This window comes from Mycobacterium sp. EPa45, assembly GCF_001021385.1.
Taxonomy (GTDB): Bacteria; Actinomycetota; Actinomycetes; order Mycobacteriales; family Mycobacteriaceae; genus Mycobacterium.
In genome coordinates, this window is sequence record NZ_CP011773.1 from 5,782,730 (window position 1) to 5,839,602 (window position 56,873).

Below are 56,873 nucleotides of genomic sequence, written 5' to 3' on the forward strand. Positions count from 1 at the left end.
CCCATCGAGCCGCTGTGGTTGTGCCCGCTGCGCCTGCGCGATCCGGCGGGCTGGCCGCTGTATCCGCTACGCGCGGGACACAGCTACGTCAACGTCGGATTTTGGTCGTCGGTGCCCGCGGGGCCGTCCCCGGGGCACACGAACCGCCTGATAGAGGAGAAGATCAGCGAGTTCGATGGGCACAAGTCGCTGTATTCCGACGCGTATTACGGCCGCGAGGAGTTTGACAATCTCTACGGCGGCGAAACCTATAAGACCGTAAAGAAGACCTACGACCCGGATTCACGGCTGCTGGACCTATATGCAAAGGCGGTGCAACGACAATGACGACCTTCCGTGAAGGCGAGGCGCATGCGCCTCGGAAGCTCAGCCTGGCCGAGATCCTCGAGATCTTCACCGCAGGCGGCGAATTACCGCTGAAATTCACCGCTTACGACGGCAGTAGCGCCGGGCCCGCCGACGCGCAACTGGGACTGGATCTGCTCACCCCGCGCGGCACCACTTATCTGGCCACCGCCCCGGGTGACTTGGGTTTGGCCCGGGCGTACGTGTCCGGCAATCTCGAAATGCACGGCGTGCATCCCGGTGATCCATACGAGCTGCTGCGCGCACTCTCCCACAATCTCGACTTCAAGCTGCCGCCGCCGCGGGTGCTGGTCGACATCGTCCGTTCGATCGGCATCGAGCACCTGAAACCGATTTCGCCGCCGCCTCAGGAGGCGCTGCCGCGCTGGCGCCGCTTCGCGGAAGGCCTGCGACACAGCAAGAAGCGCGACGCCGAGGCGATCCATCACCACTACGACGTGTCAAATACGTTCTACGAGTGGGTGCTTGGGCCGTCGATGACGTACACCTGCGCCTGCTACCCCAGCGCTGATGCCACGCTGGAAGAGGCGCAGGAAAACAAGTATCGGCTGGTGTTCGAGAAGTTGCGCCTCCAGCCGGGTGACCGGCTGCTCGACGTGGGTTGCGGCTGGGGTGGCATGGTGCGCTATGCGGCACGGCACGGGGTCAGAGCGATCGGCGCCACCCTCTCACGCGAGCAGGCCGCCTGGGCGCAGAAGGCCATCGCCGAAGAGGGCCTGGCCGACCTGGCCGAGGTGCGCCACACGGACTACCGCGACGTACTGGAGAGCGGGTTCGACGCGGTGTCCTCGATCGGTTTGACCGAGCACATCGGCGTGGCGAACTACCCCGCGTACTTCGGCTTCCTGAAATCCAAGCTGCGCGTCGGCGGGCTGCTGCTCAACCACTGCATCACGCGCCCGGACAACAAGACCGGCGCGAGCGCCGGGGGTTTCATCGACCGCTACGTGTTTCCGGACGGCGAGCTGACCGGCTCCGGGCGCATCATCACCGAGGCTCAGGATGTCGGCTTCGAGGTGGTGCACGAGGAGAACCTGCGCCACCACTACGCGATGACGCTGCGGGACTGGTGCCGCAACCTCGTCGAGCACTGGGACGAAGCGGTCGAAGAAGTCGGCCTGCCCACCGCCAAGGTGTGGGGTCTGTACATGGCCGGGTCGCGGCTGGGCTTCGAGACCAATGTCGTTCAGCTGCACCAGGTTCTGGCGGTCAAGCTCGACGAGAAGGGCGGCGACGCCGGTCTTCCGTTGCGCCCGTGGTGGACGGTCTAGCCGCGACAGGCGCTGGTTGCTAGACGCGTCGGTACAGCTTCACCGACACCGCGCCGAGCCACGCCCACACCACAACGACGGCCGCGGTGAACACGAGAATTGCCGTCGTACCACCCTGTCCCGACGCCAGGCCTGCGAAGCTGGCCGCGAAGAACGCCCCGGTGATGCGCGAGAACCACGCCCAATGCCGCTGCCCGTCCCGGGCGAATACCGTGCCGTACACAAAACACGCGGCGACAAGGCACGCGAAACCGACTGCCGCAACGGCGAAATGCACCGCGCCATGCCAGCTCAGCTCGCCGACTCCCGACGGTGTCCCCGGCGGAAAGCCGTCAGACGGATCTGCCCGGAAGACGCCGGCGAGGATAAGTGCGACACCGTAGCCGCCGACTAAGCCCGCCGCCCAGGCGCCCAGGCGCAGTGGCCTCAGCGCCCGTCGCATTCCCAACGCCGCCGCAACCGTCATCGCACCGGTGAGCACGAAGTTCGCGATCTGGATCCAGCCGAGACTGCCGTTCGTCAGTTGACTGACCGAATGACGGGTGGGATCGAAGCCGTCACGCGTCGCCGCTTGCGCCGCCGCCGTCACGACGTATATCGGTCCCGCAATGACGCCGTAGCCGAGCAGCGACTTGGTGATCCGAACGTCGAGGGGTGGGCAATCGGTCGTGGTCACGGCGTGTCTCCCGTCCTAGAAAACTAGACCGTCCAGTACTCTAGAACTAGACGGTCTAGTTCGCAATGGAGGCAGCGTGACCGAACCGACGTTGGGACGTTCTGCGCAAAAGCGGCGTGCGATCCTGTCGACCGCCCAATCACTCTTTTTGACCAACGGCTATCAGGGCACCAGCGTCGACCAGATCGCCGCCGGCGCCGCCGTCTCGAAACAGACCGTCTACAAACACTTCGGCGACAAACACGAACTGCTGGTGGCCATCGTGAATGAGACGCTCGGCGACACGATGGCACCGATCTTGGATCGCATCGCGGCGCTGGCCGACACCACCGACATTGACACCGACCTGACGAATCTGGCGCGCGACTACATCAGCGCAGTGCTGCAGGACCCTGTCGTGCAGTTACGGCGGCTGGTGATCGGTGAGGCGAACCGGGTGCCCGAATTGGCACAGGTCTATTACGAACAGGCACAGGGACGTTCGCTGAACGCCTTCACTCAAGCGTTCGCCCGTCTGCAAGACCGGGGTTTGCTTACGATCGACGAACCTGCCTTGGCAGCAGAGCATTTCGCGTTCTTGGTGATCGGCCGTTGCGTCGACCAGGCGCTGTTCCTCGGCGCCGGGAGCGTGCGGGCGGACGCCGACGTGGACGAACTGGCAGAACACGGGCTGCGGGTGTTCCTGGCGGCGTATCGGCCTCGCGGGGAACTAGCCGCTACATCGGTGCCGACCCGGGCAGCTGGCCGCAGCGAGTCTTGATGTTCAGCAACGGTTGTCGGATTCCGGTGATGTCGGCCGCTGTCTGCGGGTTGGCGGCCATGTAGGCCTTGACCCGGGCCAGGACTTGCGCTCGGGGCACACCGGCCAGGCTGGTGAAGAACGCATTCACGTCGGGATGGGTGAACAGGTACGCCGACGTCGCGGCCTGCACACCGGTCCGCACACCCTCCAGGTCGGCCGCGGTGCAGTTCGGCGGCGGCGGTACATCGGGATCAGCTGCCGCAGAGGGAAGTTGGCCGAACATGGCCATGAAGATCGCCCCGCATCCGGCGAGCGCCGCCACAGTTCGACGAGTGTCGATGATCATGCACTGACGGTAAAGGCGCTGTCACACAAGCGCTTCACAGCACAGGCAACCCACAGTGCACCACGAGGTCGCGCACAGAACCCTAGCCGTCGATCTTGCGTGCGCCCAACTCGTTCTGCAGTAGCTCGAGCGCCACTTCCTCGGGATCACGCCGCGGGGCGGCGTCATCGTCGCGGCCGACCTCGGCGATCATGCTGTCCTCTTCGGCCCGCTGGCGATCGACCGGGTCGGGCTCGGGTTCGGGCGGCAGTGGTTGCTCAGCCTCCTGCGCGGGCTGACCGACGCCGACCTCGCACCGCACACGCCAATCCACGCCGAGCGCATCCTTCAGCGCGTCACGGATGACGTCGGCGTTGCGCTGTTCGCACAGTCGCTTGGCCAGCGGCGCCGACTCGTGGCCGAGGATCAGGGTGTTGTTCTCGACCGCGCGCACGATCGCGCCGGCCAGCATGACCTCGGTGGTGCGGCTGCGCTGACGGACCTTTTCCCGCACCGTCGTCCACATCGTGCGAACGGCGGCCGCACCCGGCTCACCGGCGGAGGTGGCCGGTGCCGCGGCGGGCTCGGTGGCCGGCGGCGGCGGGACGGTCGGCTCAGGTACCGGGTCGGGCTTGGCGACCGGCTCGGGCCGCGCGATCGGCTCGGGCTTGGCAATCGGCTCAGGCTTGGCGATCGGCTCCGGCGCAGGCCGCGGCGCCGGGGGCTCGGGAGCAGCCGCGGCAGGTGCGGCCGGAGCAGGCACTGAAGCAGGGGGTGCCGCCGCAGGTTGCTGCGTCTTGCGGACAAACTGCCGGGCGGGAGCCGCGGCCGGGGCACCCGAACTCAACTCGGCCTCACCGGCCGGGATCGAAATCTCCATCCGGGTTTCGATACGTTCGATGCGTTGCAGCAACGCCGCCTCGGTGTCACTGGCCGACGGCAGCAGCAACCGCGCGCACACCACCTCCAACAGCAGCCGCGGCGCGGTCGCACCGCGCATCTCCCCCAGCCCGGCGTGCACCACCTCCGCGTATCGGGTCAGTGTCGCCGGCCCGATCTTGGTGGCCTGCTCACGCATCCGCTCCAAGATGTCGTCAGGGGCATCCACGACGCCACGTGCCGCGGCGTCCGGAACGGCTTGCAGCACAATCAAATCGCGGAACCGCTCCAGCAAGTCGATGGCGAAGCGGCGCGGATCGTGCCCGGCGTCGATCACCGATTCCACCGCACCGAACAGCGCGGCTGCGTCTCCTGCGGCCAACGCGTCGACCGCGTCGTCGATCAGAGCCACGTCGGTAGCGCCCAAGAGCGCCAGCGCCCGCTGGTAGTGCACCTGATTGCCCTCGGCGCCGGCGAGCAACTGGTCCAGAACGCTCAACGTGTCGCGCGGTGAACCGCCCCCGGCCCGGATGACGAGCGGGTACACCGCGTCGTCGACGGCGACATTCTCCGACGCGATGATCTTCTCGATCAGCGAGCGCATGGTCTTGGGCGCCAGCAGCCGGAACGGGTAGTGGTGGGTGCGCGATCGGATCGTCGGCAGCACCTTCTCCGGCTCGGTCGTCGCGAAGACGAAGATCAGGTGCTCGGGCGGTTCCTCGACGATTTTGAGCAGTGCGTTGAATCCGGCGGTGGTGACCATGTGCGCTTCGTCCACGATGAAGATGCGGTAGCGCGACTGCGCAGGTGCGTAGAACGCCCGGTCCCGCAGCTCGCGGGTGTCGTCCACACCGCCGTGGCTGGCGGCGTCGAGTTCGACGACGTCGACGGAGCCGGGGCCGTTCGGGGCCAGGGCGACGCAGGAGTCGCAGACCCCGCACGGCGTCGGCGTCGGCCCCTGATCGCAGTTCAGCGAGCGGGCCAGGATGCGGGCCGAGGACGTCTTACCGCAACCGCGCGGCCCGGAGAACAGGTAGGCGTGGTTGATCTTGTGCGCCGACAGCGCGGTCGACAGCGGTTCGGTGACGTGCTCCTGGCCCACGACCTCGGCGAAGGTAGCCGGCCGGTACTTGCGGTAGAGCGCCACGGGTGAAGGCTACCGACCGTCGGTGACAGCCGTGGACCCCAGCAGCGACTCGGTGGCCGCAAGCAGCGCGCAGGTGGCCAGGCCGTCGACTGCGTCGGTCAGGTCCGGTTCCGGCGTGAACGTCGGGGCAATCCGAATGTTCTTGTCTTCCGGATCTTTTCGGTAGGGGAACGTAGCACCGGCTTCGGTGACCGCGATGCCGGCATCCTTGGCCAGCGCGACGGTGCGCTTGGCGGTGCCAGGTAGCACGTCCAAGCTGATGAAATAGCCGCCCTTGGGATCGGTCCAGGAAGCGATCTTGGAGTCCGTGAGGCGCTTGTCGAGGATGTCCAGGGCCAGCGCGAACTTCGGGGCGGCCAGCTGCTGGTGGCGGCGCATGTGCAGCCGCACCCCGTCGGCGTCCTTCAGGAAGAGCTGGTGCCGCAACTGATTGACCTTGTCGGGGCCGATCGATTTCTTGCCGGTGTGCTGCAGGAACCATGCGACGTTGCCCAACGATCCGCCGAAGAAGCTGACGCCGGCGCCGGCGAACGTGATCTTCGAGGTGGACGCGAACACGAACGGACGGTGTGGGTTGCCGGCCTGCTCGGCCAGACCCAACACGTCGACCTGGCGGGGAAAATCCATGGTCAGCGTGTGCACGGCGTAGGCGTTATCCCAGAACAGCCGGAAATCCGGTGCGGCGGTGCGCATTTGGACCAGGCGCCGGACGACTTCCCACGCGTAGGTGACGCCGGTCGGATTCGAGAAGACCGGCACATTCCACATGCCCTTGATGGCCGGGTCGGCCGCCACCAGTTCCTCGATGAGGTCGACGTCCGGGCCGTCCTCGTTGATCGGGACGGTGATCATCTCGATGCCGAAGCTCTCGGTGAGGCTGAAGTGGCGGTCGTAGCCGGGTGCCGGGCAGAGGAACTTGATGCCGGCCCCGCTCAGCTTGTCCTCGATCCACGGCCGGGGCGAGTCGACGCCGCCGTGCAGCAGCGAGTAGACGAGCGCGTCCTGCATCAGCTCCAGACTGGAGTTGTTGCGGGCGACCAGGTTGGGCACCGGAATGCCGAGCAGCTCACCGAAGATCGCCCGCAGACCCGGCAGACCGTTCGGGCCGCCGTAGTTGCGGGTGTCGGTGCCTTCTTCGTCGAGGTACTGGTCGCCGGGCAGGCTCAGCAAGGCGTTCGACAGATCGAGCTGCTGACTGGACGGGTTGCCGCGAGTCAGATTCAGCGAGAGCTTCTTGGCCTGGAGGTCGGCGTAGTTCCGCCGCTGCAATTCGTGCTGGGCTTGCAGCTCATCGGGGCCCAGGGAATGGAACGACACCGTGCGCCTTTCAAGAGGGGGACCCCGCGCACCCGCCAGAGCCCATTGACCCTTGCTGCCTTCCGGCCCTGGGGGAGTTCACAGGATAGACGCCGCGCGGGGTCCGTTGCGAGTGTAATACCCGCCGGGAGGTGCCCCGCCGCGGAGGCAGCAAGACGAGGTGAGCGAGCAGCCGGGGCGAGGCACCGTTCAAGTCGGCTACCATTGCCGACGGAGGATTCGCCTAGTGGCCTATGGCGCTCGCCTGGAACGCGGGTTGGGTTAACAGCCCTCAGGGGTTCAAATCCCCTATCCTCCGCACCTGATCCGGGGTGCGATCGGGGGGTTACGTGCCTGGTCGCACCCCGGATTTCACTGTGTAGGGAGAGAACATGGGGCGGAGTGGCATGGGGCGCGTCACCGCGACGGCACTTCATCTGGTGCTGTGGGTGCTGGCCGGCGCTCTGTACTTCCTGTTCGTCCTACCCCGGTGGTGGGAGCTGATGGGCGACACCACCCACACGCTGGGCACTGTCCTGCGCATCGTCACCGGCGTTCTGATCGCACTGGCCGCGCTGCCGGTGCTGCTCACCCTGCTGCGCAGCCGCAAGCCGGAGTATCGCACCCCGCAGTTGGCCCTACGGCTGCGGTTGTGGTCGGTGGTCCTGCACGTGCTGGCCGGCGTCCTGGTGGTCGGGACAGCGGTCGCCGAGATCTGGGTCAGCCTGGACAAGGGTGGCCCGTGGTTGTTCGGCGTATACGGCGCTGCCGCGGCGATCGCGGTGCTCGCATTGCTCGCCTTCCAGCTGGCCTACACCGCCGAGTTGCCGGCCAAGCCGGCGAAGCCCAAGAAAGAGAAGAAGGCGAAGAAGAAGCGCGGCGAGGCGGCCGAGGAAGCCGACGCAACCGAGGCAGTCGGGGCTGAGTCGACGACGGACACCGAGGGAGCCGCTGCGCCGGCCGTGAAGGACGAGCCCCCCGCCGAGGTGTCGGCCGACGCGGAACCCGAAGCCGACGCGGAACCCGATGCCGACGCGGAACCCGAAGCCGACGCGGAACCCGAACCCGAAGCGGCCGGTGCCCTGCGCAACAAGCGCCCGACCGGCAAGACGAATCATCGCCTGCGCCGGCGCAATCGCGGCAGCGTCGCGGTCGACGAGTAGAAACTTTCGAGTTCACCTAAACAACGGTCTGAACAGCGCACGCGCCCCTATGCTGAGCGAGTGCCCAACACTTCCCCCTATCGGGTCGTCCAGTGGACGACCGGCAATGTAGGTAAAAGCTCGGTTCAGGCGATCGCCACCAATCCCACCCTGGAACTCGTCGGCTGTTATGCCTGGTCAGCCGATAAGGCAGGACGCGATGTCGGAGAACTCGTCGGCATCGACCCGCTGGGCGTCACGGCGACCAACGACGTCGACGCGCTGCTGGCCCTCAAGCCGGACTGCGTGGTCTACAACCCGATGTGGATCGATGTCGACGAGCTGGTCCGCATTCTGTCGGCCGGCGTCAATGTGGTCGCCTCGGCGTCGTTCATCACCGGTCAGAACCTGGGTGAGGGTCGTGCCCGCATCGAAGAGGCCTGCAAGGCGGGCGGGTCTACGATGTTCGGCTCCGGGGTGAGCCCCGGCTTCGCCGAGCTGCTGGCAATCGTCGCCGCCACCGCCTGCGATCGCGTCGACAAGATCACGATCGCCGAGTCCGCTGACACCACCCTGTACGACTCCCCTGAGACCGAGCGCCCGGTCGGCTTCGACATGCGCATCGACGATCCCGAACTCCAGCCGATGGCGGCCAAAGGCACCGCGGTGTTCGCCGAAGCAGTGCAGCTGGTCGCAGATTCCCTCGGCGTCGAGCTCGACGAAATCAAGTGCGTGTCCGAGTATGCCCAGACCACCGAGGATCTGCCGATGGCGTCGTGGACCATCAAGGCCGGCCATGTGGCCGGTGTTTACGCAAGCTGGCAGGGCTTGGTCAAAGATGCTGCCGGACGGCAACGTACCGTCATCGACATCAACGTGCGGTGGAAGAAGGGCACGACGCTCGAACCCGATTGGCAGCTGGACGCCGACGGCTGGAAGATCACCATCGATGGGCGCCCAACGGTCAACATGCAGGTCGGCTTCCTGCCACCGATGGACATGATCGAGAACGCGAAGTCCCTCGAGGACTTCTTCGTGCTCGGCCACATCATGACGGCGATGCCGCCGATCCACGCAATCCCCGCTGTGGTCGCAGCCCCACCGGGCATTGCGACCTACAACGATCTGTCCCTCCCGAAGGCCCGCGGCGTGGTGCCGCGGGCCTAGCGGGCTAGATGCAGGCGGCCCCGCTCACGAATCCGAACGGACCGGTGGCCTGCACGCAGGCTGAAGGGGGCCCGTAGTACGCGGGACCGTAGTAGGGGCCACGCCAGTCGCCGTTGTCGTGGTCGTCCCACTCCCAACCGTCGTGGCCGTGGCCATGTCCCGGGTCGGCGTAGGCAATGCCGGCGCCGACGCCGAGGCCGGCCAGGCCGAGCCCGGCGGAAAGTGCCGCTGCTGCTGCGATCTTTGTCAGTGTCATCGTGTTCATCCCTTACGACCTCAAACGCCCCGACCCCGTCACACACGCCTCTGCAACGTAAGGCATTTTAGTCGAATTCCCGGATGCGCCAACGACTTAGGGATGGTGAACTCGTCGAGCGTTTGCTCGGCGGCCGCGACGACCGAGCCTGCCCGCCGACCGTCGAGGTAGGCGGGCCGCATGGATCGTTGCTACTCCGGGGCGATGTTGTTCGGATTCGCCGTCGGCAGTGTGAGGCCGATGTCGGAGATATTGATGACGCCGAACGCCGTGAACCTCTCGTACGCCGTGGCCGAGCTGGTGATCTGCAGCGTCAGGTCATCACCCGGGTCAACCACGTTGTAGACGATGTTCTCCATGTTGACCGACGCCGTGTGAATCCCGCCGTCCAGCGTCACCGCCACAGGTGTCACAAGGTTGCCCACCACCAAGCCGGTCTTGTTGTCGACGAGCTGGGCATAGACAAATCGGCTGGTGCCCAGACCTTGATATTGGAAGCTCACAGTGGGCGCCCCCACGTACTTGGTGCCGACTTGAGTCGGAACTGCGACGTTGATCGCGTTACTCGCCGTGGACGCCAGGCCCAGCGAGTACGGGATCGAGGCCTGCGGCGCCGGTCCTGAGCCACCGACGATCGGAACGATACCCAGCGTGCCGCCCGACGCCCCGGTCACCGCCTCATACGGTGTATCGAACAACGCGCTGCCCGCCGTCGGCAGGTAGTCCGACTTGAACCAGTTCCCATACTGATCGGTGAACTGGAAGTTGGGAATGCTGGCCGGCGTCGAGGTGGGCGGGTGGCCGTCCCTGACGTAGTAGTTCAGCCAGGCGAACGTCGAGGCCAGGTTCGGGTTGTCGTCTGCGGTGTCCGGATTGGTCAAGCACACGCCGTGGCCGCCGCAGAACCAGATCATCTTCACCGGTGTATTCCACTGGTTGGCGGTGATCGTCTGCGCGTTGTCAATCGCCTGCTGCAGGGTGAACAACACGTCGACCGTGCCCTGGATCAGCAGTGTCGGCGCCTTCAGCTGGTTCAGCAGCGAGGTCGGCCCGGCGCTGGCCAGGAACGCCTGCGCGGTGTTGCTCAGAACGCCGAGAAGGTCTCCGGTGACGATGCCCTCATAGATCAGGTTGTTGATCCGGGACTTCGACAAGACCAACGACAGCAGCAGCAGCGACGCGTAGGCGGTCTTGAATGAACCGTCGGGGTACAGCGAATTGTTCAGTGAGTTCCACGAGATTCCCGGAACGATGGCATCGATGCGCGGATCGGTGGCAGCGCTGGTGAGCTGGATCCCGCCGCCGTAGGAGCCGCCGACCATCCCGACTCGAGGGTCGTTTCCATCGAGCAGCGAATTATCGAGCCCGGCAACCCAATCCAGAATCGACGAGACGTCACGCGCCTCGAAGAACGGACTGTCGAGCTGCAGGATGCCGCCGGAGGCGAACTCGCCGCGGGGGTCCCAGGTGACCACGTTGTAATCGCCGCGCAGTAGAGACACGCCCGGGGTGAGCCCGCCGATGCCGTACTGCGTGTACGGATCGGTCTGGCCCGGCGTCGCCAGACCAGGTCCGTCGAGAATCGTTGGCGCCATACCGGCCGTGGTGAGACCGGACTTCGGGAACCAGTTGACACTGATCGGCGTGTGGTCGAAGGACGACACCATGTAGGTGTAGGCAACCGGCGCGGTGGCAGCTTGCAGCACACCCGTCGAGTCGAAGGTGGCGATCTGCGAGTATCCGATGATCGGCGCCAGCAGGTCGCCCAGGACCGGGGTCTGGTGCAACACGACGATGACCTGACCGGCGAGGCCACCGAGCAGCGGAATACCTTGCAGCAGTTGGTCGAACTGCGTCTGCTGGGCGACCAGGATCTTGAACTGCTCGTTAACCGCCCCGCCGAGGGCAGACTGGTAGGGCAGATAGCTGAAAGTGCCCGGCTGGTAGTTGGAGTCGCTGGGCGCGGAGAAGGTGATCTTCCCACCCAGACTCGGACCGCTGATCAACGTGTAGGTGAGGCCGGACGCGCCAGTGGCGTTGGTGGTGCCGTCGACGATGCCGTCATTGATGACCAGTACCGGATTGACCGTGATCGGATTGCTCGCCAGCGCCGACGCGGTGGTCCGGCGCTCGAGCGCCGCGTAGGCCAGCGCCAGCGGCGACTCGATTGGCAGCGTCGGCAATCCGCCGGAGAACGGGTCGAGCACACCATGCAGTGCGGTGGTCAGCACTGCGGAAATCGCGTCCGGCGACGGCAGCACGGGAAGTCTGGGCGCGAGCGACGCGACCGACGTCACCGACGCGGCAGTTGACGACGCCGCCGGCGAGCTCCCGCTGACGGTGCGGCTCTGGGCACCCGGCGACGATCCCGAGGAGTTTGCGGTCGAATCGGTGGAAGTCGTCGTCTGCGCGGACACCGAAGAGCCCGCGAGCGACGGGGTGGTCCCGGCCTTGGAATGCTTCGCGCCGGTCTTGGCACCGCCGACGCCGACCGCCTGACCCGGCCCGGCAGCCGTCCGCTTCGACGTTCCAGTGGCGCCGGACGGCCCCTTCGAGCCGGTTGGCGACGAGGCCGAAGCTCCGCTCGTAGAACTCGAATTCGAGCCTGCCCCGGACGATCCCGTCGACCCGTCCGCCCAGGCGACGCCGTACCCCGTGGAGAACACCGCGGCGCCCACTCCGAGAGCCACCGCCAACCCGCCAACCCGACCGACAAACCTCGAAGCACTCATGACGTTCTAACCTCCCGACCAACGGCGAAAGCGCCTCAGCGGAGGGTAAGCCCGCAAACGGGCGCGGGATCGCGAAACGCCGAAAGTGTCAGCAAGTAATTTGCTGAGCTGACAAAATTAGCTGAGTCGCATTGAGCGCCAAAGAATCAGGCGTAGTCGAAGTGCGTCGAGCCCATGCCGTCGGGTGTGGTGTAGTCGAGGTACACCGGGCCAATCTGGTACGGGATGTACCCGGTGTTGATGAGCCCGCTCGTGATCACCAATGGCGAATTGAGCGAGTTGACGGTGTAGGAGTACAGCAGCACGCCGTCGGTGGTGTACACCGAAATCCTGACTCCCGAGTTCACATATGTGTACGGCTTGGATGGGTCTGTCGGGTTGGCCACCTGGTGGGTGTTCGACAGACCTACCTGGGACTGGAGGATCGTTCCGTACACGCCGCCCGAGTCGATGATCGCGGGGACCGTTGTCGGGGAACCGTTGTTGATCGCGACGTTCAGATAGGCATCGGGCGCGCCGGCTACCGACGTGCGGGTCGGCAGCGGATTGGGGCCGAAGACCATCACGCCGGCCAGACCGAGCAGCAAGCCCTGATAGAGGAACACGCCCTGGCTGAGGTCACCCGGCAGCGCCGTGGTCGGAAGGCCTTGCGGACCGGGACCCGCCGCGTTGGCGCCGATCCCGAGCACGCCGGAGGCGCCACCAAGCTGGTTGAAGAAGGCCAGGGCCTTCTTTGCATCGGCGGCGTCGACGATGTTGACGCCGGTCGGTCCGGAGACGATGCCGTTTCCGAAGTCGACCGTCGTCGTGTAGGTCGTGTAGGCGTAACTGAGCCCACCGCTGTAGCCGCCCGTACCGGTCCGGGTCGGCGACCCGAGGGGTACGGCGTCACCCACCGAGGCCCGGGTAACGACCAGTCCCGACGAGCCGGTGTCGACGAGCACCGGAATGCTGGGGCCGCCGTTGATCGTGATGTAGACGATCGGTTCGGTCGTCGAGCGCATGGACACCGGGACCACGGCGTAGACGCGGCTGTTGAGCGCGACGGTGCCGACAGCGTTCTGTACGGATGTGATCGCGCCGGTCCCCTCGAAGGCGCCGACCAGCGGGAGCAACAGTGCGGTGCTGTTGAGTGCGGTGGTGGCCAGCGTCGGCAGTAGCAGCGCACCGAGCAGACCAACCCCGGCAAGTTCGTGCACGATCGGAATGCCGGCGGTCGTGGCGTAGAGCGACTGCGCAGGTGTTATCGAGCTTCCCCAGGTATTCAGCGCCAACGCGGCCTGCGACAACAGAACCTGCGGGACGATCGACACCAGGCCCGCGGCGATGTTGCCGCTACCCCACGTCTGTTGCTGCAACTCCGATTGCGCCTGGGCGATCTGCTGCTGGGCCAGGCTCACCGCGACACTCGCGACCACCGGCGGCGTCGACGGCAGGAACGAAGTGGTGCCCGGCGTCGCGTTGGCGGCGGCGGGCGTGATCGTCACGGACGCCGCAGGCACGCGAGCGGAATGCCCGGTCGTCGCCGGGCTCGGCACGGCGGCAGCGGTCGTCGTGGTCGTCGTGGTCTCGATGGCCGCAGTGTCGACGGCGGCCGCCGCGACAGGAGCGTTGCTAGCCGCCGCAGATGATGCCTTGCGCGAGCTGACGTTTCCGCCTGACGAGGTCGCGGCGCCGTTGCGCGCCGAGTGTCCGGTGGCCTTCTTCGTGGCGGTCGAATCGGTGCTGTTCGACGACGTTGAGCTGCCCTCGGAGTTACTCGCCGAGGCCTTACCCGCACCCGATCCGGCCCCGGTCTCCGCATAGGCGACAGCTGACCCGCTGGCCAGCGCGGCGCCGACACCCAGGGCCACGGCACCGGCGCCCAGCCACGCGTATGGCTGGCGACGGCGTTGCCGAGCGCGGTGTGCACCCCGTTGGCTGTGCCTCATGGTTCCCCCTGTATTCCAACCGCAATCGCCTAGCTGAGATTCTCCTAAGCGAGTTTGCTGAGTGTCTACCACAATTTGCCGCGGCGGCAATAGCCAACCCGCCCGATGATCACGACATTGATCGAGCGGTCACGCCCGAGATTCGATTCAACCCCTAGTTGGCGAATTGCAGCGTGATCACCGCGTCGCCGGCAATGACCTGGCCTGGCGCCGGTATCTGCGCGGCGATCTGATTCTTCCGGTAGGGCGAGTTCGGCAGGTCCGGGGCCTTCGAGAGGACACCCGTCCACCCCAGCGTCCGAAGCGCCGGTTCGGCGTCCGTCCAATACATACCCCGCAGTTCCGGCATGACGATGACGGCCTGGGGATGCGCTGTCACCGTTCGGGTCGGCGCCACCGTACTGGTGACCGGGGATTCAGTCGCGGCAACGGGTCGCCCGCCCAATGCGCACGCCCCGACAAGGCACGCCGTCGATGCCAAAATGATCAGTGCGGGTAGCGATTTCACGTCTTTGGGTTGCCGTGTTCGTCCCAGTTCTCCGCCACCTTCTTGCTCGGCTGGACGCGCGGAGGTTCGCCCGGCATCTTCGGGTAGCTCGGCGGGTAGGGCAGGTCGCCGAGACCGCGCTCCTCGTCGGCGGCGACCATTTCCAGCAGCGAATCAATCGAGTGCGCAACCGAATCCATCTCAGCCATCGGGTCGCCACGCTCGGCGATCAACGCCGGGACGGTCGCGATGGTGAAGTCGTCGGGGTTGGCGTCTGCCAGCTCCCCCCACGTCAGCGGCGTCGAGACGGTGGCGATCGGCGTGGCCCGGACCGAGTACGCGCTGGCAAAGGTACGGTCGCGGGCATTCTGGTTGTAGTCGATGAAGACCCGCTGGCCGCGCTCCTCCTTCCACCACGAGGTGGTCACCAACTCCGGTGCCCGGCGTTCGAGTTCACGCGCCAGCGCGATCCCGGCGCGGCGCACGGCGATGAAATCCCAGTCCTGCCGGATCCGCACGAACACGTGCACACCACGTCCGCCGGATGTCTTCGGATAGCCGACCAATCCCAGCTCATCGAGCACCGGCTTGAGATAGTCGACAGCGATGGTGCGCGCTTCGACGAACCCGGTGCCCGGCTGGGGATCGAGGTCCACCCGCAACTCATCGGGATGATCGGTGTCGGGGCAGCGAACCTGCCACGGGTGCAACGTGACTGTGCCCATCTGCGCGGCCCACACGATCGCCGACGGATGGGTCACCTTCAACGCGTCCGCGGTACGCCCGGACGGAAACGTCACCCGGCAGGTCTCCAGATAATCCGGGCGCTTTTCGGGCACCCGCTTCTGGTAGATCTCCTCGCCCTCGATGCCGTCCGGGAACCGCTGCAGGTGAGTCGGCCGGTCGCGCAACGCAGTCAACATCGGCCCGCTCGCAACGGTGCGGTAGTAGTCGACGAGCTTGCCCTTGGTGCCGTTCGACCCCAGTTTGGGGAAGTACACCTTGTCCGGGTTGGTGAGCCGGACGGCGATACCGTCGACGTCGACCTCTTCGGCCTTGGACGCCATCAGCGTGACGGGTTGAATTGAGGTCTGCTCACGCTATTCAACCTACTAGCGCAACGCCAACCAGCACACGAGACGAGAATGAACCGATGCAGTTGCCCGTCAATCCCCCGGTGTCGCCGATGCTCGCAAAGGCAGCGCGGACCATCCCGCCCGACGCGTCCTACGAGCCGAAGTGGGACGGTTTTCGGTCGGTGTGCTTCCGAGACCGTGACGACGTCGTGCTGGGAAGCCGCAATGAGAAGCCGCTGACCCGATACTTCCCGGAGTTGGTCAGCGCCGCTCTTGCCGAGTTGCCGGAGCGCTGCGTGATCGACGGTGAGATCGTCATCGCCACCGGTGAGGGCTTGGATTTCGAGGCGCTGCAGCAACGGGTCCACCCCGCGGACTCGAGAGTCCGGATGCTCGCCGCGAAGACGCCCGCAGCATTCGTCGCGTTCGATCTGCTCGCGTTGGGAGACGAGGATTTCACCGGCCGGCCGTTCAGCGAGCGGCGCGCCGCGCTGGTGGAGGCGTTGGCAGACGTCGGGCCGTCGTTTCACGTCACCCCCGCCACGACCGATCCGGCGACCGCGCAGCGGTGGTTCTCCGAATTCGAGGGAGCCGGGCTGGACGGAGTGATCGCAAAGCCGCTGACGATCACCTACCAACCCGACAAACGGGTGATGTTCAAAATCAAGCACGAGCGGACGGCTGACTGTGTGGTTGCCGGTTACCGAGTGCACAAGTCGAGCGACGACGCCATCGGGTCGTTGCTGCTCGGCCTCTACAACGACGACGGGGTGCTGGCGCCGGTGGGCGTCATCGGCGCATTCCCGATGGCCGAGCGGCGACGCCTATTCAACGAACTGCAGTCCCTGGTAACGCAATTCGAGAATCATCCATGGAACTGGGCAGCACTCGAGTCGGGCGAACGCACACCACAGAAGAATGCCGGGTCGCGATGGAACGCCGGCAAAGATCTCTCATTCGTTCCGCTGCGGCCCGAGCGCGTGGTCGAGGTGCGCTACGACCACATGGAGGGTGAGCGGTTCCGGCACACCGCTCAATTCAACCGCTGGCGGCCCGATCGCGACCCGCGCTCGTGCACCTACGAGCAGCTCGAGCAACCAGTGACCTTCAGCCTCAGCGACATCGTGCCCGGGCTCGGTTAGTTAGTCACTCAGCGCCGCGATAGCGGCTTTGAGTTTGTCGGCGACTTCCTGGGCGACCGGCTGCAGTTGTGGTTCTTCGGTCACGTCGACGAGCAGCTGAGGGTTCATCGCCTCGACGAGAGTGCTGTCCGGGTCATCGGGGTTGCTCCGCACCACGACATTGCACGGCAGCAACAGGCCTATCTGGCGGTCCACCTCGATCGCCCGGTGGGCCAATGGCGGGTTGCAGGCACCGAGGATCAGGTAGTTCTCCATGTCCTCGTTCAGCTTGTTCTTCATCGTCGCCTTCACGTCGATTTCGGTGAGGACACCGAAACCTTGATCGCCCAACGCCTTTCGTGTTCGAGCAACTGCATCGTCGAAGGGCATTCGAAGGGTGGCCGCCAATGCGATACTCATGATGTCTCCTTTGTCGACCGGGCTATGCGAGTGCCAGGAACAGCTTTTCCAGCTCCGCCTCGGTCATCGGCTTGTCGGCGCCGGATCCTTCACCGGCGACGCATTCCCGCAGTCCGGTGGCGACGATCTTGAAGCCGGCCCGGTCGAGCGCGCGCGAGACCGCCGCCAACTGTGTGACGACGTCCTTGCATTCGCGCCCCTGCTCGATCATCGAGATGACTCCGGCCAGTTGGCCCTGGGCCCGGCGCAGTCGGTTGAGCACCGCGTCGATGGCATCTTGGTCTCCGACCATGGTCATTTCCCTTCATTCCGCTGCTTAGTTCATATTACCCGCGGGGGTATCACAGGTCGACACAACCGCCGCTACGGCACCAGCATTCCCGGGCCGGCGACATCTTGCTGCAGTATACGCCTGGGGGTATGGTAACGGGCGGATCCGGTATACCCACCCAGGTATGCCCACGCTCGGGAATATATACCCTATGGGGTATGTATCTATGGGTGACGGGCCGCCCCCGCGGCGGCCGAGAAGGACCGAAAGGAACGCCCATGATCTTGGAGCAGTACTACATCGAATGCCTGTCGCATGCGTCCTACCTGGTCGGTGACGAGACGACCGGCCGCGCGGTCGTGGTCGACCCACGCCGCGATATCACTGACTATTTGGCCGATGCGAAGAAGTACGGACTGTCCATCGAAGGTGTGATCAACACCCACTTCCACGCCGACTTCGTCTCCGGACATCTGGAACTGGTCGATGCGACCGGCGCGTGGATCGGCTTCGGCGAGGCAGCCGAGACCGACTATCCGATTCGCCGGCTGGCCGACGGGCAGCACCTGTCACTGGGCGAGGTGGACCTCGAGATCCTGTCCACCCCGGGCCACACCTGGGAATCGATCAGCGTGCTCATTCGCGAGCGCACCGGGGCCGATCCCGTTGCCGTGCTGACCGGCGATTCGCTGTTCATCGGCGACGTCGGCCGACCGGACCTGGTGAACATCGGGGACAGCACGACCAGCGAGTTGGCCGCGGCGATGTATCACACGATCCACGACAGGCTTCTCCAACTACCCGACAGCGTGGCGGTGATGCCTGCCCACGGGGCCGGGTCGTCGTGCGGGAAGAATCTTTCTGCGGAACTTATTTCGACCATTGGCGAGCAACGCATCAGCAATCCGTCGGTGCAGCCGATGAGTGAACAAGCCTTCGTCGAGCTGATCACGTCAGGACAGCCCGCCGCACCGGCGTACTTCGCGTCCGACGCCGCGATGAACAAACGAGTTCACCCCTTACTGAGGCCTGACCGCACAGTGCCCGAGATGACACCACGCCAGATTCGAGAGGCACTCGATTCCGGTGTGCGGATCGTCGATGCGCGCACCGTCGAGGATTTCGCCATCGGGCATCTGCGCGGGTCGATCAACGTCGGGTTCGACGGTCGCTTCGCCGAAACCGGCGGCATGGTGGCCGAGGTGGGCGAGCAGATTGCGCTGATCACCTATCCGGGTGAGGAGCAGCAGGCCGCGTTGCGGCTGGCACGCATCGGCTCAGACCACTCGATCGGGTACCTGAATGTGGGTCGCGACGGCCGGTTCCCCGCCGAACTTGCCGACTTGGTTCAGGTCGCAGCCCGGACCACCGCAACCGAGCTGGCTGACCTGCTCGCCGAGGATGCGGTAACGCTGATCGACATCCGCAACCCCGGTGAGCGCACTGGTGGTGCGATCGCAAACTCAATGCATATCCCGCTCGCCCAGTTACGCCTTCGGATCGATGAGGTTCCCACCGACAAGCCGGTCGTGGTGCATTGTGCGGGCGGCTGGCGCTCCAGCGTGGCGGCCTCACTGTTGCGGGCCAACGGCATTCGGAAAGTGTCGGACCTACAGGGCGGCTACAACGCGTGGGCCGAAGCGTACGCGACGTTGTGACCGCGGCAATCTGAGAGGAGTTCGAGTATGTGCTATGCCGTCAAGTGTCGAGTCTGCGGCAAGACGACGTGGGATGGCTGCGGCCGACATAGTCAAGACGTGATGCGGTCCATACTGCCAGCACAGCGATGTCAATGCGCAGAACGCGAAAACCGGGACCGGAACTCGTCATGGCAGTCGCAGTAGGTCTTTCCCTCGGTGCACTGATCGGTCTGCTGCTGGGATTGCTCGGCGGCGGGGGTTCCATACTCGCCGTTCCGGCGCTGATCTATGGATTGAAGTTTGATGTCCAACAAGCGATTCCGATATCGCTGATCGTCGTCGCCTCGGCATCAGCGGTCGGGGTGTTGCCGAAAATCCGCGCGGGTCAGGTCCGCTGGCGAATGGCGGTGATCTTCGCCGCGGCCGGAATTCCGGCCGCGATCGTCGGCAGCGCCATCAGCCGTCATCTGGCTCAGCCGCTGGTCCTGGTCGGTTTCGCGGTCGTCATGGTGGCTGCTGGCGTCCGCATGCTGGCCGATCAGGGCACCACCGGGACGGCCTGCAAAATCGATGCGGGACAAGTGAACTGGCGGCGCTGCGCACCTCGGTCGATCGGGGCCGGGCTGCTGGTCGGCCTGCTCACGGGGCTGTTCGGTGTCGGCGGCGGGTTTCTCATCATTCCGGCATTGGTGGTCATGCTCGGTGTCGAGATGTCGACCGCCATCGGCACCTCGTTGGTGATCATCATCGCCAACTCTGCGGCCGGCATTGTTTCCCATCTTCAGGTGATCAGCGTCGACTGGCAGGTCACCGCAGCGTTCGTCGGATCTGCGATGGCGGCATCGCTGGCCGCCGGCTACTTCGGCACCAACACCGACACCACACGCCTGCGGCGCTGGTTTGCCTACCTGGTGCTCGCCGTGGCCGGCTACGTGTTGATCGACACGTTCGTCGTCGGCTGAGCCGCGGGCCCGATTAGTCGAGCGAACCGGGTGGGCGAGACACGCACTGCGCGGAGTACAGCTCGACACCCAGCTTGTCCATCAGCTCCAACTGCGTTTCCAGGTAGTCGATGTGATGCTCTTCGTCGGCGACGATGTCCTCGAAGAGATTGGCGGTGGTGGAGTCCTGTTTCTCACGGCACAACACGATCGCCGGCTTCAACCGGTTGACCACCTCGTACTCGAGCGCCAAGTCACTCTCGAACTGTTCGCGGATCGTCTGACCGATGTTCAGGGTGCCGATCCGCTGGTAGTTGGGGAGCCCGTCGAGGATCAGGATCCGATCGGTCACGCGCTCGGCATGGCGCATCTCGTCGAACGACTCGTCCCTTGTGTGCTTGGCCAGCTCCGTGAAGCCCCAGTTGTCCTGCATCTTCGAGTGCAGGAAGTACTGATTGATGGCGGTCAGTTCCGAGGTCAGCTGCTGATTCAGGAGCGTGAGAATCTCGCTGTCGCCTTGCATGAATTTCTCCTGTCATCGCAGTGGCGCCGCAATTCGCATACTGCAGAATTGCGCCGGTTCTACTCACTACCGCTTTCAGTGAACCTAGTACAGAATCACCGAGCCCATCCCGCTTCTGGGCTGGATCGGTGTTGTCGCGCTTGAACATTGGCACAATCAAGCCGGGGCGGCAAGGTAGTTGAGGCTTGGCTGTGTTTGATTCCGATACGGATGGTCTCGGCTTGGTATTCCGCTGAATAGGCGGCTGGCCCGGCCCGTCGGACAACTCAGTTATTTCTGCTGACCTCACTATTGATTGCACACCGGTGGCCCGCTGCGCCGGACGCCCGTGGATCGAGGTGACCATGCGAACCCTCGGTTAGTTAGGTTAGGGTCAGCTAACTACCGTCGATCCGACAAGAGGACACCGTGATGGGACGAGGTTTCCAGGGCGCCATGTTGCGCCGGTTCGGGGGGCGCGACCATCCCGCGACCGTGGAACGGACCGAGGACGTCGCCCCGCACTGCGTCCGGATCACGATGTCTTCCCCCACCCTCTTCGATGACGTCGACGCCGGACCGACAACCTGGCTGCGGTTCTGGTTTCCCGATCCGGACCGCGGAAGCACCGAATTCCAACGTGCGTACACACTCGCCTGGGCCGAGCCCGAGGCCGGCCGCTTCGCGATCGACGTCGTGCTGCACGAGCCGGCCGGCCCAGCCTCGGCGTGGGCCTCGACCGCGCACCCGGGCATGACCATCCCGGTGGTGTCGTTGGGTTCGTCGCCCTTCGCGGTGCCCGACGACCTGCCGGCGGGCTTCCTGCTCATCGGTGACTCCGCGTCCATCCCGGCGATCAACTCCATCATGGCGGTGCTGCCACCCGATCTCGACGTCGAGGTCTACCTCGAACTCCATTGCGAATCAGACACACTCATCCCGCTCACCCCACACCCGCGGCGGCGACTGCACTGGGTGACGAGGACCGACGACACCTCGCTGGCTGCGGCCATCGAGGACCGGGACTGGTCGAACTGGACCGTGTGGGCTGGTACCGAGGCGGGCGCTCTCAAGCACCTCCGCAAGCGCCTCAAGGAGGACTTCGGGTTCCCCAAGACCGAGGTGAAGGCCCAGGCGTACTGGACCCAGGGCCGGGAGATGGGCAGAACCCGCGACGACGCCACAACGACACCTGTCCCGCAGATTCCCGCACCCGCGCTACCGCAGCCGGGCGCCGCCAAAGGCAAGTGGCGTTCCCAGGCGGGCAAAGACTTTCTGGCACCGGTCAAGTCCCGGGTGATGGCCGCCGGTGTTTTGCAGGCACTGCTCACCCTGCTGCAGCTTGCGCCATTTGTGTTGCTCATCGAACTCGCTCAACAGTTGCTCAGCGGCGCCGACCGATCCCAGGTGTGGAACACCGTGACCGCGTTCGTGGTGCTACTGACCGCCGGCACCACGCTGGGCGCAGTTCTGGTGCTGTGGTTGCACGTGGTCGACATGCGGTTCAGCGCCGAAGTCCGTCGTCGGCTGTTGGACAAGCTGGCCCGAATACCCCTGGGCTGGTTCAGCGATCGCGGATCGGGAGCGGTGAAGAAGCTGATCCAGGACGACACGTTGTCGCTGCACTACCTCGTGACGCACGCGGTGTGCGATGCGGTCGCGGCGGTCGTCGCGCCGATCGCAGTGTTGATCTATCTGTTCGCCGTCGACTGGGGCATGGCGCTGATCCTGTTCCTGCCGATCCTCGTCTATATCCTCACCACCTGGACCATGGTGTATCAGAGCGGGCCGAAGATCGCCGAGGCCTCGCGCTGGGCCGAGCGGATGAACGGCGAGTCGGCGGCATTCCTCGAGGGTCAGCCGGTGATTCGGGTTTTCGGAGGCGCGGCGGCCTCGTCCTTTCGCCGACGTCTGGACGACTACATCGCGTTCCTCAACGACTGGCAACGGCCGTTCATCGGCAAGAAGACCTTCATGGATCTGGTGACCCGGCCCAGCACGTTCCTGTGGCTGATCGTCACCGCCGGCACCGCGTTCGTGGCTGCCGGCGCGACGACGCCCGCAGCGCTGCTGCCGTTCCTGGTGCTGGGCACCACCTTCGGCAGCCGGCTACTGGGCATCGCCTACGGGCTGGGCGGCATCCGGGAAGGTACGCAGGCTGCACAGCGCATTGCGGTAACGCTCGACGAAACCGAGCTGGACACCCGGAGCGCGGATGCGCCGCCATCTGCGACACCGGCGAGCGTGACCTTCGACGCCGTCAGCTTCGGCTACCGCGCGGGTGTGCCCGTCATCCGCGACGTGACAATGGCGTTGAGCGCCGGGACGGTGACGGCTCTGGTGGGGCCATCCGGTTCTGGCAAGTCAACCCTGGCGGCGCTGCTGGCGCGCTTCCACGACGTCGACGCCGGCGCGATCCGCATCGACGGCCGCGATATCCGCACGATGACCCCAGACGAGCTCTATACCCGAGTCGGATTCGTATTCCAGGATATTCAGCTGGTGGCAGGCACCATTGGCGACAACATCGCACTCGCCAGGCCGGAAGCCGGCATCGACGAGATCGAGCGCGCCGCCCGCAACGCGCAGATCCACGAACGGATTCTGCGGCTGCCCGACGGATACGACACTGTCATCGGCGCCGACAGCCAGCTGTCGGGGGGCGAGAAGCAGCGCCTCACCATCGCCCGCGCACTGCTCGCCGACACCCCGGTGCTGATCCTCGACGAGGCCACGGCCTTCGCGGATCCTGAATCGGAATATTGTGTGCAGCAGGCGTTGAGCTCGCTGATTCAGAATCGCACGGTGTTGGTGATCGCCCACCGGGTGCATACCATCACCGAAGCCGACCAGATCGTGGTGCTGGACCACGGCCGTATCGCCGAGATCGGCACCCATCGGGAGCTGCTCGCCATCGACGGCCGCTACCACCGCCTGTGGAACAGCCGGCCGGCCGGCGCAACGGCGCCTACCCGCGCCCTGACCGGCGAAGGCGTCCGATGATTCGCACTCTGATCAGGTTGATTCCCGACGAGGACCGTGGGCGACTCACCAGTTACATTGTGCTGACGTTGGTTTCGGTGCTTCTGCGGGCTGCAAGCGCGCTGGTGCTGGTGCCGCTGCTCGTCGCTTTGTTCGGCCCGCACCCATCGGATGCCTGGCCCTGGGTCGGCGTCCTCACCGCGGTCACGATCGGCGGTTGGGTCATCGACATGGTCGTGGCCCGTGTGGCCTTCGGCATCGGCTTCACACTGGCGGACACCACTCAACACACCATGGCCAACCGGCTCACCGATGTTCCGCTGCACTGGTTCACCGCCGACAACACCGCGGTGGCGCGGCAGGCCATCGCGGCCAGCGCACCGCAACTTGTCGGTCTCGTCGCAAATCTGTTGAGCCCGTTCATCGGTGGGCTGCTGCTGCCTGCCGCGATCACCATCGGGTTGTTCTCCGTTTCCTGGCAGGTCGGCGTGGCCGCGGTGATCGCGCTGCCGTTCTTGCTCGGCGCCCTTGCCGCGAGCCAGCGGCTGATCCGTACCGCCGACGCCGCAGACGCCGACGCCCACAGCAGCCTCACCGAACGCCTGGTGGAGTTCGCCCGCACCCAGCAGGCGTTGCGCGCCAGTCGCCGCGTCACGGCAGCGCGGAGCCAAACCGGGGAGGCGATCACCGCGGTACGTGGGGCGACGCTGCGGCTGTTGCTGTTTCAGATCCCGGGCCAGCTCTTGTTCAGCGTGGCAAGCCAGATCGCCCTCATCCTGCTGGCGGGCACGATCACGACGCTGACGTTGCGCGGCCAGCTCGGCGGGCCTGAGGCGGTGGCACTGGCGATCGTGATGGTGCGATTCCTGGAGCCGTTCACCGTGCTGGCCGACCTGTCCGGCGCGGTCGAGTCCTCGCGCGGCCTGCTGGACCGGCTCAAAACCGTGACCGCCGCACCGCTGGCCGAGCAGCCGCGGCGCGGCGTGCTGCCGTCAGGTGAATCATCGGCGCCCCGAATCGAACTTCGCTCCGTGGGCTTCGGTTACCAGGGCACCGAGGTGCTCAAGGACCTCTCGTTCACCCTCGAGCCCGGCACCACCACCGCGATCGTCGGTCCGTCCGGCTCCGGTAAGACCACGATCCTGTCGCTGGTCGCCGGGTTGCTTGCGCCCGAGCGCGGACAGGTCGTCATCGACGGCATTGATGCCGCCGACATCGATTCCGACGCGCGACGCGCGTTGGTCAGTGTGGTGTTCCAGCAGCCCTACCTGTTCGACGGGACGATCTGGGACAACATCCGGGTCGGGTACCCCGAAGCCGACGACGAGACCATCCGCCGCGCGATGACCCTGGCCCGCGTCGACGAGATCATCGAACGCCTCCCCGGCGGCGCACAGTCGAAGGTCGGTGAGGCCGGGACCGCACTGTCCGGCGGCGAACGACAACGCGTCAGCATTGCGCGGGCGTTGGCCAAACCGGCGGGTGTGCTGCTGATCGACGAAGCCACCAGCGCGCTGGACACCGAGAACGAGGCGGCCATCACCCAGGCCATCAATGACGACCCGCAACCACGCACCCGCGTCATCGTCGCTCACCGGCCCGACGCGATCCGCCACGCCGATCAGGTTCTGTTCATCGACGGCGGTGTGGTGGCAGAACGCGGCAGCATCGACGAACTCACCTCGCTCGGTGGGCGTTTCGCCGAGTTCTGGCGAAAGCTGGAAGACAGCATCGGATGGCAGATCGCCGCACACGGACCGGCCAGTCCGCAGCCGAGCCCCCGAACATCGTTTACCGAGAGCGCGTCGGGGGCACGCCCAGAGTATGTCAGTGACAGCCTTTAAGGACCTTCCGCTGACCGACCGCGACCGCAAATGGGACGGCGACGCGGCCGAGAAGCGGGTACGCAGATGGGCCGATGCCGAAGACGGGCCGAACGAGAAGTACCGCGACGCCCACGTCTGGTACGACAGCGACAACAAGGACAACTTCACCGCCTACAAGCTGTTGATCGCCGACGTGATCGACGGGAAACTCGCGGCCGTGCCGCGCGGGGTCATGGCGGCCGCGGCGATCATGCAGGGGTCTCGCGGCGGTATCGATCTGCCCAGCAAGGACATCGACCGGGTCAAGAGCCATCTGGCCAAGTACTACGCGAAGATGGACGAAACCGCGCCGTGGGAGCGGGACTGACCCGGTGAGCTAGATTGCGGGCGTGACCCGCCCAACCCCGGGCGCAGGCCGGTTCGCGCCCAGCCCGTCCGCCGACCTGCACATCGGCAACCTGCGCACCGCAGTGCTGGCGTGGCTGTTTGCCCGCTCGACGGGTCGTCGCTTCCTGATGCGGGTCGAAGACCTCGACGACCGCACGCACGATGATGTCGCGCTGCATCAGCTCGACGATCTCGCCGCGATCGGTGTCACGTGGGACGACGAACCGCAATGGCAGTCTCGTCAGCGCCGGCGTTACGACGCAGTGATCGACGGGCTGGCCGCACGCGGACTGGTTTACGAATGCTACTGCAGCAGAAGAGATATCCTCAGCGCACCGCGGGCACCTCATGCCCCGGAAGGGGCCTATCCCGGCACCTGCCGGACGCTGAATGACGCCGAGCGGACCGCCAAACGCCAGACCGGACGGCCGCCCGCGCTGCGGCTGCGCGCGGACGCCACTGAGTACGCCGTCACCGACCTTGTGCATGGCACCTACACCGGGGTGGTCGACGACTTCGTGCTGCGCCGCGGCGATGGTGTGCCCGCCTACAACCTGGCCGTCGTTGTCGACGATGCGCTGTCCGGCATCGATCAGGTCGTCCGCGGTGACGATCTGTTGGCGTCCTCGCCACGCCAGGCGTACCTGGCCGAACTGCTCGGCCATCCGCAGCCGGTGTACGCCCACGTGCCGCTGGTACTCAACACGGAAGGCAAGCGGCTGGCCAAACGCGACGGCGCCGTCGCGCTGGCCGAACTCGGCGCTCCCCGGGCGTTCGCATTGATCACGGAGTCGCTGGGCTGGCCGTCGCCGGACATGGCAGCGCTGCTGCGCCAGTTCGACCCGGCCCGGATGCCCCGCGAACCCTGGATTTATCAACCGGTTTGATCGCAAAGCTTGGCGGGCATCTCCCACAGCATTACTGTCCGCCGAATGCGTCATTTCCCACACGCAGCTCTGCTGACGATCGTGACGGTCGCCGCAGTGCTCCTCGGCGGCTGCGGTTCGAAGCCCGACAGTGGCGGCCCGCTGTCCTCCGGTGTGCTGCGGGTCGGCACCGAGGGCACCTACGCGCCGTTCAGTTTCCAGGATCCCGCGACCGGGCAGCTCGCCGGATACGACGTTGACGTCGCCGATGCGGTCGGTCAGAAACTCGGCAAGAAGGTCGAGTTCATCCAGACGCCATGGGATTCCATCTTCGCCGCGCTCGAAGCCAACCGGTTCGACGTGGTGGCCAACGAGGTCACCATCAGCCCTGAGCGTCAGAGCAAATACGACCTGTCCGAGCCGTATTCGGTGGGTGAAGGCGTCATCATCACCCGAGCGGACGACGACTCGATCAAGTCGCTCAATGACCTCAAGGGGAAAACGGTCGGTGCCACCATCACCAGCAACTGGGCCCAGATCTCTCGCGACGCAGGTGCGACGGTCGCGCCGGTGGAGGGCTTCACTCAGGCGATCACCCTGCTCGGCCAGGGCCGGGTCGACGCCGTCGTCAACGACAGCATCGCCTTCCATGCTTACCAAGCCGAGACCGACAATCAGACGGTCAAGATCGGCGCCACGATCGGCGAGAAGAGCGAGCAAGGATTTGCGGCTCGCAAGAACAGCGGCCTGCTACCGGATCTGAACAAGGCGATCGACGAGCTCAAGGCCGACGGCACGCTGGCGACGATCTCGCAGAAATATCTGAAGGCCAACGCCACCGGGGCGCCGGCCGCCGGCGGGGCCGACGCCGGCCACCGTTCGGTGTGGAAACTGATCGCCGACAACCTGTGGCCATTGGCCAAGGCGGCGATCACGGTGACCATCCCACTGACCCTGATCAGCTTCGCCATCGGTCTGGTGATCGCCCTCGTGGTGGCGCTGGGCCGACTGTCCAAAAACCCGGTGGTGTCGAACATTTCCCGGTTCTACATCTCGGTGATCCGCGGCACCCCGCTGCTGGTGCAGTTGTTCATCATCTTTTTCGCCCTGCCGCAGATCGGGGTCAAACTCGAGCCGTTCCTGGCCGCGGTGATCGCGTTCAGCCTCAACGTCGGCGGCTACGCCGCGGAGATCATCCGCTCGGCCATCCAGAGCATCCCCGTCGGGCAATGGGAGGCCGCCGAGACCATCGGCTATCACTACGCCGGTGCGCTGCGGCGAATAATCCTTCCGCAGGCGGCCCGAGTTGCGGTCCCGCCCCTGTCGAACACACTGATCTCACTGGTCAAGGACACCTCGCTGGCGTCGACCATCCTGGTGACAGAACTGCTGCGCACCGCGCAGGTGGCCGCCGCACCGACCTTCGAGTTCTTCGCGCTGTACGGCACGGCCGCCGCGTACTACTGGATCATCTGCCTGGTGCTGTCGTTCGGCCAGAGCCGCCTTGAACACCGACTGGAAAGGTACGTGGCGCGATGACTGACACCACCAGCGGCGAGCCCGAATACCGCGTCGTTGCCGACGGCGTCGAGAAGGCGTTCGGCGACAACAAGGTGCTCAAGGGCGTGTCCTTCAAAGTGGAGCGGGGTACGGCGACCGCGATCATCGGACCGTCCGGGTCGGGCAAGACGACGCTGTTGCGCACGCTCAACGCGCTCGACCGCGCCGATGCCGGTGTGATCCGGGTCGACGACATCGAAATAGACTTCTCGACGCCGACGCCCAAACCCGAGATCCGCCGATTCCAGTCGCGAAGCGGCTTCGTGTTCCAGGGACACAACTTGTTTCCGCATAAGACGGTGCTGCAGAACATCATCGAAGGCCCGGTGATCGTGCAGAAGCGGCCCCGGGAAGAAGCGGTCGCGGAGGCAATCACGCTTCTCGAGCAGGTCGGGCTTGCCGAAAAGAAGGATCAGTATCCGTACCAGCTTTCCGGCGGGCAGCAGCAGCGGGTCGGTATCGCCAGAGCCCTGGCACTCAAGCCCAAGCTGGTGTTGTTCGATGAGCCGACCTCGGCGCTGGATCCCGAACTGGTCGGCGAGGTGCTCTCGGTGATCAAAGACCTCGCTGTCGAGGGGTGGACGCTGGTGATTGTCACCCACGAAATCCAATTCGCCAGACAGGTTTCCAATCAGGTGCTGTTCACCGACGGTGGCGTCATCCTCGAGCAGGGGCGTCCCGAGGACGTGCTCGGCAACCCCAAAGAGGCACGCACGCGCCAGTTCCTGGAGCGGGTGCTCAATCCGCTGTAACCGGACCGAGCTCTGTGCCACAGTGTCGAGATGCCGAACCAGAAGCAGGTCGACGCCGACGTCGTCATCGTCGGGGCGGGACTCTCCGGAATGATCGCGGCCCGGACCGTGTTGTCGGCCGGCCTGACGCCGGTGGTGCTGGAGGCCGACGAACGCGTGGGTGGCCGCATCCTCACCGAGGAGGTCATGCCGGGCCTGCCCGTCGAACTGGGCGCGCAGTGGATCGGTGACACCCACGAGCGGATGTTCGCCCTCGCCGCCGAGCTCGGCGTCGAGACCTACCCACAGTTCGAGGACGGCGAGACGTCCTACGACCTCGTCGGTGCGGGGGTATTGCGCGAGAACGAATTCCACGTCCGATTCGCCGATGAGCTGGCCGAGCTGGACAGGGTTCTGCGCCGGCTGGACGAGCTGGCCACCGAAGTGCCGGTCGAGGCGCCGTGGTTGGCAGCCCATGCCGCCGACTGGGACTCCATCACCGCGGGTGCGTGGTACGACGCGCAGGGGTTGTCATTGGTGGCGCGCACGCTGGTAGAGATCTGCACCGTCGGCATCCTGGCAGTGCCCACCGCCGAAGTGTCGTTCCTGCATCTGCTGTTCACCATCCAGACCTGCGGGGTGACCTCCGAGCTGTTCGCCGAATCCGAAGGGGGCGCCCAGACCACCCGGTTCGTCGGCGGCACCAGCGAGATCCCGCGCCGACTCGCCGCGCTGATCGCCGACCGCATCGTGCTGAAGGCGCCCGTTCAGCTGATCGAGCACTCCACTGACAGTGTCAGCGTGCACTGCCGCGGCGGACTGGTCGCGCGGGGCCGCCGGGTGATCGTGGCGATCTCACCGACGCTCGCCGGCCGCATCATGTACGACCCGCCCCTGCCCGGGGTGCGCGATCAGCTCACGCAGCGGCTACCCAACGGGTCCGCCATGAAGGCGTTCTTCGTCTATGACGAACCCTTCTGGCGCACAGACGGATTCAACGGTCAACTGATATCCGATGTCGGCCCGGCCCGGATGTCGAATGACACCTGCATTCCAGGGGATGACCATGGGGTGATCCTGATGTTCCTGGAGGGTGACCAGGCCCGCACCTTCGGACGACTGCCCGAAGAGCAGCGCCGCGCCGCGCTCACTGACGAACTGGTGCGTCACTACGGCAGCAGGGCGGCCCATCCCGAGTTCTATGTCGACGGTGAATGGTCGGATCGGCAGTGGACCCGCGGCTGCTACAACGCCAACCTCGGCCCGCATGTCTGGACGGCGTACGGTCCGGCCCTGTCGGCGCCGATCGGCGTGATCCACTGGGCGTCAACCGATACCGCGACGCATTGGAGCGCCTACATGGAGGGGGCGGTAGACGCGGGCGAGCGCGCCGCTCACGAGGTGGTCGCCTCGCTGGCCGGGTAACTCAGACGGCAACCTCGAGGCGCGCCATACCGCGCAGCGTGACGTGGGGCTTGTAGGTCGGCTCGGCGGCCAGCTGCGCATCCGGGAAGCGTTTGGTCACCGCGGACAATGCCACCGCGGCCTCCATCCGCGCCAGCGGCGCACCGAGGCAGAAGTGCGGTCCGTGCCCGAACGCCAGATGGCGAATCGGGTTGCGGGTCGGGTCGAACTCATCGGGCCGCTCGGCGACCGCCGGATCGCGGTGCGCGGCAGCCAGCAGAATCATCATGATGTCGCCCTTGGGGATTCGGATATCGCCGATCTCCATGTCAGCACCGGCGACCCGGCTGGCCAGCTGCACCGGCGGGTCGTAGCGCAGAGTTTCCTCGATGATGTTCGGAGCCAGACCTGGGTCGGTGCTCAACGCCGTCCAGTGCTCGCGGTGCCGCAACATCGCCAGGATCCCGTTCGCGATCAGGTTGACCGTTGTCTCGTGACCGGCGATCAGCAACAGGTTGCAGGTCGCGACGATCTCCTCCTCGGTGAGCTGGTCGCCGGATTCCTCCACCGCGATCAGGCCCGACATCAAATCGTCGCGCGGCTCCGCGCGGCGCCGTTCCAGCAGCTCACGCAAATATCCGCGGAGCCACATTCCGGCCTTCAGACGTTCTTCGAAACCCTGCGTCTCTCCGGTGAAGGTTACGAAGGGATCCAACCCTTGTGCCAGAATCGTTGAGGCCGAGCTGAATTGGGCCTCATCTTCGATCGGCACGCCGAGCAGGCGGCAGATCACCGCCACCGGCAGCGGATGCGCGAGTTGCTCGATGGCATCGAATTCACTTGTCTGCGCGGCATTGTCGAGCAGGTCATCGACCATCGAGGTGATGTTCGGCTCCAGCGCCTTGACCACTCGCGGCGAGAATGCCTTACTGACGAGCTTGCGCAGCCGCGTGTGATCGGGCGGGTCGAGGAACAGGAAGCCGGGGGTGCCGAACGGCCGGGGCTGCTCACCGGCCTCGATGGCCCGCTGCGCGGCGGTGGACTTCAGTCGGTCGCTGCATGAATCGGGGTGGCGTAGCACCTCGTCGCAGTCGGCGAAGCTGGACAGCACGTGCAACGTCGACTCCGGAATGTGCATCGGGCCGCCCTCGCGGATCTGCCGGTAGACCGGGTAGGGGTTCGCCCGGTTGCCGGGGTCGAGCAGTTTCAGCAGCAATTCTTGCGGCTGGGTCGCAGCAGTCATTTTCCTATTGTGCACGCGTGGAATGCGGGTAGTAGCTACCCAGGACATGCTCGCGAAGTTCGTCGAACTCACCGGCCACGATCGCGGCGCGGATCTGGTCGACCAGACGGATGATGAACCGCTCATTGTGGATCGTGCACAGGGTGGCGGACAGAATTTCTTTGGCCTTGAACAGGTGGTGCAGGTAGGCCCGGGTGTAGTTCGCGCAGGTGTAGCAGTCGCAGTCGGCGTCGATCGGGGTGAAATCACGTCGGTAGCGCGCACCCGTGATGTTGAACCGGCCGGTCGGCGAGTACACCGCGGCATTGCGCGCCACCCGCGACGGCGACACGCAGTCGAACGTGTCGGCGCCGGCGGCAATGGCCGCGAAGAGGTCGTCGGGTTCGCTGATCCCGAGAAGGTGGCGAGGCTTGTCCTCGGGCAGCTCATCGACACACCAGCCGACGATCGTGGCCAGGTTCTGCTTCTCCAGCGCGCCGCCGATCCCGTAGCCGTCGAAACCGCGCCCCTCGGAGTCGACGATGCCCGCCAAACCCCGCGACGCCTGGCGGCGCAGGTCCTCGTACTGCGCACCCTGCACCACACCGAACAGCGCCTGCGCGGGTCGCTGCGGACGTTCGGCGGTCAGCCTGCGGTGCTCGGTCAGGCAGCGCACCGCCCATGCGTGGGTGCGAGTCACCGATTCCTCTTGGTAGCCACGGGTATTCACCAACGTCGTCAGCTCGTCGAAAGCGAAGATGATGTCGGCGCCGATCTTGTGCTGGATCTGCATCGACACCTCGGGGGTGAACCGGTGGGTCGAGCCGTCGAGATGCGAAATGAACGTCACGCCGTCGTCGTCGACATGCGCCAGACGCTGCTTGCCCTCAGCGATGACGTCGTCGGCCTGCACGCGGTCGGCGTCCATCGAGAGCACCTTGCGGAACCCGGCGCCCAGCGACAGCACCTGGAACCCGCCGCTGTCGGTGAACGTCGGCCCCGGCCAGTTCATGAACGCACTCAAGCCCCCGGCCTCGTCGACGATGTCCGGGCCGGGCTGCAGGTAGAGGTGGTAGGCGTTGGCCAGGACCGCTTGGGCCCCCAGCTCACGCATCGTCTCGGGCAGCACCGCCTTGACCGTGGCCTTGGTGCCCACCGCGATGAAAGCCGGCGTCTGGATGTCGCCATGTGGGGTGTGGATCACCCCGGTGCGTCCACGACGCCCGGGCAGCTCGGCGTCGACGGTGAAGAACGGCACTCCAGATATCTAACCAGCGCCCCGTTGCAGGAACCGCACCATGTGGTCGGCGAGCTCCTCGCCGGCGTCTTCCTGGATGAAGTGCCCGGCACCGTGAACGGTCGGGTGCTCACGGCCCTGCGCACCCGGCATCTGCTGGAAGATCGGCGCCATCGCGCCGGTGATGGGATCTCCGTCGGAAAACGCCACCAACATCGGCGTAGTGCCGGCGGTCAGGGTCGCCCACGCCCGGCGGTTGGCCTCGGAGGCCGGGTCGTCGGGGCTGGTCGGCACCAATCCCGGCATGGCGCGCGGACCCGCGGAGAAGCTGTCATCGGGGAACGGCGCGTTGTAGGCCCGACGCACCTCGTCGGCCATCGGACGGAGGCAGCCCGACTCGACGAACCGGCCCACGTCGATGCTCGGGGCCTCCTGGATGGCCCGGCGGAACTGCCACCACACCTCGGGCATGTTGAAGTCACCGGTCGGCAATCCCGTGTTGGCGACGACGATGCGGGCGAACCGGTCGGGATTCTCGGCAGCCAGGCGCAGCCCGATCAGCCCGCCCCAGTCCTGGCCGAACAGGGTCACTCGCTGCAGATCCAGAACGTCGAACGCCAGCGCCCGCATCCACTCGACGTGGCGGGCGTAGGTGTGGTCTTCACGACGGGTGGGCTTGTCGGAGCGTCCGAAACCCACCAGATCCGGGCAGATGACCCGATGGCCGGCGGCGGCGAGCGCAGGAATCATCTTGCGGGACAGAAACGACCACGTTGGTTCGCCATGCAGCAACAGAATCGGGTCGGCATGCCTGGGTCCTTCATCGACCCAAGCCACTCTGAGGCGTCCACCCTCGTCATCGTCGAGATCGCAATAACGCGGCGGATAAGGGAAATTCGGGATCTCCGCGAATCGCTCGTCGGGGGTTCGCAACGTCTGCATGCCCGTGAAGATACCGACTTTGCCTGTGCCGGTCGGGATTTGCCCCGATGCCGGTGAAAATTTCCGTCGCTTGACTGGCAGACGAATTTTTCGGCCATTCCTGCCACCGGCGGGAAATGGCGAACCATAATTTCCTGGACGATCCGTCACTGTCGACGGGTCACCCCTACATAAGGAGAAATCGGTGAAGCGTGGATTAGTGGTGACCGTTGCCGGCGCCGCGGTCTTGGTGGCCGGACTGTCTGGTTGTTCGAAGGACGACAACAAGTCGACGTCGACGACGAGCGCGAAAGCCAGTTCGTCCGCTTCCGCAACGTCGAGCGCAGCAGGGGCCCCCAGCGCGACCGCCGGTGCCAGCACCGCCAAGGTGACGATTGACGGTCAGCCGCAGAACATCAACGGTCAGGTTGTCTGCGCGACGGCCGGTGGCAACCTCAACATCGCGATCGGCGAGGCGACGACGGGTATCGCGGCCGTGCTGTCCGCGGATGCCTCGTCGGTGCAGTCCGTCGGCCTCGGCAACGTCAACGGGGTGACGCTGGGCTACACCGCGGGCGTGCCCGGCGGAGCCAACGCGACGGCCTCCAAGGACGGCAACACCTACAAGATCAGCGGAACTGCGACGGGCGTTGATATGGCCAACCCGATGCAGCCGGTGACCAAGCCCTTCGAAATTCAGGTCACCTGCCCGTAGCGGCAGGCCGGACGAAGCGGCGGCGCCCCGAGGGGTCGCCGCCGCTTTCGTTTGACTAGACCCCGACCGCCTTTTCGAGCGCGGCCAGCGAGTCCTCCAGTTGGGTGAGCAGCCGCTGCAGATGCGGGATGCTGCGCCGGCAGCCGACCAGTCCGAAGTCGAGGTTGTCGGCGTTGTTGGACATCGTGATGTTGAGGGCCTGGCCGTCCAGCGCGATCGACAGCGGATAGTTGCCGTCCAGCCGGGCGCCGTGCCAGTACAGCGGCTCGCGGGCGCCGGGCACATTCGAGATCACGATGTTGAACGGCGGCGCCGCCGCGGCCGCCAGCGCCGGAAGCAGGGTCAGCGCCAGGGGCGCCATGTTGAACGCCGACAGGGCCAACTGCTGCATCTTCGGCAGCTGCAGGAAGACCTCTTTGTTGCCGCTGATCGAGTCACGGATCGCCTCGAGCCGCTTGGCCGGGTCGCCCTGGTCGGTGGCCAGGTTGCACAGGATGGCGCCGACCTGGTTGCCGCCCTGGGAGTGATCGTTGTCGTCGCGCAGGTTGACCGGCACCATCGCGATCAGCGGCTTGTCGGGCAGCGCGTCCTGCTCGATCAGGTAAGCCCGCAGCGCGCCGGCGCACATCGCCAGGATGACGTCGTTCACGGTGACGCCGGCGGCGGCCTCCTTGATCGCGATGATGCGCTTGAGCGGCCAGGACTGTGCCGCCACCCGGCGCGCCCCACCGATCGGGACGTTGAACATCGTCTTGGGGGCTTCGAACGGCAGGGTCAGCTGCTGCTCCAGGAGAGCTCCGCGCACGATGGTCAGCGCCGAGGGCGCCAAGCCCGCGACCGACCCCACCGCGCGCCGCAGCCCGCCGAGCGGGGACCCGCCGCCACTCTTTTCCTTGCTGCGCGGGCGCGGCCCGATCGTCCACGGTGCCCTGATCTCGTCGTCCTGCGGGTCGGGCGAAAGCGTGCGCCGGGTCAGCTTCATCGCCGAGACACCGTCGAGCAGGGAGTGGTGGATCTTGGAGTAGACGGCCACCCGCCCGTCTTTGAGGCCTTCGACCAGGTGGGTCTCCCACAGGGGCCGGTGCCGGTCGAGGAGGCTGCCGTGCAGCCGCGAGGTGAGCTCGAGCAGTTCGCGGACCCGACCCGGCTGGGGCAGCGCCGAACGGCGCAGATGATATTCGAGATCGATGTCCCGGTCGAAGGCCCAGGTCAGGTTGGCGATGCCGCCGAACAGCGCACCGGGATGCTTGCGAAACGTCGGTTGCACGTCCTGGTAAGTGAGCAGGTCGTTGTAGATATCCGCGAGAAACTCCGGCCCCATGTCGTCGGGTGGCTCGAACAGTTGCAAGCCGCCGACGTGCATCGGATGTTCTCTGGACTCGGCCAGCAGGAACATCGAGTCGGTCGGTGAAATCAGCTCCATCGATGACCTCCGCGTCGATTTCTATCCCGTGTGCCCATTACATCGGTCCGCCACACGGATGTCGTCGCGCGCAGAGAAGCGCCTGGGCCGGCGGCCGCGAGTGTGCGAACATACCGCCACGGCGGCGCGTCGCGGATGACACCGCACGCTCGACTCGCACAAAGCTCTCGGTCAGCGGTGACCGCCGCCGCCTCCGCCGCCGCCGCTGTGGTTGCCGCCATTCCATCCCGGCTCGGCCACCTCCGCCTCGGTGAGCTGATCGCTGGTGTCGGGGATGATCGTCGGGGCGCAGTTCATCGAGAAGCTGTCTTCGGTGTCGGTGTCCGAACACTGGGCGCTCAGACGGGGTGCCGGGTCGGCGGCAGCGACCACGGCGACGGCCGGGGCGGCCGCGATCGCCAATCCGATTGCGGCATAGAGCAACCGGTGCGTGCGGGTCGAAGCGGTCGTCATGATCACAAGCCCCCTGGTTTTCGCGTGCTACATCTGCAAAGGGCCAGGGTAAGTGAGGTTCCCGGAAACCGCGATGCGGCGACTCCGATTCACAGCGTTACCGCAGGCCCACTCGGAGGGTGGTCAGCCGGCCGTGCCGATTCCGCTTCTCGAGATCGTGAACCCTCGACCACCGGTGGTGCAGGTGACACCGCTCTCCTCGGACAGGCACCTGAACTGCCCCACCGCCATCGTCTCGCCGTAGCCGAGCATGGGGATGTCAGCCGGCGCATTGCCGAGGCAACTGATTCCCGCACACGAATGGAACGCCCCGGTGCTGTCCATCTGCACGGTTTGGGGTGGATCGTCGGTCTGGCAGTACACGCCGTCCTGACCAACGCGGCCGCCGGTGTTGATCTCGCAGCCGATGTTCCGCGAGGGCGAGTAGAAACCGCAGTACTTGCCGACCGACGTGCACACCGAGTCGTCCGCCGCGGCGTCGGGCGCAGCGAGGAGCGAGCTCATACTGAAAACGGTTGCCGCTGCGACAAACACGCGGGTCCGGAAATCGTTCGCCATGCTCACTACTTTCACTGAACATCAGGGGCGCCGCTCGCGATTGAGCAAACTCAGCATCAAGCCGTAGGACACGAACGCAAGAACCGCCCGCACCCGGGCGATCGGGTCGGGCGGTTTATGGCGGTGGCGGAGGGATTTGAACCCTCGGACGGGGGTTACCCGTCACACGCTTTCGAGGCGTGCTCCTTAGGCCGCTCGGACACGCCACCGTCGAAGAGCTTACGTCCCGCGGCCTGGCTAGCCCAAATCGCGCTGACGAGCGAAGAAGCCCTCCAACAACGCCGCGCACTCGTCAGCCAGCACTCCCCCGCGCACCTGCGGCCGATGCGTCAGGCGCCGGTCCCGCACCACATCCCAAAGCGAGCCTGCCGCACCGGTTTTGGGCTCCCACGCCCCAAACACCACTCGCGCGACCCGGGCCATCACCAGCGCGCCCGCGCACATCGTGCAGGGCTCCACGGTTACCGCGAGCGTCGTCCCCTCCAGCCGCCAGCCGTCGCCGTACACCTGTGCCGCCGCCCGCAACGCCAAGATCTCGGCGTGTGCGGTCGGGTCGCCGAGCTGCTCGCGGGCGTTGGCGGCCCGGGCCAGCTCGGTACCGTCCGGCCCGAACACCACCGCGCCGATCGGCACATCCTCGGGCCCTGCCAAGCCGGCAGCGTCGATCGCCGCCCGAATCAGCGCGGCATCGGACCTCACCGCTCGAGGCGGTCGAGCACTGCCGACAACTCGTCGGCGAAGCCCATCTCGCGCGCGATCCGGCCGAGCTGTTCGTCGGCATACAGATCGGTCTCGTCGAGGATCACGCTCAGCACCGGCTCGGGCAGACCGATATCGGCCAGCAGGCCGAGATCACCCTCCTCGAACGGGTCGGCGTCCTCGAGGTCTTCGGCGGAGATGTCGGCGTCCAAAGTCTCCAGCGCCTCGGCCGCAATGTCGTAATCCAGCGCCGCGGTGGCGTCCGACAGCAGCAGCCGGGTACCCGCCGGAGCCGGCCGCACGATGAGAAAGAACTCGTCGTCGATGTCCAACAGCCCGAACACCGCACCGGCGCTGCGCAGTTCCCGCAACTCCGTCTCGGCAGCAGCCAGGCTGGTCAAAACCTTCGCGTCCATGGGCGAGCAACGCCACTTGCCATCCTCGCGGACCACCGCCACGCCGAAGCCGTCCGGGGCCTCCGACCCGGGGCTGTTCTGGGCGCGCTGTGCCTCCATGGGCGCATACGCTAGTCGCTGATCAGGCCTTTTGACCAGGTACTCATCTGCCGTGCCGCGAAGATATGCCAACCTGGACAGGTGACAAAGACACCCGTGTGTGTACTCGGGCTCGGGCTCATCGGCGGGTCGGTGTTGCGCGCGGCGGTAGCCGCCGGCCGTGAAGCATTCGGCTACAACCGATCCGTCGAGGGCGCTCAAGCCGCCCGCTTCGACGGTTTCGCCGCCAGCACCGACCTCACCGAGGCACTGGAGTGGGCCGCCGAACGGGAGGCGCTGATCGTCCTGGCCGTGCCCATGCCTGCGGTGTCGCAGTTGCTCGGCCACGTGAAGGACGTCGCCGGTGAGTGCCCGCTGACCGACGTCATCAGCGTCAAAGGCGCGGTGCTCGACGCGGTGCGCAAGGCCGGACTACTCGACCGTTACGTCGGTGGTCATCCGATGGCCGGCACCGCCCACTCCGGCTGGAGCGCCGGCGACGCCAGGATGTTCGTCGGTGCGCCGTGGGTCATCACCGTCGACGAGCACGTCGACGCCCGGGTGTGGGAGCAGGTGATGAACCTGGCCCTGGACTGTGAGGCCGTCGTGGTGCCCGCCAAATCGGACGAGCACGACGCGGCGGCAGCCAGCATCTCGCATCTGCCACACCTGCTCGCCGAGGCGTTGGCCGAGACGGCCGGTGAGGTACCCCTGGCATTTGCCTTGGCGGCCGGCTCATTCCGGGACGGCACCCGGGTCGCGGCCACGGCGCCCGATCTGGTGCGGGCCATGTGCGAGGCGAACGCCGACCAACTGCTGCCGGCGCTGGACCGCGCCCTCGCACTGCTGAACCAGGCTCGTGTGTCGCTGGCCGAGAAGGGGTCGGTGGCCGAGCTCGTCGAGGCCGGCCATGCCGCTCGCGCGCGCTACGACAGCTTCTCGCGCCCGCAGATCGTCACCATCGCGATCGGTGAGGAGGACTGGCGTTCAGAGCTCGCGGCCGCCGGTCGCGCCGGCGGCGTGATCAGATCCGCGCTGCCAGTCCTGGGTAGTCGACGATGAACCCGTCGGAGTCGACGGTGATCGTGGTCTCGGCGACCGGCGAGTGCAGTTTGATGCCGTCCCCGTTGGGCCCCGCGCCGGCGTAGCTGATCGTGGCCTGCTTGACCGTCAGGTCGGGCAAACTCACGTACACCACCGGCAGGGTCACTGAATCGACTCGCTGATACAGGCCGGTGCGCCGGATCGGTAATGCGTTGAAGAACGGGCTGAAGACGACGTCGACGTCCATCGCGCCCTCGTACGCGCCCCGCGACTGGCCCTGGTGATCTGTGACGAGCCACATGCCTTCTTCGTCGCGGGCGATCGACAGCTGCCGATCCCGCTCGGCGAGGGTGACGCTCATCGACAGCCGTTTGGTCGCGCCGGTCTCGTCGGTGACCAGGTCATAGGACGCGCTGAAGGCCGGGTTCGTCGCGGCGGCCGCGGCCACGATGCGGCCGTAGGCCTTGATTCGATTGCCCGATAGCTGAACCCGGGCCGATTCCATCCGCGAATCGTCGTGTGCGCGCCAGGTCAGGATCGCCGGCCAGGCGCTTTCTGTCGCATCGTTGGCTGCACTCACCCGTCTACCGTATGCGACGGGCCACCCCGTTCGTAACCAGGTCGGGAAGTGCGACCCATCTGTGACGCGGGTAGGCGCGCATCGAAACTCACCTCGTCGTCGAGCAATGGTTGCGGCATCCGCCGGAACCTGCCCGTGCCGGGCACCGCGGCCCACACAGCCAGGGCCAGCAGCCCGTCGAGCACCAGGGCCAGCACCGTCACGAGCAACGCACCCACCAGCGCGAGGTAGAACTGTCGGACCTTGATGCCGTCGATCAGGTAGCGGCCCAACCCGCCCAGGCTGGCGTAGGCCGCGACCGTCGCGGTCGCCACCACCTGCAGTGTTGCGGTGCGTAACCCGCCCAGAATCAGCGGCAGCGCGTTGGGCACCTCGACACGCAGCAAAACCCGGGTCTCCGTCATTCCCATCGACCGGGCGGCGTCCTTCACCGCCGGGTCGACATTGGCGATCCCGGCATAGGTGCCCGCGAGAAGCGGCGGTATGCCCAGCAGCATGAGCGCGACGGTCGGCGGCAGCAGCCCGAGTCCCCACAGCAGCACCCCGAGTAGCAGCACGCCGAGCGTGGGCAGGGCACGCAGCGCGTTGACGCCGGTGACGACGAAGAAGGTGCCACGCCCGGTGTGCCCGATCAGCAACCCGAGGGGGATAGCGATGAGCGCGGAGACCACCACCGCCACCGCGGTGTACTGCAGGTGCTCGAGGATCCGGACCCCGAGACCCGCCGGCCCTCCCCAGTTCGCGCCGGTGAAGATGTAGGCGAGTGCCTGATGCAGAAAGTTCATGAGCCGGCCTTCACCCGGGCCCACGGCGTGATCAGCCGGCCCGCCAGCAGGATCAGCACGTCGACGACGATCGCCAGCAGGAAGATCGCGATGATGCCGGCGACGATCTGGTCGCTCTTGTCGGATTGGTAGCCCTCGGTGAACCAGGTTCCCAGCCCACCGATTCCGATGACCGAGCCCACCGAGACCATCGAGATGTTGGTAACCGCGACCACCCGGAGACCGGCAATGAGAACGGGAATCGACAGTGGCAGTTCCACTTTGAGCATCTGGGACACCCGGGTGTAGCCGACGGCGGTGGCGGCGTCACGCACTTGGACGGGGACCGCATCGAGGGCTTCGGGAACTGCTCGCACCAACAACGCGGTGGTGTAAAGGGTGAGCGCGACGATGACGTTGGCCTCGTCGAGGATTCTGGTCGGGATGATCAGCGGCAACACCACGAACAGGGCCAGCGACGGAATCGTGAAGATGATGCTGGCCGTCACTGTGGTCAGCCGGCGCAGCGCGGTGGTCCGCCATACGTAGGCGCCCAGCGGCACCGCGATCACCAGACCGAGGACCACCGGAACCAGCGAGAGCCGAAGATGGATGACGGTCAGCGCCCACGCTTTGTCCAGATGGGTGAGAAGATAATTCATGTTGCGCGCTGCTTTTCCAGCGCCTCGACGACGTCCTCGGCCCGCACCCCACCGATGACCTGTCCGGCATCGTCGACGGCCACCCCCAGACCGGCAGGCGACGACAGTGCCGCATCGAGCGCCAACCGCAGCGTGCCGCCCGGCCCGAACAGCGAGCCGCCAGCGATCGTGCTGTCGTACAGCGAGCTTCCACCCCGGTGCAGCTGCACACCGTCGGCATTGATCCAGGCGTACGGCCGGCCGTCGTCCCTCGTCACCAACCGCCAGTCCCCCGGCGCGAGTGTCAGCGCGTCGATGTCAGCCTCTTTGACCGTCTGCACGTCGTGCAGAGGCAAGCCGGACGCCTGGCGGAACTGCAGGCCCCGGTAGCCGCGGTCGGTGCCGATGAACCCGGAGACGAATTCGTTTGCGGGATTGGACAACAACCGGGCCGGAGCGTCGTACTGCTGCAGGGTGCCGCCCGGGCCGAACACCGCGACCCGGTCACCCAGTTTGATCGCCTCGTCGATGTCGTGAGTGACGAACACGATGGTCTTCTGCAATTCGCCTTGCAGACGCAGGATTTCGGCCTGCAGCTCGTCTCGCACCACCGGATCGACCGCCGAGAACGGCTCGTCCATCAGCAGAACCGGCGGGTCGGCGGCCAGCGCGCGGGCGACACCGACGCGCTGCTGCTGACCGCCGGACAACTGAGCGGGATAGCGATCGCCGAGTTTGGGATCCAAGCCCACCCGTTCCAGCACCCCGTAGGCGGCCTTTCGAGCGGTCCGCCGCGACTCGCCCTTGAGCACGGGCACCGTCGCGACGTTGTCGACCACCCGCTGGTGCGGCATCAAACCGCCACTCTGGATCACATAGCCGATCCCGAGCCGCAGTTTGACCGGGTTGACGTTGGCGATGTCGCGGCCGTCGACGGTGATCGTGCCGGAGCTGGGCTCGATCATTCGATTGATCATCCGCATCGATGTGGTCTTGCCGCAGCCCGAGGGACCGACGAAGACCGTCAGCGTGCCGGTCGGCACCTCCATGCTCAGATCGTCGACGGCGACGGTGCCGTCCGGGTAGGTCTTCGTGACGTTGGCGAAGGTGATCATCTATTTCCCGATCGGCTTGTCGAAACCGTTGTCCCGTATCCACTTTCGCGCCGCCTCATCGGGGTCGACGCCGGAATTGCCGGACACCGCGGTGTTCAGGTCGATGAGTCCCTGGGTGCTGAGCTTTGCCGACACCGCGTCGAGCACGGTCTTGAGTTCGTCGGACTTCTTCTGCGAGCTGACCAGCGGCACGACGTTGGCGGCCAGAAAGTTGTTCTTCGGGTCTTCCAGCACGACCAGCTTGTTCTGCGGAATGGCCGGCGAGGTGCTGAAGATGTCCGCGGCGGTGACGGTGCCGTCCACCAGGGCACGCACCGTGGCCGGGCCGCCGCCGTCACTGATCGCGACGAAGTTGTCGGGCTTGATGTCCAGGCCGTACTTGGCCTTCAGTCCGGGCAATCCCTCGGTGCGGTTCAGGAATTCCGATGGCGCACCGAACTTGACCTCCGGGGAATGGGCCGCCAGGTCACCGATGGTCTTGAGATTCCACTTCTGCGCGGTGGCCTCGGAGACCGCGACAGTGTCGGTATCGTTGGCCGGCGACGGCGTCAGGATCGACAGGTCGCCGGGCAAGACCCGAAACAACGCCAGCTCCACCTGGTCCGGTGTGGTAACCGTGGTCTTGGAATCGAAGTACTGCAACAGGTTTCCGGTGTACTCAGGCACCAAGTCGATCGAGTGGTCACGCACGGCGGGAATGTAGGTCTCCCGGCTGCCGATGCCGAACTGCCGCCCGACCGTGAAACCGTTGGCCTCCAACGCCTGGGCATAGATCTCGGCGATAATTTTCGATTCCGGGAAGTCTGCCGACCCGACGACCAGGTTCTTCAGGTCACCCGACGCGGATCCGCCGCCAAGGGGATTGGCACTGCCACAGGCGGCCACCACCGGAAGCACGAGCGTGACCAGCATCGCCGCAAACCACAGTCGCTTCCCACCCTGCGACGCTTTCATGCGCGTCCTTTCGCCCCAACCCGTTTTGGAGACAGTATCGGCACTCACCGTCATGTGCCTCGGTTTAGATCAGGGCAAACGTCATCATCTCGTTCGCTTCCCATTGTTTCCACCGGGCCGGGGAGGGAACAATGGTGAAATGACGAGCAGCGAACCACTGAGGCCGTCCCACGAGGCCACGCCACCGACCCCTCCGGTGCCCCCACCTCCGGCGCCCGCGGCCCCCACCTCCGCAAGCGCGGTCAACGAGGTCAAGTTCACCCGTGCCGCGGCGCTGTGGTCCTCGCTGATCGTCGGGCTGCTGATCCTGACGATCCTGCTGATCTTCATCGCTCAGAACACCGATTCGACGCCGTTCGCGTTTCTGGGCTGGCACTGGTCGCTGCCATTGGGGGTCGCGATCCTGATGGCGGCGGTGGCCGGCGGCATAGTGACCGTTCTGGCCGGCGTCACGCGGATCTTCCAGCTGCGCCGTGCTGCCAAGAAGAATCTGAAGGCAGCCCGGCAGAATTAGCCGGGCGGCATCGCCTCAGCCCATCCGATATGTCCTTTGAAGCCAAGCTTTTTCGCTTCGATACGGTACCGGTTTCGCAAGTCTGCGTAGGCGGTTGCATCGCCGCGAGCCCGAGCCAGCAACGCGCGCAGCCGCAGTAGCCAGATCTCGTGCATCACCAGACCCGCACCGGCTGGCGCGGCGTCCAACCGCTCGATCGCTGCGGCGGCTTCCGCCACGTCGCCGTCCGACCCGCGATCCAGCAGCGTCTCCACCAGAACACCCGTGGCGGGCATGCCCCATGTCAGCAGCTGACCCTCGCCGACCAGTTGGTCGATGGCGGCGCGTATCAGCGGTATGGCCTCGTCGAGATCTCCACTCCGGGCGCGCTCGCGCGCCCAGTAAACGCCGACGAGCGGCAGGTCACCCAAGTGCCGTCCCCGGTGCGGAAAGGCTTCGCTCAGCTCGGCCAGCAGCTTCTGTCCGCGATCACGCTCCACAGCCGTTGGGCAGTGCACCAACGCATATCCCAACGCCATCTGGGCATTCGACAACGCGAGGTCATCACCGGATCGTTCGGCAACATGTAGGGAGTCCGAAATATCGTGCATCGCGCGATCGTCGGGCCGGAGCACGCCGTGCGGTATCCCTACGAAGTAGACGTACGTGACGACCGTGGCGTACGAAGCGGGGTCCGCGTTTCGGGCCAGGGCCACGGCCTGCTCGATGTCGTCGTTCCATCCGGGACGACCGAGGTGGTAGCGAGCCATCGCACGGGTCGCGAAGGCACGCGCCAACGGAGACCCGACGATGAAGTTACCTGCCAACGGGTCACCGTCGGCGAGGTCGATCACTCGCCGTGACCACCGCAGAACGTTATCCCAGTCGCCGCTTTGAAACGCTACGTAGATCGCCGCGAAAGACAACGCCACCGTCAACGTTGGATCGCCGATCGACTCGATGAGGGCCATGGCATCCGATGCAAGACGCGATGCATCACGCATCCGACCGTGGAACGCGTGATCGATTATCAGCCCGGCCATGGCGATCGCCAGCGACCGCTTGTCTCCGGAGGTGACGCATAACCGTCGCAGTTCCTCGAACCTGTCCCCAGTAACATTGGCGTGGACGCGAAAGGCGATGCCGCACAACATGGTACGCGGGGCGATCCGCATGGCCGCCCGGTTGGGGTCACCAACGGGCAAAGCGTCGGCGATCTTCCTGGCGCGCTCCCAACTCAACTGCGCAGCACCGATGTCGCGGTTGGTCGCCCATGTCGCGGCCCGCATGTGCCAGCTGTAAGCGGCGTGAACACCGCCGGCAGCCTCCAGGTGTTCGGCGATCAACGCTGCATTGTCTTCCGCCGCTGCCGGGTCGCGTGACTCGATTGCGGCCGCGACCCGCCGGTGCAGTTCGGCGCGATCCGATTTGAGCTGTGATCCATAGGCGACCGTGCGAATCAGCGGGTGGTGGAACACAAACTCGTGTTGTCCGGTAGGCCCGATCTGATCGATGAACTCGCCACTCAGCAGGTCATGAACGGCAGGATCGATGCCCAGCGTTTCAAGGAGGTCCCGGCTGAAATTCGTGCCGATGACGGCGGCTGCACCCAGCGTGCGCTTGGCCGCCGAGTCAAGCCGGTCGATGCGGGCGCCGATGGTCGCCTGCAAGGTCGCCGGCACACTGACCTGGGCAGCATCGGCGGTCACCTCGTAGGCGCCGCGGTCGCCCCGCAGCACACCGCGCTCGGCCAGGTCGCGCACTATCTCCTCGGCAAAGAATGGGTTTCCGGCGGCCTTCTCGGAGATCACAGTGACCGCTGCCGGGACCGAGGAGTTCGGTCCAAGCAGCCCCGAAACCAGCGCTGTAGTCTCCGAATCATTCAGTGGCACAAGCGGTATGGTCTGGGCATCGGCCACCCGGGCCAACGCACCCCGGTATTCGGGCCGGTAGGTGATCAACACCAGCGATGGTGTCTGCGCGATCACCGCCACAAACTCAGCCAGCATCGACTCGCTGACCTCGTCAATCCAGTGCGCGTCTTCGATGACATAGAGCGCAGGGGTGCGGCGGGTCAACGAGGTGGCATTGACCAGCGCAGTCAATCGGCGCCGCCGCGCATCCGGGTCGATTGTCGGCCGAGCAACGTCGGGATCGGCGATACCTAACAAGTCATCGACAAGCAACGCATCCTCGGGGTTTACATCCATCAACCGTGAACGCACTCGCGCTCGTGCAGCCGTGGCATCCAGGCCGGTCACCCCGAAGGCCGCCCGCAGTAGCCGGGCCACGACTTGGAAGGGAACGTCGCTGGCGTGCGATTCGCAATAGGCGCTGAACACTTGCACCCCGCGCGCGGCACCGATGGCGGCCAGCTCGCGCACCACACGGCTCTTGCCGATGCCGGGTGGCCCCACCACGCCCACCACCGCGCCATGGCCATCGACCGCACGGTTCAACAGACTCGCGACGGCGGAGAGCTCCCGTCCACGACCGACAAGACTCGATTGGGCACGCCCAGGTCTGAGCCGCTGATCTACCATGCCCAGCAGACGGCGGCCCACCACCGGTTTATCGGTCCCCTTGATATGAACCAGCTCGGGCTCGTCCAGCGCCGTGAAGTCATCAACGAGTCGAGCTGTCGGAGCGCTGAGCATCACCCCGCCCGGCGGCGCCACCGACTCCATTCGCTGTGCCAAGCCGACCTGCTCGCCAATGGTGGTGTAACTCGGACTGCTGGAACCGACGTCACCGGCGATCACCTGGCCAGAGTTCAGGCCCACCCGCAGCCACAGGTCCACGCCGTCGCGATTGAGGACCTCAGCCGCGAGCCGCTTTGTTTCCTGCTGCAGACCCAAGGCCGCCAGGCATGCTCGAACAGCGTGGTCTTCCAACATGATTGGTGCACCAAACACCGCCATGATGCCGTCACCTGTGAACTGACTCAGCGTTCCGCCGTAGCGATTCACCACCGCTGTAGAACGGTCCAGCAGTTCCGACATGATCTCGCGCAGGCGCTCCGCACCGACAGCCGCTGCGATGTCCATCGAATGGACCACATCGGCGAACAGCACTGTCACCTGCTTGTACTCCGCCGATCGGCTAACTTGCGTGACCGACGATCCGCACTGGTTACAGAACCTGGAGTTCGGTGGAAGCTCGGTGCCGCACGACCCGCACAACAGTCCCGCTGCTGATGCAGCACCGCGACCATCCCCCGCGCCCACGTCAGTATCCTGTCACCGCTGGTCAGCGGTGTCCGTCATATGGCTACTTCATCGGCGAATTAGCCGAACGTCTCCAGGCCGCGGCTGATCAGCACGGCCACGGCCTCTCCGGCGCGGTCGTCGCTGTCGGCGGCATCGGCGGACATTCGCCGCCGGAAGTCGATGCCGGCCACGATGATCGCCAGCTTGAAATAGCCGAGAGCCATGTGGAAGTTCCAATGTGCCAACGGGTTTCCGGAGGCCGCCGCGTAGCGCTGCGCCATGTCATCCGCCGATGGCATCTGCGGCGCCGTCCAAGACTTCTGCTCTTGGGTGATCAGGTCCAGCATCGGGTCCCGTTGCACGCACATCACCGCAACGTCGGCCAGTGGGTCACCGAGGGTGGACATTTCCCAATCCAGCACGGCCCGAACGATTGTCGGATCGTCTGGATCGATGATCGTATTGTCGATCCGGTAGTCGCCGTGCACGATCGAGCTACGACTCTCCGCGGGCACCGCGTCGGCCAGCTTGGTGTGCAACCGCTCGACATCGCCGTCGCGCGGGTCCTCGGGCAGCCGCACGTGTTGCCACTGTGAACCCCAGCGCCGCACCTGCCGCTCCAAATATCCGGCGGGCTTGCCGAAGTCGCTCAGGCCGACGGCGTCGGGGTCGACCTCATGGAGGTCGACGAGCACGCGGATGAGGCTGTCGACGCAGTCGCTGACGACAGTGGCATCGCCGAGCGCGTCCAGTTCGGCACGCGTGCGAACCACGTTCCCCGCCACGAATTCCACCATCTGGAACGGCGCACCGCCGACAGAGTCGTCGTCACGCATGGTGACGGCGGGCGCGACCGGTACCGGGCTGCCGGCCAGCGCGGCCACCACCCGATATTCGCGAGCCATGTCGTGTGCCGACGGGGTGAGTCCATGCAGCGGCGGGCGACGCAGTACCCACTTGGAAGCGTCGTCGAAGATGAGGAAGGTCAGGTTGGACCGACCGCCGGAGATGAATTCCGCCTGCAGCTCGCCGCTGCGCGGGATGCCTGCCGATCGCAGATGCTGATCCAGTGCTGCGAGGTCGAGCCCGTCCAGAGAAGTCACCAGCTATGTATAGCTAATAGCGTTGGTTGCGCGGCAAGAGATCCCAAACATGTTCGGTGGTGTTGACCGCCGCCACCGTGCCGAACCCGCTGCGGGCGTACAGCAGGCGGGTGATCGACACGTAGTCGATAGGGAACGACAGCAAGCGTTTGGTTCCCAACAATTCGTGCAGGATCACGTTGATCACCCCGCCGTGGCTGAAAACGGCCACGGTCTCGTCGTGGTCGGCGGCCGCGACGATATCGCTCAGCGCGGCACCGACCCGTCCGCGGAATTCTGCCTCGTCGACACTGCTGGGCAGCCGGCCGTCCGCCATCCGCGCCCACTCCTCGGGCCGCTCCTTTCGCACCTGCTCGATCGGCACGTAGTGGGACAGGCCGCGGTCGTATTCGGCCAGTCGGTCGTCGATGTCGACGCTGAGGCCGGTGGCCTTGGCGACTGGCTCCGCGGTCTGGAGCGCGCGACGCTGCGGGCTGCTGATCAACCGGGCAAGCGGGAACCGAGCCAGCGCGTCGGGCAGCCGCCTGGCTTGCTCCCAGCCCGACTCGGACAGTTCGGGATCGGCGCCTTCGCCCGCCTCGGTCCGATGTGGCAGGGCATGCCTGACAAGCAGCAGTTGCATGGGTGAAGTGATCCTTTCACGCGCCGAGCGTGGGGGTTATCGCGAAATTGTCGACCGTTCTCAACGATATCCCGCACGCTCGGCGGTCAGAATCGTCGTATACGCGCTACCGCGCCTTGACCGGCGGCGCGTACGCGGGGCGGCCGAGACCGAGGATCTGCTGGGCGATCATATTGCGGAAGATCTCCAGGGTTCCGCCGTAAATGCCGGTGGGCGAAGCCAATCGGAAGATGTACTCGGCTCCGCCGTCGTCCATTGCGCCCGTGGTGCCGACGGGCAGGCTGGCCGCCGTGCCGAGAATGTCCATCAATTCCGGTGCGATGTCGCGCATCGTCTGCGCGATCGACACCCGACCGGACATCGCCGGCGCGCTCAACGCCACCTCCAGCCGGGACGCCGCGCGCCCCAGCCGGTAGGCCACCGCGTCGTCGTCCACCCGTGCCACGGCAGCGACCCGATCGACGGCCTCGGCCGTGAGCAGGATGTGCTCGGTCATCGTCGCCAGCTTCTGCAATCCCTCGTTGTCGCGCTCGATGGTGCCGTGCTCGGCGTTGAGTGCATCCCGCAACACCGTCCAGCCGCCGTTGACCGCGCCCACGCGGTACTTGTCGTCGACGCGGACGTCGCTGTAATAGGTGATGTTCGTGCGGTCTCCGTCGACGGTGCGGATCCCCTGGATCTCTATTCCGGGCGAATTCAACGGAACCAGGAACATCGTCAGGCTCTTGTGCTTGGGCGCCTGCGGGTCGGTGTTGGTGATCAGGAAGACGTACTGTGCGTTGTGGGCGTTCGACGTGAACATCTTGGAGCCGTTGATGACCCACGTTGACCCGTCGCCGTCGCGGACCGCCCGCGTCTTGCACGTCGCGACGTCGGAGCCGCCGTCGGGTTCGGTGTAGCCCAGGCAGAGCCGGCGATGACCAGAAAGCACGGCCGGCATGAGTTCGGCCACCAGATCCGGGTCGGCGAACTTGCCCACCGCCTTCGCCACCATCATCGTGGTAGGCCAGTGAAACCACGGGGCATGCGCGCGGCCGAGCTCCAGCTCCCAGATCCTGCGCTGCACCGCCGTGAAGCCGCCGTCGGCCTCGTCGTAGAAGTCCCTGGCCAGATACCCGCATTCGGCGAGCGCCAGATGCAAGCCCTCGTGGAAGTTCTCACCGGTCTGCCGATCGTGCTCAATGACCTCGGCGGTCACCAGCTCGGCCAGATCCGCCCGCACCTGACGCTGGAACTCTTCATCTTCGCGGGAGAGCTCAACCTGGGAGAAGTCCACCAACCGCTCCGTCCTACCTCGGTGATTGCAGTCAGAAGTGACATTACTGGGCGTTGTTGTAAAGCTCCGCGAGGACCTCGTCGGTGTGCTCACCGAGCTTCGGGGCGGCCGACCGCGGTGCCCACGGGGTGCCGTGGAAATCGGCCGGTGTGGCGATCATCGGTCCGCCGTCGGGGACGTCCACCAGGCCGCCCGCGGCGTGGAACTGCTCGTCACCGAGCACGTCCTCCATCGAATTGACCGGGGACCAGAACAGGTCGGGCTCGTTGTCGAATGCCTCGGCCCATTCGGCCAGCGTCTTCGTCGCGAAGATCTCGTCCAGTGTCGCGATGAGGTCCCGGGAATTGATCGCTCGGTCCCTGGCGGTGGCGAACCGGTTGTCGCTCAACCACTCCGGGCGCCCCACCGCCCGGCACAGCGACGGCCAGTGCCGGTCGGCCTCCAGCCCGACGATCCAGAGTCGCCGCCCGTCGGCGGTCAGGTAGTTGTTCATGCACGGGTTGAACATCGTCTCGCGCTGACCGATCGCGATGGGCCTGCCGGTCAGCAGGAAGGTATTCAGATCGAAGCTCACGGTGTAAGCACCCTGGCGATACAGCGATGTGGTGACGAGCTGTCCCTCACCGGTTCGGGCGCGCGCGACCAGCGCCGCGTTGATCGCCGCGGCTAGCGTCATCCCGGTCATGTGGTCGCCCATGCCACCGCGCTGAAACGGCGGGCTGTCGCCGGGGCGCGTGAGCAGGTCGGCCACCCCGGAGCGGGCCCAGAACGCGGCAACGTCGTAGGCCGGGCGGTTGGCTTCGGGTCCGGTTTCGCCGTATCCCGTGATCAGCCCGTACACCAGACGGGGATTTAGTGCGGCGACCGCCGGATAGTCCAAGTCGAGCCGGCCGAGGGCATCGGGACGGACATTGGTGACGAAAACATCTGCGCCCGCCAGCAATTGGCGTGCCGTCGCGAGGCCGCCGTCGGTGGTCAGGTCGAGCACGATGCTGCGCTTGGACCGATTGTCCATTTCGAACGGCGGGTTGATGTCGTCGTCGAGGCCCAGCATCCTGCCGAACATGCGGCCGGGGTCGCCGGTCGGCGGCTCGATCTTGACGACGTCGGCGCCCCAGTCCGCCAGGATTCCCCCGGCGGCCGGTCCGGCGACCCAGACGCCGAGCTCGACAACTCTGATGCCTTTCAGCGGTCCGGCCATCGCCGCCCCTTTCGCTACGCGTCTGCCAAAGGCTAGTGGCTCAACGCGCGGAGAATGCTATTCTCCAGACAGAGAGTGAGGAGCTCCATGACGAGAACGGAAAGTCCCGCCGATCTGGACACCGCGGTACTCGGCCGATGGCTGGACACCCAGGACGCCCCGGGCCAGGGCGAGGAGCCCATCGCTGAGGTCCTCAAGGGCGGGTCACAGAACGTGCTCTACCGGATCAACCGCGGTGGCAAGCGCATGGTGCTGCGGATGCCCGGCCCCCGCGCGGACGAACGCCGTCTGAACGAACTGCTCCGCGAGATCCGCCTGGAACGCGCACTGAAGGGCACCGACGTGCCGCACGCCGAGTTGATCGCCGCCGACGAAAGCGGTGAAGTTCTGGGCAAGCCGTTCTATCTGATGAAAGAGGTCGACGGCTGGAGCCCGATGGAGGGCGGGTGGGAGTCCCCGTTCGACACCGACCTCGACGCCCGTCGCGAACTGGCCTTCCAGCTGATCGAGGGTGCGGCGAAGCTGGGCCGGGTGGACTGGAAGGCCCAGGGGCTTGAGGGGTTCGGAAAGCCGGACGGCTTCCACGACCGACAGGTGGATCGCTGGTTGTCGTTCCTGGCATCTTTCAAAGTGCGTGAACTGCCCGGCCTGGACGTCGCGTCGGAGTGGTTGCGCAACAACCGGCCCGCGCACTACACCCCGGGAATCATGCACGGGGACTACCAGTTCGCCAATGTCATGTACGCCCACGGGGCACCCGGACGGCTCGCCGCGATCGTCGACTGGGAGATGACCACCATCGGCGACCCGCTGCTCGACGTCGCGTGGGCGCTGCTCGGTTACGACGGGGAGCACCCGAAGGAGACCGGCTTCTACCTGCCGATGGACGGTATGCCCACCCGCAGTGAGCTGTTGGCGCATTACGAGAAGATCAGCGGGCTGTCGACCGAGAACATCCACTACTACCTGGTGCTGGCCAACTGGAAGCTGGGCATCGTCTTGGAGAAGACGTACGCCGCGGCGGTCAACGGTGGCAAGGCCGACCCGAAAGTGGTCGAGGCGTTCGGGGCGATGGTGCCCGATCTGATCGCCACCGCGGCACGGTTGGCGCAATCCGGCGAGGCGGCCTGAAATGGGTTACGCCGATGAGTTGTTCGATCTGACCGGTCGCGTAGTGCTGGTCACCGGCGGCAGCCGCGGCCTGGGCCGCGAGATGGCGATGGCGGCCGCGCGGTGCGGCGCAGACGTGATCATCGCCAGCCGCAAATTCGACTCCTGCGTGGCCACCGCCAAGGAGATCGAAGCCGAAACCGGCTGCACCGCAATGCCTTACGGCGTTCACGTCGGACGATGGGACGAGCTCGACGGGTTGGTGCAGGCGGTTTACGACCGGTTCGGCAAGCTCGACGTGCTGGTGAACAACGCCGGCATGTCACCGACCTACGACAAGCTCACCAACGTCAGCGAGAAGCTGTTCGACGCGGTGATGAACCTGAATCTGAAGGGGCCATTCCGGCTTTCGGCTCTGGTCGGTGAACGCATGGTCGCCGACGGGGGCGGGGTGATTATCAACGTCAGCACTCATGGTTCGTTGCGACCGCACCCGTCGTTCATTCCCTACGCGGCGTCGAAGGCCGGGCTGAACGCGATGACCGAGGGTCTGGCGGCGGCATTCGGGCCGACGGTGCGGGTCAACACGCTGATGCCAGGTCCGTTCCTCACCGACATCAGCAAGGCCTGGGACTTCGGTGTGGAGAATCCGTTCGGCAGACACGCCCTTCAACGCGCGGGCGAGCCAGCCGAAATCATCGGCGCCGCATTGTTCTTGATGTCCGACGCATCCAGCTTCACTACCGGCTCGATCATTCGCGCCGACGGTGGCATCCCCTAAGGAGTCAACAATGGCCTGGGACTTTTCCACCGAACCGGAATTCGAGGAGAAGCTCGAGTGGATCCGGAACTTCGTCCGCGACGAGATCGAACCACTCGAAGTGATATTTCCCAGTTGCGAGTTCCTGCCGCTGAACGAGGAGCGCCGCAGGATCGTCGACCCGCTCAAGCAGAAGGTCCGCGACCAGGGCTTGTGGGCACCACACCTCGGACCCGAGCTGGGTGGCCAGGGTTTCGGGGCGGTCAAGCTCACGCTGATCAACGAAATCCTAGGCCGCGCAACGTGGTCGTCGATCATCTTCGGGACGCAGGCGCCCGATACCGGTAACGCCGAGATCCTCGCCCGGTTCGGCACCGAGGAGCAGAAGCAGCAGTACTTGACCGGGCTGCTGTCCGGGGAGATCTTCTCAACCTTCTCGATGACCGAACCGCAGGGCGGGTCCGATCCTCGGGTCTTCACCACCCGTGCGGTACGCGATGGTGACGACTGGGTGATCAATGGCCGCAAGTACTGGTCGTCGAACGCTTCGGTGGCGTCGTTCTTCATCGTCGTCGCGATCACTGATCCGGATGTGCCGGTGCACACGGGGGCGTCGACGTTCCTGGTCCCGGCCGACACCCCCGGGGTGAACATCGAGGCGACGCATCACCTGGTCGGCTCGTACTCCCACGATCCCGGCCACTCACTGGTCCACTACGACAACGTGCGGGTGCCGGCGTCGGCGATGCTCGGCGACGAGGGCCACGGCTTCCACGTCGCCCAGTCCCGGCTGGCCGGCGGGCGGCTCCATCACGCCATGCGCTCCATCGGCGTGGCCCAGCGGGCGATCGACGCGATGGCCCGGCGCGCGAAAAGCCGATTCACACAGGGAAGTCTGCTGGCCGACAAGCAGCTGATCCAGGAGATGGTCGCCGACTCCTTCGTCGAGCTGACCCAGTTCCGGCTGATGGTGTTGTATGCCGCCTGGCTGGTCGACACCGGTGGCGAGCGGGCCGCGCGGGAGGCAATCGCCGCCTGCAAGATCCAGACCGCCAGTGTGCTGAAGTCCATCGGCCTTCGGGCGATCCAAGTACACGGCGGCCTCGGCCTGACCGACCAGATGCCGTTGACCAGCGTCCTGATGGGCGGGATCACGCTGGGGCTGGCCGACGGACCGACCGAGGCGCACAAGGTCAACCTGGCCCGGCAGATCCTCAAGGGCTACGAGCCGGACGACCCGGTCTGGCCCAGCGAGTTCCTGCCCAACCGGATCGAGCGAGCGCGGGAGAAGTACGGCCATCTGATCGATCGCATTCCCGCGCTGCCTGTTTCGCCGTGACCAGCAGAGCCGCGGCCGCCGTCGTGCGCGCCCTCGACGACCGTCAGCGGGAGGCCACCGAGGAGGTCGAGCGCATCCTGGCTGCCGCCGTGCGCGAGATGCAGCGGGTCTCCCCCGATGCCCCGCGGGTCAGCGACATCGTCGCTGCGGCCGGGGTGTCCAACAAGGCCTTCTACCGGTATTTCGCCGGTAAGGACGATCTGATGCTGGCCGTCATGGAACGCGGTGTCGGCCTTGTGGTCTCGTATCTCGAGCATCAGATGACCAAGGAGAGTACGCCGGTCGGCAAGATCACCCGCTGGATCAGCGGGGCGCTGGCCCAGGTGGCCGACCCCGAGTTGATCGGAATGAGCCGAGCCCTGGTGGGGCAGATGTCGGATTCGGACAAGCGTCGCATGGGCGAGGAGGAGACAATGGCCGCGATGCGTGAGCTGCTCGTCGATCCGATCCGCGAACTGGGCAGTACCGATCCCCAGCGTGACGCTGACGCGGTGTTCGTGTGTACCGTCGGCACGATGCGTCGCTATGTGGACTCCACCGACCAGCCAGGTCGCAAGGACATCAGCCACCTCGTCGGCTTCTGCCTGCGTGGTCTCGGTGTACCGGAGGCGATGAGCTGATGCGCGCCGTCGTCTGCCGCGAGTACGGCGCGCCAGAGAATCTGGTCCTTGACGAACTGCCCGACCCCACAGCGGGTCCCGGTCAGGTGGTGGTCAAGGTGCACGCCGCCGCGGTCAACTACCCAGACGTGCTTCTGATCGGCGGCAAGTACCAGATCAAGGTGCCACCGCCGTTCAGCCCGGGCAGCGAGATGGCCGGTGAGGTGCTGTCCGTCGGCGACGGCGTCGACTACCGGCCAGGGGATCGAGTGTCAGCGACGACATTCGTCGGCGCCTTCGCCGAGCAAGCCGTGGTGGACGCCCGCGGTCTGACCCGCATCCCCGACGGGGTCGATTACGCCGATGCCGCGGCGTTCGGCGTCACCAACCGCACCGCCTACTACACCCTGCGCACCGTCGCCCCGGTCGAACCCGGCGACTGGGTTGTGGTCCTCGGCGCCGGCGGTGGGGTCGGCCTGGCGGCCGTCGACATCGCAGTCCTGTTCGGTGCCAAGGTGATTGCCGCTGCGTCGAGTCCGGAGAAGCTCGAGGTGTGCCGCGCCCGCGGCGCCACGGAAGTCATCGACTACGACCGGGAAGACCTCAAGAGCCGGCTCAAGGAGATCACCGGCGAGCGTGGCACGCAGGTGGTTCTCGACCCGGTCGGCGGCCGCTACTCCGAGCCGGCGCTGCGCAGTTTGGGCCGCGGCGGGAAGTTCATCACGCTGGGCTATGCCGCCGGCTCCATCCCGGCGATCCCATTGAACCTCGTCATGCTCAAGGGAATCACCGTGCAAGGCATGGAGATCCGGACGTTCGCTTCGGACTACCCGGACCAGATTGCCCGCGACGACGCCGAGATCGCGCAGCTGTTCGCCGAGGGCAAGCTCCGCCCCTACATCGGCGCGCGATTCCCGCTCGACGAGGCGGCCACCGCGCTGCGCTATATCGCCGACCGCAAGGCGATCGGCAAGGTCGTCATCGACGTCGCCTGACTCACGCGAGCAGACGCAGAATCGCATATTTTGACCACACTTCGTGCGATTCTGCGTCTGCTCGCGGGGAAAGGGGAGAGGGGAAAGGGGAAAGCGGTCTAGGGCGTGATGATGTTGAAGCTCGGGTCCGGCCGATCCAGCGCACCCAGCAGTGTCTGCAACGCTTGCGGGTCGCCGGTGATCTCCATACCCGGAGATGTGAAATCCCCCGCGGAGACCGCCAATAGCCGCAATTTGGTCGCGAACCGGACGGTAGCGGTCGCCGTCGACTCGTCGGCCGGGCACTGGCGGTAGACCAGCACACCGTTGCGCAGGGTGAGCCGATAGTTGGTGCCGAGGTCGCCGAAGGACAAATCGAGTGCGATGTCGACATCCCAGGCCCGCGGGCCGTTCACGCTGATCGCCAGCACGTCGAACATCTGCTCCGGAGTGAGCTGAGCGAGCAGTGTCGTCGGTGACACCGAGGTGGGGGTGCCGAAGTTGCCGTCGCGCAATTCGGTCGCTCCGGACAGGAAGAAGTTGCGCCATGTTGCGCATTCAGCTCCATACGCCAGCTGCTCGAGGGTGTCGGCGTACAGCTCCCGAGCACCGGCATGATTCTCGTCGGTGAATATCACGTGGTCGAGAAGAGTTGCAGCCCAACGGTAATCACCGGACTCAGCGGCGGCGCGAGCCAGCTCGACCACTCGGTCGGCGCCGCCCATCGCTTCGACGTAGCGCGGCCCGATCGCCTCCGGCGGATGCGCCCACAGCCGCGCCGGGTTGCCGTCGAACCAGCCCATGTACCGCTGATAGACCGCTTTGACGTTGTGGCTGACCGATCCGTAGTAGCCGTGCGCGTGCCACGCCTTCTGCAGCGCGGGCGGCATCTGAAAATTCTCGGCGATCTCGATGCCGGTGTAGCCCTGGTTGAGCTGGCGCAGCGTCTGGTCGTGCAGGTAGGCATAGAGGTCGCGCTGCAGAGATAGGAATTCGACGATGTTGTCCTGCCCCCACGTCGGCCAGTGGTGCGAGGCGAACACCACGTCGGTGCGGTCGGCGAACGTGTCGATCGCCTCGGTCAGGTAGCCCGCCCAGCCGTGCGGGTCGCGAACCAGAGCACCGCGCAACGTCAGCAGGTTGTGCAGGTTGTGCGTCGCGTTCTCCGCCATGCACAGGGCCCGGAATTTCGGGAAGTAGAAGTGCATCTCGGCAGGTGCCTC

The 56,873-nt window shown here is 65.9% G+C and carries 57 protein-coding genes, 2 tRNA genes and 1 other RNA gene (2 of these 60 running past the window's edge); 27 read left to right on the plus strand and 33 right to left on the minus strand.

Annotated features, from left to right (window positions below):
- Together AB431_RS27505 and AB431_RS27510 are read left to right on the plus strand one after the other, a co-directional pair.
- A protein-coding gene (locus AB431_RS27505; RefSeq protein ID WP_047332619.1) for an FAD-binding oxidoreductase crosses the window boundary here: on the plus strand, positions 1-327 show its final stretch. The gene continues 1,047 nt to the left of window position 1, outside the view; only the last 327 of its 1,374 coding nucleotides appear in the window; the start codon falls outside the window, past its left edge; the stop codon is at positions 325-327.
- Positions 324-1,637 (plus strand): class I SAM-dependent methyltransferase, encoded by a 1,314-nt coding sequence (locus AB431_RS27510; RefSeq protein ID WP_047332620.1) that lies wholly within the window; start codon positions 324-326, stop codon positions 1,635-1,637. The genes AB431_RS27505 and AB431_RS27510 overlap by 4 nt, the downstream gene beginning before the upstream one ends.
- Before the next feature lie 19 nt (positions 1,638-1,656).
- Here AB431_RS27510 and AB431_RS27515 read toward each other — a convergent pair whose 3' ends face one another.
- A complete protein-coding gene (locus tag AB431_RS27515; RefSeq protein WP_047332621.1) occupies positions 1,657-2,313 on the minus strand; it encodes a DUF998 domain-containing protein in 657 nt (218 codons plus the stop codon).
- Positions 2,314-2,389: 76 nt separating this feature from the next.
- Between AB431_RS27515 and AB431_RS27520 the strand changes: the two genes are divergently transcribed.
- Positions 2,390-3,073: a TetR/AcrR family transcriptional regulator gene (locus tag AB431_RS27520; protein ID WP_047332622.1), complete on the plus strand. Its 684-nt coding sequence runs from the start codon at positions 2,390-2,392 to the stop codon at positions 3,071-3,073.
- On the opposite strand, the gene AB431_RS27525 is transcribed toward AB431_RS27520, so the two are convergent.
- The 4 genes from AB431_RS27525 to ffs form a co-directional block, all read right to left on the minus strand.
- Complete coding sequence (locus AB431_RS27525) at positions 3,030-3,401, minus strand: heme-binding protein (RefSeq protein WP_047332623.1); 372 nt, start codon at positions 3,399-3,401, stop codon at positions 3,030-3,032. The genes AB431_RS27520 and AB431_RS27525 overlap by 44 nt on opposite strands.
- Positions 3,402-3,483: 82 nt before the next feature.
- Positions 3,484-5,406, minus strand: a complete 1,923-nt coding sequence (locus AB431_RS27530) for a DNA polymerase III subunits gamma/tau (RefSeq protein WP_047332624.1) — start codon at positions 5,404-5,406, stop codon at positions 3,484-3,486.
- Positions 5,407-5,415: 9 nt separating this feature from the next.
- Complete coding sequence (locus AB431_RS27535; protein ID WP_047332625.1) at positions 5,416-6,723, minus strand: aminotransferase; 1,308 nt, start codon at positions 6,721-6,723, stop codon at positions 5,416-5,418.
- A gap of 13 nt (positions 6,724-6,736) precedes the next feature.
- Positions 6,737-6,831, minus strand: an RNA gene (ffs, locus tag AB431_RS30220) — signal recognition particle sRNA small type.
- A 104-nt stretch (positions 6,832-6,935) separates the two neighbouring features.
- Here ffs and AB431_RS27540 point away from each other — a divergent pair.
- The 3 genes from AB431_RS27540 (at position 6,936) to AB431_RS27550 (ending at position 9,011) form a co-directional block, all read left to right on the plus strand.
- Positions 6,936-7,021 (plus strand) — tRNA-Ser (locus tag AB431_RS27540).
- Positions 7,022-7,109: 88 nt separating this feature from the next.
- The gene (locus AB431_RS27545; RefSeq protein WP_047332626.1) at positions 7,110-7,865 is read left to right on the plus strand and encodes a membrane protein; all 756 of its coding nucleotides are present in this window, start codon (positions 7,110-7,112) and stop codon (positions 7,863-7,865) included.
- Between the two features lie 60 nt (positions 7,866-7,925).
- Positions 7,926-9,011 carry a dihydrodipicolinate reductase gene (locus AB431_RS27550; RefSeq protein WP_047332627.1) on the plus strand — a complete coding sequence of 362 codons (1,086 nt, stop codon included), beginning with the start codon at positions 7,926-7,928 and terminating at the stop codon, positions 9,009-9,011.
- A 4-nt stretch (positions 9,012-9,015) separates the two neighbouring features.
- Here the strand turns inward: AB431_RS27550 and AB431_RS27555 are convergent, their stop codons facing one another.
- Complete coding sequence (locus AB431_RS27555; RefSeq protein WP_144418385.1) at positions 9,016-9,267, minus strand: hypothetical protein; 252 nt, start codon at positions 9,265-9,267, stop codon at positions 9,016-9,018.
- A 191-nt stretch (positions 9,268-9,458) separates the two neighbouring features.
- Positions 9,459-11,498, minus strand: coding sequence for a CocE/NonD family hydrolase (locus AB431_RS27560; protein ID WP_144418386.1), 2,040 nt, complete (start codon positions 11,496-11,498; stop codon positions 9,459-9,461).
- Here AB431_RS27560 and AB431_RS30660 point away from each other — a divergent pair.
- A complete protein-coding gene (locus tag AB431_RS30660; protein WP_052960414.1) occupies positions 11,488-11,766 on the plus strand; it encodes a hypothetical protein in 279 nt (92 codons plus the stop codon). The two genes, AB431_RS27560 and AB431_RS30660, sit on opposite strands and share 11 nt — an antisense overlap.
- 33 nt (positions 11,767-11,799) lie before the next feature.
- On the plus strand, positions 11,800-12,009 hold the full coding sequence (locus AB431_RS30665; RefSeq protein ID WP_052960415.1) for a hypothetical protein: 210 nt from the start codon (positions 11,800-11,802) through the stop codon (positions 12,007-12,009).
- 136 nt (positions 12,010-12,145) lie between these two features.
- On the opposite strand, the gene AB431_RS29705 is transcribed toward AB431_RS30665, so the two are convergent.
- Positions 12,146-13,486, minus strand: a complete 1,341-nt coding sequence (locus AB431_RS29705) for a PecA family PE domain-processing aspartic protease (RefSeq protein WP_052960416.1) — start codon at positions 13,484-13,486, stop codon at positions 12,146-12,148.
- Between AB431_RS29705 and AB431_RS30900 the strand changes: the two genes are divergently transcribed.
- The gene (locus AB431_RS30900) at positions 13,476-13,805 is read left to right on the plus strand and encodes a hypothetical protein (protein ID WP_047332630.1); all 330 of its coding nucleotides are present in this window, start codon (positions 13,476-13,478) and stop codon (positions 13,803-13,805) included. The genes AB431_RS29705 and AB431_RS30900 overlap by 11 nt on opposite strands.
- A 279-nt stretch (positions 13,806-14,084) precedes the next feature.
- Here the strand turns inward: AB431_RS30900 and AB431_RS31360 are convergent, their stop codons facing one another.
- Together AB431_RS31360 and ligD are read right to left on the minus strand one after the other, a co-directional pair.
- Complete coding sequence (locus AB431_RS31360; protein WP_235435775.1) at positions 14,085-14,438, minus strand: PASTA domain-containing protein; 354 nt, start codon at positions 14,436-14,438, stop codon at positions 14,085-14,087.
- Positions 14,435-15,484: a non-homologous end-joining DNA ligase gene (gene ligD / locus AB431_RS27580; RefSeq protein WP_047332632.1), complete on the minus strand. Its 1,050-nt coding sequence runs from the start codon at positions 15,482-15,484 to the stop codon at positions 14,435-14,437. The genes AB431_RS31360 and ligD overlap by 4 nt, the downstream gene beginning before the upstream one ends.
- A gap of 86 nt (positions 15,485-15,570) precedes the next feature.
- On the opposite strand from ligD, the gene AB431_RS27585 reads away from it, so the two are divergent.
- Positions 15,571-16,635, plus strand: coding sequence for an ATP-dependent DNA ligase (locus AB431_RS27585; RefSeq protein ID WP_047332633.1), 1,065 nt, complete (start codon positions 15,571-15,573; stop codon positions 16,633-16,635).
- Here the strand turns inward: AB431_RS27585 and AB431_RS27590 are convergent, their stop codons facing one another.
- Positions 16,636-17,034 carry a DUF302 domain-containing protein gene (locus AB431_RS27590; RefSeq protein ID WP_047332634.1) on the minus strand — a complete coding sequence of 133 codons (399 nt, stop codon included), beginning with the start codon at positions 17,032-17,034 and terminating at the stop codon, positions 16,636-16,638.
- A gap of 22 nt (positions 17,035-17,056) precedes the next feature.
- Positions 17,057-17,326 (minus strand): metal-sensitive transcriptional regulator, encoded by a 270-nt coding sequence (locus tag AB431_RS27595; protein WP_047333857.1) that lies wholly within the window; start codon positions 17,324-17,326, stop codon positions 17,057-17,059.
- A 257-nt stretch (positions 17,327-17,583) separates the two neighbouring features.
- Between AB431_RS27595 and AB431_RS27600 the strand changes: the two genes are divergently transcribed.
- A complete protein-coding gene (locus AB431_RS27600; RefSeq protein ID WP_047332635.1) occupies positions 17,584-18,963 on the plus strand; it encodes an MBL fold metallo-hydrolase in 1,380 nt (459 codons plus the stop codon).
- Between the two features lie 170 nt (positions 18,964-19,133).
- Complete coding sequence (locus AB431_RS27605; RefSeq protein WP_047332636.1) at positions 19,134-19,907, plus strand: sulfite exporter TauE/SafE family protein; 774 nt, start codon at positions 19,134-19,136, stop codon at positions 19,905-19,907.
- 13 nt (positions 19,908-19,920) lie between these two features.
- On the opposite strand, the gene bfr is transcribed toward AB431_RS27605, so the two are convergent.
- Entirely contained in the window at positions 19,921-20,409 is a 489-nt protein-coding gene (gene bfr, locus AB431_RS27610) for a bacterioferritin (RefSeq protein ID WP_047332637.1), read from the minus strand.
- Positions 20,410-20,820: 411 nt separating this feature from the next.
- On the opposite strand from bfr, the gene AB431_RS27615 reads away from it, so the two are divergent.
- The 7 genes from AB431_RS27615 to AB431_RS27650 are packed head-to-tail and all read left to right on the plus strand — an operon-like array spanning position 20,821 to position 30,165.
- Positions 20,821-23,391, plus strand: coding sequence for an ABC transporter ATP-binding protein/permease (locus tag AB431_RS27615; RefSeq protein ID WP_047332638.1), 2,571 nt, complete (start codon positions 20,821-20,823; stop codon positions 23,389-23,391).
- A complete protein-coding gene (locus AB431_RS27620; RefSeq protein WP_082135967.1) occupies positions 23,388-25,214 on the plus strand; it encodes an ABC transporter ATP-binding protein in 1,827 nt (608 codons plus the stop codon). The genes AB431_RS27615 and AB431_RS27620 overlap by 4 nt, the downstream gene beginning before the upstream one ends.
- A complete protein-coding gene (locus AB431_RS27625; protein ID WP_047333859.1) occupies positions 25,195-25,563 on the plus strand; it encodes a hypothetical protein in 369 nt (122 codons plus the stop codon). Before AB431_RS27620 ends, AB431_RS27625 begins: the two co-directional genes overlap by 20 nt.
- A gap of 22 nt (positions 25,564-25,585) precedes the next feature.
- Complete coding sequence (gene gluQRS, locus AB431_RS27630; RefSeq protein ID WP_047332639.1) at positions 25,586-26,470, plus strand: tRNA glutamyl-Q(34) synthetase GluQRS; 885 nt, start codon at positions 25,586-25,588, stop codon at positions 26,468-26,470.
- 45 nt (positions 26,471-26,515) lie between these two features.
- The gene (locus AB431_RS30225; protein ID WP_082135824.1) at positions 26,516-27,988 is read left to right on the plus strand and encodes an ABC transporter permease subunit; all 1,473 of its coding nucleotides are present in this window, start codon (positions 26,516-26,518) and stop codon (positions 27,986-27,988) included.
- Positions 27,985-28,761 (plus strand): amino acid ABC transporter ATP-binding protein, encoded by a 777-nt coding sequence (locus AB431_RS27645; RefSeq protein WP_047332640.1) that lies wholly within the window; start codon positions 27,985-27,987, stop codon positions 28,759-28,761. Before AB431_RS30225 ends, AB431_RS27645 begins: the two co-directional genes overlap by 4 nt.
- 30 nt (positions 28,762-28,791) lie before the next feature.
- On the plus strand, positions 28,792-30,165 hold the full coding sequence (locus AB431_RS27650) for an FAD-dependent oxidoreductase (protein WP_047332641.1): 1,374 nt from the start codon (positions 28,792-28,794) through the stop codon (positions 30,163-30,165).
- 1 nt (position 30,166) lies between these two features.
- Here AB431_RS27650 and AB431_RS27655 read toward each other — a convergent pair whose 3' ends face one another.
- The 3 genes from AB431_RS27655 to AB431_RS27665 are packed head-to-tail and all read right to left on the minus strand — an operon-like array spanning position 30,167 to position 33,545.
- Positions 30,167-31,387 (minus strand): cytochrome P450, encoded by a 1,221-nt coding sequence (locus tag AB431_RS27655; RefSeq protein ID WP_047332642.1) that lies wholly within the window; start codon positions 31,385-31,387, stop codon positions 30,167-30,169.
- Positions 31,388-31,391: 4 nt separating this feature from the next.
- Positions 31,392-32,624, minus strand: a complete 1,233-nt coding sequence (gene tgt, locus AB431_RS27660; RefSeq protein WP_047332643.1) for a tRNA guanosine(34) transglycosylase Tgt — start codon at positions 32,622-32,624, stop codon at positions 31,392-31,394.
- A 9-nt stretch (positions 32,625-32,633) separates the two neighbouring features.
- The gene (locus AB431_RS27665; RefSeq protein WP_047332644.1) at positions 32,634-33,545 is read right to left on the minus strand and encodes a haloalkane dehalogenase; all 912 of its coding nucleotides are present in this window, start codon (positions 33,543-33,545) and stop codon (positions 32,634-32,636) included.
- Between the two features lie 184 nt (positions 33,546-33,729).
- Here AB431_RS27665 and AB431_RS27670 point away from each other — a divergent pair, with 184 nt between their 5' ends.
- Complete coding sequence (locus AB431_RS27670) at positions 33,730-34,239, plus strand: lipoprotein LpqH (RefSeq protein ID WP_047332645.1); 510 nt, start codon at positions 33,730-33,732, stop codon at positions 34,237-34,239.
- Between the two features lie 55 nt (positions 34,240-34,294).
- On the opposite strand, the gene AB431_RS27675 is transcribed toward AB431_RS27670, so the two are convergent.
- From AB431_RS27675 to AB431_RS27700, 6 genes are all read right to left on the minus strand, one after another.
- Positions 34,295-35,662, minus strand: a complete 1,368-nt coding sequence (locus AB431_RS27675; protein WP_047332646.1) for a wax ester/triacylglycerol synthase family O-acyltransferase — start codon at positions 35,660-35,662, stop codon at positions 34,295-34,297.
- Between the two features lie 171 nt (positions 35,663-35,833).
- Entirely contained in the window at positions 35,834-36,115 is a 282-nt protein-coding gene (locus AB431_RS27680) for a hypothetical protein (RefSeq protein WP_144418389.1), read from the minus strand.
- Between the two features lie 123 nt (positions 36,116-36,238).
- Positions 36,239-36,619 (minus strand): hypothetical protein, encoded by a 381-nt coding sequence (locus tag AB431_RS27685; RefSeq protein WP_052960490.1) that lies wholly within the window; start codon positions 36,617-36,619, stop codon positions 36,239-36,241.
- 172 nt (positions 36,620-36,791) lie between these two features.
- Positions 36,792-36,882 (minus strand) — tRNA-Ser (locus AB431_RS27690).
- A gap of 28 nt (positions 36,883-36,910) precedes the next feature.
- Positions 36,911-37,372: a nucleoside deaminase gene (locus AB431_RS27695; RefSeq protein ID WP_047332648.1), complete on the minus strand. Its 462-nt coding sequence runs from the start codon at positions 37,370-37,372 to the stop codon at positions 36,911-36,913.
- A complete protein-coding gene (locus AB431_RS27700) occupies positions 37,369-37,887 on the minus strand; it encodes a tRNA adenosine deaminase-associated protein (protein WP_047332649.1) in 519 nt (172 codons plus the stop codon). Before AB431_RS27700 ends, AB431_RS27695 begins: the two co-directional genes overlap by 4 nt.
- A 96-nt stretch (positions 37,888-37,983) precedes the next feature.
- Between AB431_RS27700 and AB431_RS27705 the strand changes: the two genes are divergently transcribed.
- Positions 37,984-38,928 carry a prephenate dehydrogenase gene (locus AB431_RS27705; protein ID WP_047332650.1) on the plus strand — a complete coding sequence of 315 codons (945 nt, stop codon included), beginning with the start codon at positions 37,984-37,986 and terminating at the stop codon, positions 38,926-38,928.
- Here the strand turns inward: AB431_RS27705 and AB431_RS27710 are convergent.
- Genes AB431_RS27710 through AB431_RS27730 form a run of 5 tightly spaced genes read right to left on the minus strand, consistent with a single transcriptional unit; the run spans position 38,891 to position 42,922 of the window.
- On the minus strand, positions 38,891-39,490 hold the full coding sequence (locus AB431_RS27710) for a putative glycolipid-binding domain-containing protein (protein ID WP_047332651.1): 600 nt from the start codon (positions 39,488-39,490) through the stop codon (positions 38,891-38,893). The genes AB431_RS27705 and AB431_RS27710 overlap by 38 nt on opposite strands.
- Positions 39,487-40,275 (minus strand): ABC transporter permease, encoded by a 789-nt coding sequence (locus tag AB431_RS27715; RefSeq protein ID WP_047333863.1) that lies wholly within the window; start codon positions 40,273-40,275, stop codon positions 39,487-39,489. The genes AB431_RS27710 and AB431_RS27715 overlap by 4 nt, the downstream gene beginning before the upstream one ends.
- Positions 40,272-40,916, minus strand: a complete 645-nt coding sequence (locus AB431_RS27720) for an ABC transporter permease (RefSeq protein WP_047332652.1) — start codon at positions 40,914-40,916, stop codon at positions 40,272-40,274. The genes AB431_RS27715 and AB431_RS27720 overlap by 4 nt, the downstream gene beginning before the upstream one ends.
- Complete coding sequence (locus tag AB431_RS27725) at positions 40,913-42,010, minus strand: ABC transporter ATP-binding protein (RefSeq protein ID WP_047332653.1); 1,098 nt, start codon at positions 42,008-42,010, stop codon at positions 40,913-40,915. Before AB431_RS27725 ends, AB431_RS27720 begins: the two co-directional genes overlap by 4 nt.
- Complete coding sequence (locus tag AB431_RS27730; RefSeq protein ID WP_369803098.1) at positions 42,011-42,922, minus strand: ABC transporter substrate-binding protein; 912 nt, start codon at positions 42,920-42,922, stop codon at positions 42,011-42,013. It lies immediately after the preceding gene.
- Positions 42,923-43,103: 181 nt separating this feature from the next.
- Here AB431_RS27730 and AB431_RS27735 point away from each other — a divergent pair, with 181 nt between their 5' ends.
- Positions 43,104-43,478, plus strand: coding sequence for a lipopolysaccharide assembly LapA domain-containing protein (locus AB431_RS27735; RefSeq protein WP_047332655.1), 375 nt, complete (start codon positions 43,104-43,106; stop codon positions 43,476-43,478).
- Here the strand turns inward: AB431_RS27735 and AB431_RS27740 are convergent.
- The 5 genes from AB431_RS27740 to AB431_RS27760 form a co-directional block, all read right to left on the minus strand.
- Positions 43,475-46,639, minus strand: a complete 3,165-nt coding sequence (locus AB431_RS27740) for an adenylate/guanylate cyclase domain-containing protein (protein WP_047333864.1) — start codon at positions 46,637-46,639, stop codon at positions 43,475-43,477. The genes AB431_RS27735 and AB431_RS27740 overlap by 4 nt on opposite strands.
- Positions 46,640-46,743: 104 nt before the next feature.
- Positions 46,744-47,769 carry a phosphotransferase family protein gene (locus AB431_RS27745; RefSeq protein WP_047332656.1) on the minus strand — a complete coding sequence of 342 codons (1,026 nt, stop codon included), beginning with the start codon at positions 47,767-47,769 and terminating at the stop codon, positions 46,744-46,746.
- Positions 47,770-47,782: 13 nt separating this feature from the next.
- The gene (locus AB431_RS27750; RefSeq protein ID WP_047332657.1) at positions 47,783-48,391 is read right to left on the minus strand and encodes a histidine phosphatase family protein; all 609 of its coding nucleotides are present in this window, start codon (positions 48,389-48,391) and stop codon (positions 47,783-47,785) included.
- Between the two features lie 106 nt (positions 48,392-48,497).
- On the minus strand, positions 48,498-49,667 hold the full coding sequence (locus AB431_RS27755; protein WP_047332658.1) for an acyl-CoA dehydrogenase family protein: 1,170 nt from the start codon (positions 49,665-49,667) through the stop codon (positions 48,498-48,500).
- Positions 49,668-49,710: 43 nt separating this feature from the next.
- Complete coding sequence (locus AB431_RS27760) at positions 49,711-50,868, minus strand: CaiB/BaiF CoA-transferase family protein (RefSeq protein ID WP_047332659.1); 1,158 nt, start codon at positions 50,866-50,868, stop codon at positions 49,711-49,713.
- Between the two features lie 87 nt (positions 50,869-50,955).
- Here AB431_RS27760 and AB431_RS27765 point away from each other — a divergent pair, with 87 nt between their 5' ends.
- The 5 genes from AB431_RS27765 to AB431_RS27785 are packed head-to-tail and all read left to right on the plus strand — an operon-like array spanning position 50,956 to position 55,671.
- A complete protein-coding gene (locus AB431_RS27765) occupies positions 50,956-51,999 on the plus strand; it encodes a phosphotransferase family protein (protein ID WP_047332660.1) in 1,044 nt (347 codons plus the stop codon).
- A 1-nt stretch (position 52,000) separates the two neighbouring features.
- A complete protein-coding gene (locus AB431_RS27770; protein ID WP_047332661.1) occupies positions 52,001-52,759 on the plus strand; it encodes an SDR family NAD(P)-dependent oxidoreductase in 759 nt (252 codons plus the stop codon).
- Positions 52,760-52,769: 10 nt separating this feature from the next.
- A complete protein-coding gene (locus AB431_RS27775; RefSeq protein ID WP_047332662.1) occupies positions 52,770-54,077 on the plus strand; it encodes an acyl-CoA dehydrogenase family protein in 1,308 nt (435 codons plus the stop codon).
- Positions 54,074-54,697, plus strand: a complete 624-nt coding sequence (locus AB431_RS27780) for a TetR/AcrR family transcriptional regulator (RefSeq protein ID WP_047332663.1) — start codon at positions 54,074-54,076, stop codon at positions 54,695-54,697. Before AB431_RS27775 ends, AB431_RS27780 begins: the two co-directional genes overlap by 4 nt.
- The gene (locus AB431_RS27785; protein WP_047332664.1) at positions 54,697-55,671 is read left to right on the plus strand and encodes an NADPH:quinone oxidoreductase family protein; all 975 of its coding nucleotides are present in this window, start codon (positions 54,697-54,699) and stop codon (positions 55,669-55,671) included. The genes AB431_RS27780 and AB431_RS27785 overlap by 1 nt, the downstream gene beginning before the upstream one ends.
- A gap of 98 nt (positions 55,672-55,769) precedes the next feature.
- On the opposite strand, the gene AB431_RS27790 is transcribed toward AB431_RS27785, so the two are convergent.
- Positions 55,770-56,873, minus strand: the 3' portion of a protein-coding gene (locus AB431_RS27790) for an alkyl/aryl-sulfatase (protein WP_047332665.1). The gene runs 774 nt beyond the window's last position; only the last 1,104 of its 1,878 coding nucleotides appear in the window; its start codon lies off the right edge, out of view; its stop codon occupies positions 55,770-55,772.

Coding starts and splice junctions, on each gene's coding strand:
- AB431_RS27510 (WP_047332620.1), top strand. CDS start 324: ATGACGACCTTCCGTGAAGGCGAGGCGCATGCGCCTCGGAAGCTCAGC.
- AB431_RS27525 (WP_047332623.1), bottom strand. CDS start 3,401: ATGATCATCGACACTCGTCGAACTGTGGCGGCGCTCGCCGGATGCGGG.
- AB431_RS27545 (WP_047332626.1), top strand. CDS start 7,110: ATGGGGCGCGTCACCGCGACGGCACTTCATCTGGTGCTGTGGGTGCTG.
- AB431_RS27555 (WP_144418385.1), bottom strand. CDS start 9,267: ATGACACTGACAAAGATCGCAGCAGCAGCGGCACTTTCCGCCGGGCTC.
- ligD (WP_047332632.1), bottom strand. CDS start 15,484: ATGGCGTCCAAGGCCGAAGAGGTCGACGTCGACGGTATCGCCGTCCGG.
- AB431_RS27585 (WP_047332633.1), top strand. CDS start 15,571: ATGCAGTTGCCCGTCAATCCCCCGGTGTCGCCGATGCTCGCAAAGGCA.
- AB431_RS27590 (WP_047332634.1), bottom strand. CDS start 17,034: ATGAGTATCGCATTGGCGGCCACCCTTCGAATGCCCTTCGACGATGCA.
- AB431_RS27595 (WP_047333857.1), bottom strand. CDS start 17,326: ATGGTCGGAGACCAAGATGCCATCGACGCGGTGCTCAACCGACTGCGC.
- AB431_RS27600 (WP_047332635.1), top strand. CDS start 17,584: ATGATCTTGGAGCAGTACTACATCGAATGCCTGTCGCATGCGTCCTAC.
- AB431_RS27605 (WP_047332636.1), top strand. CDS start 19,134: ATGGCAGTCGCAGTAGGTCTTTCCCTCGGTGCACTGATCGGTCTGCTG.
- bfr (WP_047332637.1), bottom strand. CDS start 20,409: ATGCAAGGCGACAGCGAGATTCTCACGCTCCTGAATCAGCAGCTGACC.
- AB431_RS27615 (WP_047332638.1), top strand. CDS start 20,821: ATGGGACGAGGTTTCCAGGGCGCCATGTTGCGCCGGTTCGGGGGGCGC.
- AB431_RS27620 (WP_082135967.1), top strand. CDS start 23,388: ATGATTCGCACTCTGATCAGGTTGATTCCCGACGAGGACCGTGGGCGA.
- AB431_RS27625 (WP_047333859.1), top strand. CDS start 25,195: ATGTCAGTGACAGCCTTTAAGGACCTTCCGCTGACCGACCGCGACCGC.
- AB431_RS30225 (WP_082135824.1), top strand. CDS start 26,516: ATGCGTCATTTCCCACACGCAGCTCTGCTGACGATCGTGACGGTCGCC.
- AB431_RS27645 (WP_047332640.1), top strand. CDS start 27,985: ATGACTGACACCACCAGCGGCGAGCCCGAATACCGCGTCGTTGCCGAC.
- AB431_RS27650 (WP_047332641.1), top strand. CDS start 28,792: ATGCCGAACCAGAAGCAGGTCGACGCCGACGTCGTCATCGTCGGGGCG.
- AB431_RS27655 (WP_047332642.1), bottom strand. CDS start 31,387: ATGACTGCTGCGACCCAGCCGCAAGAATTGCTGCTGAAACTGCTCGAC.
- AB431_RS27665 (WP_047332644.1), bottom strand. CDS start 33,545: ATGCAGACGTTGCGAACCCCCGACGAGCGATTCGCGGAGATCCCGAAT.
- AB431_RS27675 (WP_047332646.1), bottom strand. CDS start 35,662: ATGGAGCTGATTTCACCGACCGACTCGATGTTCCTGCTGGCCGAGTCC.
- AB431_RS27680 (WP_144418389.1), bottom strand. CDS start 36,115: ATGACGACCGCTTCGACCCGCACGCACCGGTTGCTCTATGCCGCAATC.
- AB431_RS27685 (WP_052960490.1), bottom strand. CDS start 36,619: ATGAGCTCGCTCCTCGCTGCGCCCGACGCCGCGGCGGACGACTCGGTG.
- AB431_RS27700 (WP_047332649.1), bottom strand. CDS start 37,887: ATGGAGGCACAGCGCGCCCAGAACAGCCCCGGGTCGGAGGCCCCGGAC.
- AB431_RS27715 (WP_047333863.1), bottom strand. CDS start 40,275: ATGAACTTTCTGCATCAGGCACTCGCCTACATCTTCACCGGCGCGAAC.
- AB431_RS27720 (WP_047332652.1), bottom strand. CDS start 40,916: ATGAATTATCTTCTCACCCATCTGGACAAAGCGTGGGCGCTGACCGTC.
- AB431_RS27725 (WP_047332653.1), bottom strand. CDS start 42,010: ATGATCACCTTCGCCAACGTCACGAAGACCTACCCGGACGGCACCGTC.
- AB431_RS27730 (WP_369803098.1), bottom strand. CDS start 42,922: ATGCTGGTCACGCTCGTGCTTCCGGTGGTGGCCGCCTGTGGCAGTGCC.
- AB431_RS27735 (WP_047332655.1), top strand. CDS start 43,104: ATGACGAGCAGCGAACCACTGAGGCCGTCCCACGAGGCCACGCCACCG.
- AB431_RS27750 (WP_047332657.1), bottom strand. CDS start 48,391: ATGCAACTGCTGCTTGTCAGGCATGCCCTGCCACATCGGACCGAGGCG.
- AB431_RS27760 (WP_047332659.1), bottom strand. CDS start 50,868: ATGGCCGGACCGCTGAAAGGCATCAGAGTTGTCGAGCTCGGCGTCTGG.
- AB431_RS27765 (WP_047332660.1), top strand. CDS start 50,956: ATGACGAGAACGGAAAGTCCCGCCGATCTGGACACCGCGGTACTCGGC.
- AB431_RS27770 (WP_047332661.1), top strand. CDS start 52,001: ATGGGTTACGCCGATGAGTTGTTCGATCTGACCGGTCGCGTAGTGCTG.
- AB431_RS27775 (WP_047332662.1), top strand. CDS start 52,770: ATGGCCTGGGACTTTTCCACCGAACCGGAATTCGAGGAGAAGCTCGAG.
- AB431_RS27785 (WP_047332664.1), top strand. CDS start 54,697: ATGCGCGCCGTCGTCTGCCGCGAGTACGGCGCGCCAGAGAATCTGGTC.